Origin of the sequence: Streptomyces odonnellii (genome assembly GCF_000981895.1) — a bacterium.
Lineage (GTDB): Bacteria > Actinomycetota > Actinomycetes > Streptomycetales > Streptomycetaceae > Streptomyces > Streptomyces odonnellii.
The window spans coordinates 1-54898 of the sequence record NZ_LATD01000005.1 but is presented as its reverse complement, the minus strand read 5'-3'; the positions used below and the strand labels follow the sequence as shown (position 1 = coordinate 54898).

Genomic DNA, 54898 nt, shown 5'->3' with positions numbered 1-54898 from the left:
CGGTGCCCGGCGTCGCCGAGTACGCGCACGGCTTCCGCGGACTACCCGAGGCGCTCTATCTGCGCGACCATGTCACCCGCCAGATAGAGCTGGCCGCCGATACCGCCGACCATGGCGAGGCAGCCGCCCGTACCACCTTCGTCGTGGTCGGGGCGGGCTACACCGGCACCGAAGTCGCCGCTCAGGGCCAGCTCTTCACCGATGCCCTGGTCCGCAAACAGCCCGCCTGGCGCCATGCGTGCAGGCCCCGCTGGATGCTCCTCGACATCGCCCCGCGCGTCCTGCCCGAACTGGACCGCAGGCTCTCCACCACCGCGGACCGGGTACTGCGCCGGCGCGGTGTCGACGTACGGACCCGTACCTCCGTCAAACGCGCCGGGCCGACCGGAGTGACCCTGGACGACGGCGAGTTCATCGAGACGCACACCCTGGTGTGGTGCGTGGGCGTACGGCCCGACCCGCTGGTCTCCGGAGTCGGCCTGCCCGTCGAGCGGGGCCGGCTGCTGGTCGATTCACAGCTCAATGTGCCCGGCCACCCGGAGGTGTTCGCCTGTGGTGACGCCGCGGCCGTACCCGACCTCACCAGGCCGGGCCGGTTCACCCCGATGACCGCCCAGCACGCCAGCAGGCAGGGCAGGGTGGCGGCCCACAACGTGATCGCCTCCCTCGGCCACGGCGAGCAGCAGGCCTACCGGCACAACGACTTGGGGTTCGTCGTGGATCTCGGCGGTGTCAAGGCCGCGGCCAACCCGCTCGGGGTGCCGCTGTCCGGACCGCTCGCGGGCGCCGTCACCCGTGGCTACCACCTGGCGGCCATGCCGGGCAACCGGGTGCGCGTCGCCGCCGACTGGCTGCTCGACTCGGTCCTGCCGCGACAGGCCGTACAGCTCGGTCTGGTCCGCTCGTGGACCGTACCGCTCGAATCGTCGTCGCCGGAGCTGGCGCGCGTACCCGGCGGACCCGACACCCCCGACCCAGACCGCACACCCCGCGAGGAGTGACATGAACAGCGAAGAACTGGCCGAACTGGGACAGCAGTTGAGGGTCGACTCGGTACGGGTCGCGGACAAGGCCGGATCGGGCCATCCGACCTCCTCCATGTCCGCGGCCGATCTGATGGCGGTACTGCTCGCCAAGCATCTGCACTACGACTTCGACCGCCCCGCCCATCCGGGCAACGACCGCCTCATCTTCTCCAAGGGCCATGCCACGCCGCTGCTGTACTCCATGTATCTGGCGGCGGGCGCGATCGACGAGCAGGAGTTCCTCACCTACCGCACGCTCGGCAGCCGGCTCGAAGGCCATCCGACCCCGGAGCTTCCCTGGATCGATGTCGCCACCGGCTCGCTGGGCCAGGGGCTGCCCGTGGGAGTCGGCATGGCGCTCGCCGGCCAGCGGCTCGGCCGTACCCCGTACCACGTCTGGGTGCTCTCCGGCGACAGCGAGATGGCCGAGGGATCGGTGTGGGAGGCGATCGAGCACGCCGGGGTCGAGCATCTCGACTCGCTGACCCTCGTCATCGACGTCAACCGGCTCGGCCAGCGCGGCCCCACCCGCCACCAGCGGGACCTGGAGGCGTACGGGCGCAGGCTCCGCGCGTTCGACTGGCACACCATCGAGATCGACGGCCATGACGTCGACGCCGTGGACGCGGCCTTCAACGAGGCCCGGTCGACCGGCCGCAGGCCGACCGCGATCATCGCGGGCACCCGGAAGGGCAAGGGCGTCGCCTCCGTCGAGGACCGCGAGGGCATGCACGGCAAGCCGCTGCCCGACGCCGAGAGCGCGATCGAGGAACTGGGCGGCCGGCGCTCCATCCGGGTCTCCGTGGCGAAGCCCGCAGGAGCCGAGGCCCCCGCCCGTACCGCCAGGCATCCCGTCACCCTCGAACTGCCGCGCTACGAGATCGGCGACTCGATAGCCACCCGCGACGCGTACGGACGGGCCCTCGCCGCGCTCGGTACGGCCAAGGGCGAGGTCGTCGCGCTCGACGGCGAGGTCAGCGACTCCACCCGGGTCGAGTTCTTCGCGAAGGAGCACCCCGACCGGTTCTTCGAGTGCTACATCGCCGAACAGCAGCTCATCGCCGCGGCCGTCGGCATGCAGGCGCTGGGCTTCGTCCCCTTCGCCTCGACCTTCGCGGCCTTCCTGACCCGCGCGCACGACTTCCTGCGGATGGCGTCCGTCGGCCGGGCCTCGATCAATGTGGTCGGCTCACACGCGGGCGTCTCGATCGGCCAGGACGGTCCGTCGCAGATGGGCCTGGAGGACCTGGCGATGTTCCGCGCGGTGCACGGCACCACGGTGCTGCATCCCTGCGACGCCAACCAGACGGCACGGCTGGTGGCGGACATGCACGCCCTCTCCGGCATCCGCTATCTCCGTACGCTCCGGGGAGCGACCCCGGTGATCTACGGGCCCGACGAGGAGTTCCCCGTGGGCGGCAGCAAGGTGCTCCGTCGCTCGGACGGCGACCGGGTGACCCTGATCGGCGCTGGTGTCACCGTGCACGAGTGCCTCAAGGCCGCGGATCTGCTGGCCATCGAGGGCATTCCCGTACGGGTGATCGACCTTTACTCGGTCAAGCCGGCCGACGAGCACACGCTTCAGGCGGCGGCGTCCGACACGGGCTGTCTGATCACGGTGGAGGACCACCGTCCGCAAGGTGGCGTGGGGGACGCGGTGGCCGAGGTGTTCTCGGACGGCCGCCCGGCGCCCAAGCGGCTGGTACGGCTGGCGGTGGACCGGGTTCCGGGGTCGGCGACGCCGCGTGAGCAGCTCCGGGCGGCGGGGATCGACGCGGACTCGATCGCGGCGGGCGTGCGGCTGCTGGTGGAGAAGATCATCCGCTGAGGGGGCGCGCTGGCCGGGGTGCGGTTGCGGGGGCGGGCGGTGCGCGCGAGGGTCGGACTGTCGGAGTTCGGACGGCCGGAGTTCACCGGCCGGCCGGAATTCTGGACGGCCGGAGTTCATATGGGGAGGAGCGGCCCATGCCCATCGCCACGGTCAATCCCGCCACCGGGGAGACGCTGAAGACCTTCGACGCGCTGGCGCCGGAGGAGATCGAGCGCCGCATCGCCACCGCCCACGCCGCGTTCCGGCGCTACCGCACCACCGGATTCGACGAGCGCGCCCGGCTGCTGAACCGTGCCGCCGGACTGCTGGACCAGGACGGGCCCGACCTCGCCCGCACGATGACCACCGAGATGGGCAAGCCGGTCGCGGCGGCCCGTGCCGAGGCCGCGAAGTGCGCGAAGGCCATGCGCTGGTACGCCACGTACGCCGAGGAACTGCTCGGGGACGAATTCCCCGCCGACGCCGACGTCAAGGACAGCGGGGCCTCCCGGGTGCGGGTCCACTACCGGCCGCTGGGCGTGGTGCTCGCGGTGATGCCGTGGAACTTCCCGCTCTGGCAGGTCGTACGCTTCGCCGCTCCCGGCCTGATGGCGGGCAACGTCTGCCTCCTCAAGCACGCCTCGAACGTGCCGCAGACCGCGCTCTGTCTGGAGGATCTCTTCCGGCGCGCGGGCTTCCAGGACGGCTGCTTCCAGACCCTGCTGATCGGCTCCGACGCGGTCGAATCCGTCCTGCGCGACCCGCGGGTGGCCGCCGCGACGCTCACCGGCAGCGAACCGGCGGGGCGCTCGGTGGCCGCGATCGCGGGCGACGAGGTCAAGAAGACCGTTCTGGAACTGGGCGGCAGCGACCCGTACCTCGTGATGCCCTCCGCGGACATCGAGCGCGCGGCCAGGACCGCGGTGACGGCCCGGGTGCAGAACAACGGCCAGTCGTGCATCGCTGCCAAACGGTTCATCGTGCACGAGAAGGTGTACGACGCCTTCGCCGACCGGTTCACCGCCGGGATGCGCGAGCTGACCGTGGGCGATCCGCTCGACGAGTCCACCGACGTCGGGCCGCTCTCCACCGAGCGTGGCCGCGCCGACCTGGAGGAACTCGTCGAGGACGCGCTGAGCCGGGGCGCGACCGCGCTGTGCGGCGCCCGGCGCCCGGAAAAGTGCGAGCGGGGCTGGTACTACGAGCCCACCGTCCTCACCGGCATCACCGACGCGATGCGGATCCATCACGAGGAGGCGTTCGGCCCGGTCGCCACGCTGTACCGGGCCGCGGATCTGGACGAGGCGGTGGAACTGGCCAACGACACACCGTTCGGGCTGAGTTCCAACGTATGGACGCGCGACGAGGACGACGTACGCCGCTTTGTCCGCGATCTGGAGGCGGGCGGGATCTTCTTCAACGGGATGACGGCCTCGCACCCGGCGCTGCCCTTCGGGGGAGTGAAGAGATCGGGGTACGGGCGGGAGCTGTCGGGGCATGGGATCCGCGAGTTCTGCGACATCACGACGGTGTGGCACGCGGCGGAGCCGGCCGAGGACGGAGGCTGAGAGGGCCGGTGGTTGAACGGCCGGGACGGGGGGCGGGCGGAGGCTGAACGGGCGAGGCCTGAACGGGCCGGGGCCGGGAGCGGGCCGGAGGCTGACGCCTGGCCCGCTCCCGGCCCGTGGGGGTCCTCAGCTTTCCTCTGGTTGCTCTGATGGCGCTTGCTCGGTGGGGAACTCACCGGCGAGCGCGGCGGCCATCCGGAGCTGGGTGGCGGCCTCGGCACGGCGGCCCTGCCGCTCCAGGGTGCGGCCCAGCATGAGCCGCGCGTACGCCTCCACCGGGTCGCGCTCCAGTACGGTACGCAGTTCGGCCTCCGCCTTTCCCAGCCGCGCGGAGTGGTAGTACGTACGGGCGAGCAGCAGCCGCGGGGCCACCTGCTCCGGCACCTCGGCCACCAGCCCGGTGAGGATGCGGGCGGCTGTCACATACTCCTTGGCCTCGAAGAAGAGCTGAGCGCGGTCCCAGCGCTCGGCGGCCGTCCCGTACTCGTAGTAGGTGTCCACTTACCCTCCTGTTCCGGTGTCGTACGCCCACAACAGGCATGGTTGGTTGAAAATTCCACGATCGATGGAGTGTGGGTCCCGGTGGTGCGGATACCGCTGGACACTGCCCCTCCGGACGCCACGGGACTAGGTTGGCGCCATGAGCAATCTTGATCGTCAGGCCGCCGTCACCGTCTGCGGCGGTCGCGGCTTCGTCGTCGCCGAACCGGTGCGCGAACTGCTGAGCCCGCGCCGGGTCCAGCTCGGCGGATCCACCGAGGTCCGCCGGCTGCTGCCCAACCTCGGCCGCCGCATGGTGGGCGCGTGGGCCTTCGTCGACCACTACGGCCCGGACGACATCGCGGACGAGCCGGGGATGCAGGTGCCGCCGCACCCCCATATGGGCCTCCAGACGGTGAGCTGGCTGCATGAGGGCGAGGTCCTGCACCGGGACAGCGTGGGCAGCCTCCAGACCGTACGGCCACGGGAACTGGGCCTGATGACCTCGGGCCGCGCGATCTCCCACTCCGAGGAGAGCCCGAAGTCGCATGCCCGCTTTCTGCACGGTGCCCAGCTCTGGGTGGCGCTCCCCGACGCCCACCGCCAGGTCGAGCCGCACTTCCAGCACCACGCGGACCTGCCCACGGTCACGGCCCCGGGACTGACCGCCACCGTCATCCTCGGCACACTGGACGGCACGGTCTCACCCGGCACGGCGTACAGCCCCCTCACCGGCGCCGACCTGTCCCTGACCCGCGGCACCCGGACCCGCCTGCCCCTCGAACCGGACTTCGAGTACGCGGTCCTCTCCATGTCCGGCGAGGCCGAGGTCGACGGCGTTCCCGTACTGCCCGGCTCCATGCTCTACCTCGGCTGCGGCCGCTCCGAACTCCCCCTCCACGCACAGTCCGACGCGGGCCTGATGCTCCTCGGCGGGGAACCGTTCGAGGAGGAGATCGTCATGTGGTGGAACTTCGTCGGCCGCACGCACGAGGAGATCGAGGAGGCCCGGCGCGGCTGGATGGAGGGCTCCCGGTTCGGTGAGGTCCACGGCTACGACGGCGCCCGTCTCCCCGCCCCGGCCCTCCCGCCGGCCCCACTGAAACCGCGCGGCCGCACGCGCTGACCCGCGCGTTCGTGTCCGCGGGCCGGATGGCATTCTCTGATCGTCGATTCCCGCGGTGGTGCGATCCGGCGCCCCGGCCAGGGTGGTCCGATTGAGAGAGCCGGTTCGAGTCGCAGGTGCTGCCGCCTCTTCTCATGTGTGCCAGAGCTCATGCTGACCCAATGCTGACTTTTATGACGCGTCGTCAGCTCACGATCGGAGGCTTCCCGGCGGCCGTATGGCTGTCGAACCGTCCGTATCCGGTGCGTGGCCGATGGTCCGTGCCGCGAAGGTGGCGGCTTCGAGCTGATGTACTACTGGCAAGGTGGGGGCTTGACCTCGTGCGGTGACATTCGGGATTTCGGGAACAGGGGCGGGGGGCTCGGCCGAGCGTTCCACGTCACGATCTCAGGGGGCTGATGCGAGGCAGGGGCAGATAGGGGCTGGACGGTAGGGTAACGGTGACGTTACCGTCCGACATGGAAAGTTACTCACTGTGACCTCTGCTGTGGCCCCGTCGGCTTCGGACTTCTACTGCCATCAGGCCATCCCTGGGCTTACGCCGGTCAAGGTGGTGGTGGAGACGGAGGATGTGCTAGCGTTTGAGCACACCAACCCCGCGCATCCGGTGCACGTCGTGGTGGTGCCGAAGCAGCATATTCCGTCGCTGATCGACCTCGGTGACGGGGGTGACGAACTGCTGGCGAAGGTCATGGCGGTTGTACGGCAGGTCGCGGCGCAGATCAAGGAGGAGCACGGCGCGGCTTCTGTCACCACGAACGTCGGGCTCAATCAGGAGTCTCAGCACCTGCATTTCCACGTGTACCACCGCGGGGAGTCCGACGACCAGATCCTGGCGATGTACGGGCACCACGACGGCTGAGTTCTACCGGGCGCGACGGGTGCGACCCGGCTTGGCTGCGGCGACGGTCTCCTGTGCGATCAGGTCGGCGGCGCGATGGATGGTTTCTGGGCCGGGCCGCTCCCGATTGATCCGGCCGAGGTCGGCGGCAAGCTCCATGCACGCCTTGGCCAGAGACGCTCCGCCGTGCAGCTTGTCGTCGTCAGGTACCACGATGCACTGCCCGAGGTGTCGTCGCGCGTAGGCGGCTGCGTTGTCGAGCTGGTCGCCACGGCTGACCGTCGCGGGCAGTGGGATGAGTACGGCCCGCTTGCCGAGCGCTTCGAGTTCGGCAAGCGTCGTCGCGCCGGCACGCCCGATCACCAGGTCTGCCAACCACAGGGCATCGGCCATCTCGTCGTGCAGGTACTCCAGTTGCCAATACCCCGGGTACCCCCTTGAGCGAGCGGTCGAGGTTGCCCTTCCCTCGGACATGAACGACCGCAAACCGCGCGCACAGGGCGCCAAGTTGGCTCTGTACGGCGTCATTGATGCGTTGGGATCCGCTGCTGCCGCAGAAGATCAGCAGAACCGGCACGCCAGCAGGGACTCCAAGTCGCCGTCGCAGTCGCTCTGGTTCGCCGACGGCCAGGTCATGGCGCAGGGGCAGGCCGGTGACGGCGGTTTCCGGGCGAGCCATCGCGGTGTGTCGGCGGGCGCGGCGACGGACAGGCAGACCCTGGTGGCCATCCGGGCGACGATCTTGTTGGCGAGGCCAAGGGAGTGGTCGGACTCGTGGACCACGATCGGGACTCCGCAAATCCAGGCGGCAATCCCGACAGGCACGGACACGTAAGAGCCTTTTGAGAACAGGGTGATGGGTCGCTCGCGTCGCATGGCCTTCGCTGCCGCAGCGATGCCGCGCAGGACGGTGAGTGGCATCAGCAGGTTGCTCCATGAGCCGTAGCGCTTCAGACCCGCAGAGGGGACGGGGCAAAACGGAATGCCGGCCTTCCGGGCGTATTCGTGTTCGATGCTGTCCGGCCGCCCGAAGAACACCAGTTCCTTTACGCCTTGTTCAGAGGGTCGGGCCGCCACGGCGAGGGCGGGAACGACATGTCCGGCGCTTCCGCCTCCGGTGATTGCAATTTTCATCTGGAGTGCACCTAGCCTGTTTGGTTGCGATTTTAGCGTAAGGGATTTTTTTGCGGCGCCGAGCGCTGTGGCCGAGCGTCCGAGCGCTACCCACTGGGAGATTTGTCGGGTCGGCTGGATTCGAACCAGCTCCTCGGTAACACTTATGCCGTGCTCCAGCCCTTGAGCTACGACCCGTTGGCGACTTCGACGCTAGGGGCTGTCCCGTAAAACGATCCCCGTCTCAGGGGCGTCGGGGGTAGCCAGGGTGATCGCCGTAGGGTGACGCGAGGTCGAGCAGGTCATCGCATGGCCAGGTCTCGCCGTCGTACTGGCAGTCGTCGCGGTTGTCCCACGGTAGTTCGGGGTCGCCCGTGGCAGGACTGAGTACATGGCGGGCGAGCACGCGTCGCTTGGCTTCAACCTCCCGAAGGACGCGAGCCGGATCGTGCAGCGCGACGTGCAGGGCGATCGTGGGATGGAAGCCGGAGAGTTCTACTTGGCAGAAGTCGACCGTGTGCCCGTGAGCGGTCCACTCCCCGCAGCCGTCACCGTCGCAGCGTCGGGCCAGGTCGGCCTCCTCGTCCAGCCGTGCGTGGAGGAACGTCACAAGGTCTTGGCTCATGGGGTCATCGTGGACGATGCAGCCAGGCCCGGTCGCCTGATTTCCGTGCTGTGGGCAGGACCTGGCTGGTAGGCGGAAGCTGGGATGATCTTGCTGTGGCTGGTGTGATCACGGCGTCGGAGCCGTCCTGGATATCCGCGTTCACCGGGCTGAGCCCGCGGCAGTTCGGGAAGCTGGTGACGGTGCTGCGGCGCGAGGGGGCGGACGTGGTCCGCAGGGGTCGGCCGTGGAGTCTTCCGCTGGAGGACCGGGCACTGCTGGTCGCGACCTGGGGCGCGTATCGAGTCGTGATCTAGTGGCGCAACAGCCAACGCCAGCGAGGCTGTTCGAGCACGGCCGATGTCGCGGCCAGCGCGGTCGCGACAACCGCCGCCCATGTGGGCCACGCGAACCACGGTGCCACCGCTGCGGCGGCCACTTCGAGGAGCACGAGCAGGAACATTGCCGCGCCGGGGATGGCCACCGGCGGGTCGAAGGGGCGGTTGCCGGGTGTTCCGACGACGGCCGGCGGTCCGATCAGCAGGACCAGCGCGGTGATCGCGATCGTCCAGTCGATCCGGTGCAGCGCCCACGGGGTGGCCGTCCAGCCGATGAGTTCGGTCAGGAACCGCAGCCCGGAGGTGGCGTTGGTGCGGTTCGGGGAGTCGGCGGCCTGGGTCATGATCCCTCCCCGGCATGGAGCGGCGCGGTGTCGGGCTCGCTGATGGTGGCCTCGGCCCGCATGCCGGTAAGATCAACACGATCGCCGACGGCGGCTACCCAGGCACCGGCCTGGTCATCCCGCACCGCCGCAAGCACGGCCAGACCGAATTTCCGGGCTGGAAGGAAGACCACAACAGGTCCCACAAACAGGTCCGAGCCCGCGTCGAGCACGTCTTCGCCCGTATGAAGACCTGGAAGATCCTTCGCGACTGCCGCCTCAAAGGCGACGGCGTCCACCACGCCATGCTCGGCATCGCCCGGCTGCACAACCTCGCTCTCGCCGGATAGGACGGCGGGCCCTACGGCGACCAAGCATGTCCGGACGCCCTAAAGATCATTTACGGGACAACCCTTAGGCTGCCTTCCAGCTTCGTGATCTGACATCAGGGCTGGCCGGGAAACGGGTACGGCTACCGCGTAATCAGCGGGGGTCGTGTGGACTCCTGAAGATCGCGCGGCGGCCACGACCCGCAGCGTAGACCCTGCCCGCTGGTGGGCGATGTTCGACCAGGTCATGGCCCGGATCGCGGGCCGGTTCGGGCGAGTCGAACTCCGGGCTGCGGCTCGTGCCTACCTGGTCGGGTTGCTGTCGGGCATCGAGCGGAAGAATTCTGGCAGAGGGCCGAGCGGCGGCCCATACTCGGCGACGAAGCCCACGGCCAGGGCCCTCAGCTCCGCGCCGCGCTCAAGGCACGCGGCACCGGCTACGTGATGGCCCTCGCCCGCTCGGTCCTGGTGAGGATCAGCCACGGTCGCGTCCTTGTCCGCGCGGACAACGCCGCCAGCCGCCGGCCCGCCACGGTCTGGCAGCGGCACAGCATCGGCATCGGCGCGAAGGGGCGCGCTATTACGACTGGGCCTGGGTCCGCATTGGCACCGGCAGCCACCAGCACCCGCTAGTCCGATGCGACCTGTGTAGGGGCGAACTCGCCTTCTACCTGTGCTGGTCACCCATCGAAGTCTCCCTGTCCGAAGCTGGTCCGCGTTGCTGGCATCCGCTGGAGCGTGGACGAATGCTGCCAGGTGCCAGGCCGGCCTGGACCATTACCAGGTCCGACAGTGGGGCCCTCTTGGCACCGCCACATCACGCTCGCCCTGGCCTTCCTGACAGCCGTCGCCGCCGACGCGGCACGTCAGCGGCCCGCCGATATGCACGAGCCCGCCCGCAACAGCGATCCGATCACGCTGACCATCCCGGAGATCCGCCACCTCCTCGCCGCCATCTTCCGCCCACCGGCCATGGCGGCGGCCAGGCTGCTGCGCTGGTCCACCTGGCACAGACGCCACCAGGCAACGGCCCGACGCTGCCACTATCGACGATGGGCCGCCGACGACTCTCCTGGGTAGATCACGAAACCGTACTGGAGTACTGGCTCCCTGCGTCCTCGCATCTGCAGGTCGGCCGGGACACCGACAGACGGGCTTCGACGGCGTCCAGGGCTTGGCGTGCAGCGAGGATCTGAGCACGGAGGGCTTGCTCCGGTTCATCTGCCTGGGCAGATGGTCCGACGACGGGCTGTCGGGCTTCTGCGGCCTCCAACTCCTTTGCTTCTTCCAGGGAGTTGACGACGACACCGATGAGGAGGTTGACCAGGAGGAACGAACCGAGAAGGACGAAGGAGCCGAAGTAGAGGATGGTCCAGCGGGAGATCTCCAGGCCCGCTCGGACCGCGTCGCCGAGGCCGTCGAGGGTCATCAGGAGAAAGAGGGTGAGGGCCGCACGACCGAGCGAACCGTAGTGCTCGGGAGCGTCGTCGGCGAAGAACACCCACCCGACCATGGCGTACACATACAGCAGGAGCGTGCCGACGAGCAGGAAACTGAAGGTTCCCGGAAGGCTCTTGCCCACGGCCACGATCACGATGCGCAATTGAGGCAGGAAACGCGCGGCCCGCAGCACTCGGGCAAGGCGCAGGAGCCGGAGCACGGTGGCGTTCTCACGGGCGAACGGCATAAAGGCCAGGCCGACGACCAGCAGGTCGAAGACGTTCCAGGGATCGCGAAAGAAGTCTCTCGGGCGGTCGGCGTGGGCGGCAACGCGTACCAGTATCTCGGCGGTGAAGGCGACGAGAAAGAGATGCTCGGTGCCCTTCAGGGCGTAGTGCCATTGATGCACCACACCGCTGTACGTCTCGATTCCCAGCAGGGCGGCGTTGGCCGCGATGAGACAGAAGACAGCCGTGGTGAACGCGGTGGAGTCCACGATGCGGCGACTGCGTTCCGCGAGGGCGTGCCGTAACGCTTCGGAGGTCTGTCCGGGCATGGGTGTTTTCGTTTCCTCGCAGACCTGTTCCGGCTCACCAACAGATATGGATCTTAAGGGGTGCTGGTGTCGGCCGTGCTGGGCAGTAAGGGGCCGCCCCCTGGCTGTGCCGGTCACCGGCCAGGACGGCACCCTCCCGCGGCGATTGGATTGTCCAGCTCATCACGAAAACATGCGAATGGAGCATGAAGTGGGAGTTAATTCTGAGAATTGAATGAACAAACGCATCCCTGAGTGCTTCCTGGGCACGGGCTCGGGATGGACAGCACTCCGACTGCACAAGGACCTGGTTCGGACAGACCCGACGGAAACGTCGCTGGGCCACCTGGCCACGCCGGTTCCGGTGTCCGAACGGGTGGCACCGTGACCCTGGCCCCGCCGCCTCCGGACGACCGGCGTGTCCGGGGTGGGCACGGATTCCCGTCGGCACTGGGGAAGGGCCGGGTGCGGGGCGTCGACGGACTGCGGACCCTGGCCGTCGTCCTGGTCCTGGCCTATCACTTCGTACCGGGCCCACTGCCGGGCGGCGCCTTGGGCGTGGACGTCTTCTTCACCATCAGCGGATTCGTCATCACCCGGCTGCTGCTCGCCGAGTTCGCCCGCACCGGTGCGGTCGGTATGCGCTCGTTCTACTGGCGGCGCTGGAAGCGGCTCGTCCCCGCCCTTCTGGTGGTCTGCGCGGTGTGCGCCGTCCTCGCGGGCACCACGCGGCTCCGGGGCTTCGAGGATGCGTGGACGTCCATTGCCCTGTCCGCCACGTTCCTGGTCAACATTGTCCGGGCCGCCCAGCCCGGCCTCTACACGGACGAAACCGCACTCCTCGGGCACACCTGGTCGCTGGGCGTGGAAGAACAGTTCTACCTGCTCTGGCCACCGTTGCTCCTGCTCCTCCTGCTCCGCCTCAGGCCCCGCACCGTCCTGCTGTGCGCTGTGGCGCTCTGCCTGCTGCCGGTGCTCTGGCGCTGTGTCCTGTGGAGTCCGACCGCGGCGCACCGCATCTACAACGGCACCGACACCCGGGCCGACCAACTGCTGGTCGGCGCGCTGCTCGCGCTGGTGATCGCCCGGCTTGACTCGGAGGACCCTCGGCTGGCCGCGTTGCGCCGGTGGGCGGGACGGCTGGCCTGGCCGGCGATGGGAATGCTGGCTCTGATCGTCTGGCAGGTGCCGATGACCGGCACCAGCGCCTGGACGGCGCCGTGGTACACCGTGGGCTTCCTGGTGACGGCCGTCCTCTCTGCCACGGTGATCGCGGCGCTGGAACTCCGGCCGCTCAGCCTGCTCTCCCGTGTTCTGTCCCTGGCCCCGCTCGCCTGGACCGGGCGCAACCTCAGCTACGGCCTCTATCTGTGGCACTACCCCCTCGGCCGCCTGATGGCCGGCCTCGGACTGGACACCTGGCATGTACCGGCTGCCATCGCCGCCACGTTCGCGGCGGCGACGGCCTCCCACTATCTCGTCGAGAAACCGCTCACCCGCCGCAAGCGCCCGCAGACGGCGACCATTTGACGACAGCCACCCCGGAGCGCCCGGACACGAGGACTGTCACGGCAGCGTTGACCGGAGTGTGGGCATCAAGGAGTTCGTACGGGGAGATGGGCATGGAGAGAGTCCAGCTCGGCCCCCGACTAGGGGCGTCCGGTGAGTTCGGCGACCTCCTTCTTGCCTCTCGCGGAGCTTTGGCCAGGCCGGGACAGCAGGTGGATGGCGCCGGCGCAGGCGAGTCCGAGCGCAGTGAGGGTGATCCAGGGCAGTGCGGGGATTCAGGCTCGGGCCGCAGCGTCGAGGGCGGCGCCGGTGAGGAGGTTCCCCGCCGTGATACCGACGCCGCAAATGGTGTTGTACAAGCCGTAGTAGGTGGCGACGAGCCGGCTCTCGGCGAGGGTGATGATCGTGTCCATCTCGAAGGGATAGACGATCATCGTGGCCACGGCCAGCAGTAGTCCGCTCACCACCGCGGGAGCGACGGCGCCGATGGTCCGACCGACGCCGGTTGTCGGTACGGGCGCCAGGAGTGGGACGAAGGCGACGCCCATGAGGGCCAGCCCGATGGTGATCGCCCTGCTGGAGGACCAGTGCTGTGTGCACCAGGCGGTGACGCGGGTCTGGCCGAAGATTGTGGCCAGACCGGAAATGGCGAACAGCGCGCCGGTGCCGATCATCCGGGCGACCCACGGGACATGTAAGCCACAGTTCCGGGAACGGCTCATATATGGGTCTCAACCACGATGAGGCGCCCGTCCTCGATGCTCTCGCCCGGTATCACGACGCACAGGAGCTGGGTTTCACACCGCCCGGCCACAAGCAAGCGCGTGGCGCGGACCCGCGCGCCAGAGCCGTGCTGGGGGACGCCGTGTACTTCGGCGACGTCCTGGCCAACGGTGGTCTTGACGACCGGCTCGCGCGCGGCCGCGTACTGGAACGCGCCGAGGGACTCATGGCCGATGCCGTGCACGCCGACCATACGTTCTTTTCGACATGCGGCAGTTCCCTGTCGGTGAAGGCCGCGATGCTGGTGGTGACCTGCCCTGGCCACCAGATCCTTGTTGGGCGTGACGCGCACAAATCGGTGGTCGCCGGACTGATCCTGTCCGGCGTCGAGCCGGTGTAGGTGGAGCCCCAGTGGGACGCTGCCCGGCACATCGCCCATCCCCGTCATCCGCCGCCTATGAAAAGGCGTTCGCGAGGCATCCCGGTGCAGACGGCGCCCTGGTCACCAGCCCGACACCGTACGGAGCCGCGGCCGATCTCACGGGCATCGCGGACGTCTGCCACCGCCGCGGCAAGCCGCTCATCGTGGATGAGGCGTGGGGAGCGCATCTTCCGTTCCACGACGACCTGCCGTCGTGGGCCATGGACGCCGGTGCCGACATCTGTGTGACCAGCATCCACAAGATGGGCAGCGGGCTCGAACAGGGTTCGGTGTTCCATCTCCAGGGTGACCGGGTCGATCCGGCCGAGCTGGCCTCGCGGGCCGACCTGCTCGGCACGACCAGCCCGAACGTCCTGCTGTACGCCGGCATCGACGCCTGGCGTCGGCAGATGGTGCAGTACGGTCGCGAACTCGTCGGCGGGGCCCTGGAGCTGGCCGTTCGCATCCGCGAGGCCGTCGAGGCGATCGACGGTTTCCACGTCAACGGCGCGGCGGACTTCTGCGGTCCCGGACTGGCTGCCGACTTCGACCCCCTGCCGGTTGTGATGGACATCAGCGAACTCGGCACCACCGGTTACCGGGCGGCCGACTGGCTGCGCAGGAACCACCACATCGACGTTCACTTGTCCGATCACCGGCGCATCAGCGCCCAGCTCACCCACGCCGACGACGAGCAGACCACCGCGCGTCTCCGCACAGCCCTGCGCGACCTGGCCCACCACGCCGCTGATCTGCGGGACGCCCCCCAGGTCACCGTCCCGTCCCCGGCCGATCTGCGTATGGATCAGGTCGAGCTGCCCCGCGACGCGTATTTCGCTCAGCACACGAAGGTTCCCGCCGCCGAGGCCCACGGCAGGGTTGCCGCGGAGATGATCACCCCGTACCCGCCCGGAATTCCGGTCGTCCTGCCCGGCGAACGCCTGACCGAGCCCGTGCTGGAGTACCTGACCTCGGGAGTCGCATCCGGCATGTTTCTGCCGGACGCGGCCGACCGGCGTCTGCACACCGTGCGAGTCGTCGCGGAAAGCTGACCCCGCTTGCACCGCACACCGTCCGTATCACGCCGACGAGCGATACGAGATCCAGTCCGCGTGTCCCACAGCCGAGGCCCTGCCGCATCTCCGTCAGCGCCCAAGCGCGTCCTCAAGCTGCCGCTTGGTCATCGAGGAGCGGCCATGGACGTTGCGCTTCTTGGCTTCTTCGTACAGCTGGTCCCTCGTGGGCCCTTCCGCGCCGCTGTGGGAGCGCTGCCCACCACGCTGGTAAGACGACTTCGGGTCACGAGGCGCCACCGGGGGCCGACGATCCAGTGCGCCCGCTCGTGGCGCCCTGGGGACCCGGATCGGACGGAAGTGCCGCTGCGTCGTGGCGACCGTTCGGATGGGCCGCCCGGCCGAAGAATTCCCCGATAGTGGCGACGGAAGCGCTGTGCCGGGAAAGAGTGTTGTGTGCCCGAGCTGCCCGATGTCGAAGCGTTTCGCTCCTGTCTCGCGTCCTGCGCCCAGGGGCGGACGATCGAGCGCGTGGAGGTGTACGACGCCGGTGTACTGCACGGTGTGAGTGTGCGGCGGTTCCGTCAGGAACTGGAAGGGCGGAGCTTCGCCGAGCCCGAGCGGCGCGGGAAGTGGCTGCTCGCTCGCACCGACGGGCCCACCGTGCTCCTGCATTTCGGCATGACCGGACTGCTCGTGTGCTGCCGCCCCGCCGAAGAGCTCCACACGCATGACCGCGTCGCGTTCACAGTGGGACACGATCGACAACTGCGCTATCGCGACCAGCGCAAGCTCAAGGGCCTCTGGCTGGCGGAGGAATCCGGCGTCGCCCGGATTCTGGACGGTCAGGGGCCGGACGCGACGAAGATCGCCCGCGGGGACTTCGACCGGCTCCTCAGTGGACGGCGCGGAAGCGTCAAGCCGCTCCTCGTCGACCAGTCCCGGCTGGCGGGGCTCGGCAATCTGCTGGTCGACGAAATCCTGTGGCGGGCCAGGCTGCACCCGGCTCACCGTGCCGACACGCTCACGGAAGAGCAGCGTGGCCGCCTCTACACGGACATGCGGCGCACCCTCCGGTCCGCGGTGCGCGCGGGCCGCGTACCACCGCGCGATTCCTGGCTCACGGGGCACCGGGACCGTACCGACGCGTCGTGCCCGCGTTGTGGCGAGTCTCTGCGCCGGGGGCGCGTCGCGGGGCGTGGAACGGTGTGGTGCCCCCGGTGCCAGCCGGACTGATCACGGTGCCTGTGCGAGGCGTACGACCCAGGAGACCGCGCACCTGGCGGAGGAAGCGGGGCGGGGGAGACCCGAACGGCGGCGAGGCCGCGGTTGCCTTTCGCGGGCTGTGCGTGTCGCGTCTCGGGGCGAACGCTGGGGAGGCGTCCTATCGGTGGCGGCTTTCCCGCCGGCCGAGCGGAATGCCGGGACAACGCGGACCGGACGCGCGCACGGCACAGGACCCAAGCCGGGCCGCCGAATCGCGCATACGGTGATTTCATCGACGTACGGCACCCCGCCCGACGGCCATGCCCCCTCCGGGGCTCGGACCCGCACTCGTCACAGCTCACAGCCGATGCGCCAGGGAGGGCACATGGCCGTACGGCACCAGCTCATCGCACGCGAACCGGCCGCTGTCTGGAGGGTCCTCTCCGATCCGGAGCGATACGCCGAGTGGGTGGTTGGCACGGCACGCTCCTTCCCTCAGGCGGGACGCTGGCCCGAGGTCGGTTCCTCCCTCACGTACGCAGTGCGGCTGGGCTCCAAGGAGTTCCGTGGACAGACCGTCGTCCGACGCCACGAGCCTCTGCAATGGCTGGAGTTGGAGGCACACAGCGGGCCGCTCGGCACCGCGCGCATCGCTTTCGACATCCGGTCCTGGGGTGACGAGACGCTCGTGATCGTCGACGAGCACCCACTGCGCGGCTTCGCCGGCACGGCCCACAACCTTGTCCTGGACGCGTTCTTGCAGATCCGGCACCGCAGCATGCTCAGCCGGCTCGCGAAGGCGGTGGAACACGACAGCCCCGCGTCGCCCGGCTCTTCCAGGGCCGCCACGTCCGCCCCGCACGGGGGAGGCGCGGCGGCCGGAGAGGGGACGGAGCGATGACCGACGCGGTGGTGATCGGAGCCGGACCCAACGGCCTCGTGGCGGCCAACCTGCTCGCCGACGCCGGCTGGAGTGTGGAGGTGCTGGAGGAACAGAACGAGCCTGGTGGTGCCGTACGCAGCGACCGCGGGGTCCACCCCGACTACGTGAGTGATGTGTTCAGCGCCTTCTACCCGATGGCCGCTGCCTCACCCGTACTGGCCGGGCTCGATCTGCACGCGGAGGGGCTGCGCTGGAGCCATGCCCCTCATGTCGTCGCGCACCCCCTGCGGGACGGACGCTGCGCCGTGCTCGACCGCGACCGCCGGGTGACCGCGGCCGGACTGGACACGTTCGCACCCGGCGACGGTCAGTCCTGGATCGGCCTCTGCCGGATCTGGGACCGGGTGCGGGAGGACCTCCTGCGCGCGCTCTTCACTCCCTTTCCACCCGTACGGGCCATGGCCGGGCTCGCGGCCCGGCTGCGTGGAGCGGGCGGACTGCGGCTCGCGCGCAGCATGCTCCTGCCGGTACGGCGCCTCGGCGAGGAGGAGTTCGCCGGCGAGGGCGGCCGGCTGCTGCTCGCGGGCAACGCGCTGCACGCCGATCTGGGGCCGGAGTCCGCGGTCAGCGGCGGATTCGGCTGGCTGATGTCCATGCTCGGCCAGACGTACGGATTTCCGGTGCCGGTCGGTGGATCGGGCGAGCTGACAGCGGCGCTGGTGAACCGATTGCGCCGGCGCGGTGTCGTCGTCCGCTGTGGGGAGCGGGTGACACGGGTCGTCGTACGGAGCGGCCGAGCGGTGGGAGTGCGTACCGCCACGGGCGAGGCCGTCCCCGTACGCAGAGCCGTCCTCGCGGACGTGTCGGCGCCGGTTCTGTACCGCGAACTCGTCGGCGCCGGCCATCTGCCGTCCCGGATCTGGGAGGATCTGCGCCGCTTCCAATGGGACTGGGCCACCTTCAAGGTCGACTGGGCCCTTGACCGGCTCGTGCCCTGGACGGCTCCGGAGGCGGCCTCGGCCGGCACCGTCCATCTCGCCGATAGCGTGGACGACCTCACCCGATTCGCGGCACAGATCGCCATGGGCAGGATCCCCGACCGGCCGTTCGCACTCCTCGGCCAGATGACGACGTCCGACGCGACACGCTCGGCCGCCGGTACGGAGTCGGCGTGGGCGTACACCCATGTGCCGCGCCGCGTCAGGGGAGACGCGGGTCCCGACGGCCTGAAGGGACGGTGGGACCGCGGCGAGCAGGAAGCCATGGCTGACCGGATCGAGGAACAGGTCGAGCGGTACGCTCCCGGGTTCCGCCATCGCATCCTGGCCCGTCGCGTCCTCGCGCCGCCCACGCTCCAGGCCGCCGACAGCAATCTGCGCGACGGGGCGGTCAACGGCGGTACGACCGCCCTCCACCAGCAGGCGGTGTTCCGGCCGCTTCCCGGGACCGGCCGCCCCGAGACTCCGGTGAAAGGCCTGTATCTCGCTTCCGCGTCCGCCCACCCCGGCGGCGCGGTCCACGGCGCACCCGGTGCCAACGCGGCCCGCGCCGCACTCCGCGCCCATGGCGCCGGGCGGCTGCTCACCATGGCGCAGCGCACACTCGCCCGCGGGGGCCGCGGAGGCGAGACCGACGGCCCGTGACAGCCCGTGACACCGAGCGCCGAGCCGCCTGAGCAGCACGGCCCCGGCCCCTGAGCGCTTCGCCACCTCCATCCTTTGCCCGCCGCACGCCGCCGGTGCTTCACTGGAGATATCGCGCTTTTCGAGCAAAAGCATCAAATTGTGCATACCGGATGTGGAGCAGGAGCGACATGGGCGGCAGCCGGCGCAGGGACCTCGACGGAACGGGACGTCCGAAGACATCGGGCAGCCGCCGTGAGGCCGCGGGTGCGGGCCGTGGCGGCGAGCAGGAGAGGGAGCCGGTGTCCCGCCCTCTGGCGATGGGCGGGGCGATGCGCGAGGCCACGGAGCAGCTCGCCGGGCTTCTGGGGACGCGGCCCGAGTCGGTGTCAGCCGTCAAGCGTACGGAGGAGGGGTGGCAGGCCGATGTGGAGGTGCTCGAAATCTCGCGGGTGCCCGACACCACCAGTGTGATGGCGAGCTACCGCGTGCGACTGGATGAAGAAGGCAGGCTCACGGAGTACGAGCGCCGTCGGCGATACGCACGGGGCCAGATCGATCGCAAGTGACCGTCGGCAGCCGCGGGAGCACCGAAGGGAGTCGTCGTGACTGTAGTGCCGCAGCAAAGCGGTCAGATCGCCGTAGGTGGCGGTGGAAACCTCTATGACGTCCTGGAGCTGATCCTGGATCGCGGCCTCGTCATCGACGCGTTCGTCCGCGTATCCCTCGTCGGTATCGAACTTCTCAAGATCGACGCGCGCGTTGTCGTCGCGAGCGTCGATACATATCTCCGCTTCGCCGAGGAGTGCAACCGCCTCGACCTGGAGGCCGGTCGCAAAGCCCCCCAGACGCTGACGGGCGTGGTGGGTGAAGTGACCGAGGGCGGAGCGCGCGGCAAGAGCAAAGGTGCCCTGACGGGTGCGGTCGAAGCGATCACGGATTCCTTCCAGGCCGGCCGGACCGGTGGGACAGGTGAGGAGAAGGAAGAGGCGGAGCCGGAACCAAGGCGGGGCAGTGCGAAGCGGCTGGCCAGACACCGTGAGCGGCCGGTCAGACACCGTGAGGAGGAGTAGCCGATGTCCGTCTACGTCTACGCCATCACCTCCTCCGAGTGCGATCCGCGCCTTGACGACCTGCACGGTGTGGGGGAAGAGGCTCCTTCGCTGCGTACCGTCACCGAAGGAGCACTCAAGGCGGTCGTGAGTGACGCCCCGGAGAAATTGCGCGCCAAGCGCAGGGATCTCAGCGCCCATCACGAGGTGCAGGAGCGGCTGTTGTCCGAGCACGCGGTACTGCCCATGCGCTTCGGTCTCACCGCCGCGGACGACGACACGGTACGAGCGGCACTCAGCGAGCATGCCGAGCTGTACAGCGAGCGGCTCGCGGAGTTGGCAGGGCGGGTGGAGTTCAATCTCAAGGCGTCCGAGGACGAGGAAACGCTACTGCGGCAGGTGATCGAGGAGTCCGACGAGGTACGCGGGCTGAACGAGGCTACGCGGGGCGGCGGTGGAACGTACGAGGAGCGGCTGGCGCTGGGCGAGTTGGTCGCCCGGGAGGTGGCGGCGCGGCAGGACAGCCTGACGGCAGAGGTGACCGAGGCACTGCGTCCGTGCGCCGACGCCGAGTCGGAGGGCGGCGCGACATCCGAGTACTTCCTCAATGTGTCGTTTCTCGTGGACCGGGACCGGGTGCGGGAGTTCACCTCCGCAGCGGAAAAGCTGGCCGAGCGGTACGGGCCGGACGTCGAACTGCGCCTCAGAGGGCCGTTGCCGCCCTACAGCTTCGTATGACGTGAGGAGCCCGCGATGGGCCTGCTGACTCAGATCCTGACCGTGCCGCTGGCACCGGTACGAGGCGTCGGATGGGTGGTGAGGCGGGTGACCGAGGTCGCCGAGCAAGAGGCTTACGACACCGCTCCGATCGAGCGCCGGCTCGCCGAACTGGAGCGGGAACTGCTGGAAGGCCGCATCAGCGAGCGGGAGTTCGACCGGCGTGAGGACGAACTCCTCGACCGGCTCGAATCCATCCAGGGTGCGTACGTCGCCGACGTTCCAGCAACGCCGCCGGGTGAGGAACGAGCCGGGGAAGCAGAGGAAGGAGCCGCCGCGCCCCCGCGCGCTGAGCGGACAAAACGGAGGTCTGATGCGTCGTGACGGATCCGACACAGGCCCGACGGCCCGTCCCGCGGCCCGCGCAGACGGTGTCGCCGTACGGACAGGGCTCGTCCGCGAACCTCGCCGACATCCTTGAGCGGGTCCTTGACAAGGGAATCGTCATCGCCGGGGACATCCAAATCAACCTCCTGGACATCGAACTGCTCACCATCAAGCTCCGGCTGCTCGTGGCCTCCGTCGACAAGGCCAAGGAGATGGGCATCGACTGGTGGGAACACGATCCGTCGCTTTCGTCCCGGGCCAGGGAGGACAGCGGAAGGCCGTCCTTGGCGGAGGAGAACCGTCGGCTGCGCGCAGAGGTGGAGAACCTGCGCCGGCGCTCGCTGGCCCCCGCCGACAGCGCTGCTTCCCTGGTGGACGACGAGGCTGTGCGGCGTGAGGAGAGCGAGCCGGATCAGGGCACTCGCCGACGCGGGAGCGATGACCGATGAGCGTGTATATGAGCTATGGCTACGCGGTGACCCGTGCGGACGCCGCGCTGGAGGAAGCCCTGTCCCACGTACGAGGAGTGGCGGGAGCACCGGTTCGCCTGGTGGGTGCACAGGGACTGGCCGTGGTGGTGTCCTCCGTACCGGAAAGCGACTTCGGGGAAACCGCGTTGAAGGCCCGGCTTGAGGATCTGGACTGGCTGGAGTCGGTGGCGCGTGCCCATCACTCCGTCGTCGAGGCTGTCTTCGCCCGTACCACCGTGCTTCCCTTGCGGCTGGCCACACTCCACCTCGACGACAACCGCGTACGCGACATGCTGGACCGGCGCGCGGATGAGTTCGCCCTGTTGCTCGATCAGCTCGCCGGACATGTGGAGTGGGGTGTCAAGGTCTACGCACTGCCTCCCGCCCCCGGATCACCGGCCCCGGCGGCCGTGTCGGCCGCGACCGGCACGAGTCCGGGCCGCGACTACCTGCGCAGCCGTCAGCGTCAGCGCAGGTCCGGCGAGGATGCCTGGCGGGCGGCCCGTGACGCGGTCCTGAGCATCGACGCCGCCGCCCGCGGCCTCGCCGTCGACCGCGTTGAGCACCGCCTCCAGGAGGGCGAGCTCGCCACGGGGCCGGGCTGCAACGTCTCCAACAACGCCTATCTCGTGCCTCGGCAAGGCGGCGCGGAGTTCCAGGAACGGCTCCTTGGCACCGCCGGAAATCTCGACGGAGTCCGTGTGGACATCACCGGACCGTGGGCTCCGTACTCGTTCACGGCCTCGGACGACACCGACGACGCGCAGGAGAGCCACCACGAAGGTGCCGCCGGAGCCGGACCGACGCAACCGGAGGCGGGAACCCAGTGACCCACAGCCCCCGCCCCGCGACTCAGCCCGTCGACCGCCGGCCGTGGGCCGACGACGACGCACACCCTCTCGCCGGCCGGCAGATCGCCCTGATCGATCTCCTCGACCGGCTGCTCACCGGAGGTGTGGTGCTGACAGGCGACCTGACGCTCTCCATCGCGGACGTCGATCTGGTACGGATCTCTCTGCGAGCCCTCATTGTCTCCATCCGCACGGAACAGCGGTCGCTGGAGGCCTCTGCCGCGGGCCGTCGTCCCGGAGAAGTGACGGGGACAGCGCCATGAACGGCCACGATCGGGGACACGAATCGCCGATACACGACCTGGACGAGGTCACGCGCGCTGCCTCTGATGTCTTCCGCCTGCTGCCCGCGGGCCCGGACGATCTCCCCGCCTCCGAGGACCGGGCCCAACGGCTCTCCCGGCGACTGCATACCGACCAGGACACCGTCGAACGCGACTTGGTGAAATTGGTACTCACCATCGTTGAGCTGCTACGACAGTTGATGGAACGGCAGGCCCTTCATCGCGTCGACCAAGGTGACCTGACGGAGGATCAGGAAGAGCGCATCGGGATGACCCTCATGCTGCTCCATGACCGTATGACGGAACTGTGTGACCGCTACGACCTCACGATGGAAGACCTCAATCTGGACCTGGGCCCGCTGGGCACCCTGCTGCCTCCGCCGTGAATACCGGCCCTCGCAGCGCGACCGGGCCCGTGCCATGAGACCTCCATGAGCGGGAAGGCATCGGTCCGGGAGTCGTTCAGCGCAGAGCAGCCGCGGCGACGCGGAGGTCCGACACAAGTCCCGCGTACGCGGCCTCACGCTCATCGGAGCGCAGGACCGCCGAGGGGTGGATCGTCGCCAGGGCGCACGCCTTCCCTCCGGTCCCATCACCCCATTCGCCTGGGGAAAACAGCGCGCCTCTGTCCTTGGTCACCCTGAAGGACGGCCCGAACAACGCCTTCGCGGCGGTCGCGCCGAGCGCCACGACCACATGTGGACCGATCAGCCGGAGTTCGGCCGTCAGCCAGGGACGGCAGGCGCTCACCTCCCGCAGTGTCGGCGGCTTGTGGATGCGTCGCTTGCCCGGTCCTGTCGATGTGTACTTGAAGTGCTTCACGGCGTTGGTGAGGTACGACTCTCCGATGTCGAGCCCGGCCTCTTCCAGAGCCTTTCGCAGTACACCGCCGGCCGGCCCGACGAACGGCTCTCCCCGTCGGTCCTCCTGGTCGCCCGGCTGCTCGCCGACGAGTACGAGGCGTGCGGATGCGCTGCCCGAACCGAAGACAGTCTGCGTCGTGCCGACGTGGAGCGGGCAGCCTTCGCAGCCGGCTGCGGCCTCCCGGTAGGCCGGAAGTCCGCCGCGGTCGGGCAGATAGGGAGTGGCGTCGTACGCTTGCCCGCCTGCCGTGTCGCGCCGCACCGCCATCGCGGTCATCTCCTCTCGAATCCTCTCGAAGTAGACCTCGGCCCGGGCCGCCCGCTTGTCCCGTTCTCCGGCTGCTCAGCACAGTCAAGCCCCGTCCTCGGCCGGCCGCTCCGGAGGGCACAAGGCGGACCGTCCCCGCCGCCACTCGTGCAGCAGGTGCGCGCCGAGCCGGTCCTCCAGCAGGCCGGTGGCCTCGATGCCGAAAACCACGTCCGGTTCCAGATGAGGTTCGTCAGCCAGCAGAGGCGCGACGATCTCGTGCCGGACGACTTGTTCGTGGACGGCATCGGCCTCCACGTGTTCGTCGTAGAAGCGTTCCGCGGCCGGTCCGGCGTCCGTGCGGCGCATCGCCTCGGCCAGTCGGCGCGAGCCCGGTGAGGAGGTCACCTCAAGGGCCGCGAAATGGCCGATCAGAGCGCCTCGCAGGGCTCGGTGCAACCCGAGCAGCGACATCATGGTCACCGGAGCCAGCGCCTCCGCCGGTGCCTCGTCGACGTAGCGGCCGTAACCGCGCTCCAGGCCGAGGTCGTCCATCAAGTCGGCGAACAGGCGCGCGTGAACGCGGTCGGCGCGCCCGGCACCGAACTCGTCGAACTCCACCGCCACCATGGCCGCCTTGGCTCGCCCGTGGAGCCGCGGGATCACCCAGGCATGCGGATCCGCCTCCTTGAGGTGGTACAGGGAACGCAGGGCCACGTACTCGCGTAGCTGTTCCAGCCGGCCCTCATGCTGCAGATAGTGGCTGACGCCCGCGTCCTCGTCGGCGGGCTCCACGAGGATCCGCGCCAGGGCCGCGTCGGCGCTCGCCGCGCCCGGCGCGTCCGCTCGCAGAGCATCCAGGTAGCGTCGTTCCAACTCGGCGCGCAGCCTCAGCAGGCCCGGATCCCACTCGCGGTCGTCGCCGACCCCGTCGAACCCCTGATAGTGCAGCTCATACAGTGCGTACAGCGCGAGTTGGACATCCCCGCCGTATGGATCGGCCGCAGGCTCCACTGCCTCCGGCCCGGGCGGCGGGCACCGCCCGTCGCGCAGGGACGCGAGTACCGCCGCGGACAGGTCGCCGCGCGGTGTCGGCAGTCCTGGGTGGGTGAGCCGGGACTCGATGTACGCCGTCGCGGTCATTCCGGATCTCCGCCCTTGCCGTCGCAGGTGGACCGGGAGCCGTCCGCCCCAGGTGTGGTGTCCGTACGACCGGGCCGTCCGGGCGTCTCAGGCGCTCGGCGGCGGTGGCTGGTGTCGCACCACGGATAGGCGCGGCTACGGTGGCACGTGCACACCGCCACCATGAAGCGTTCCGAGGTGACACTGACACCGTCGTCGCCCGTGACGGTGACCGGTCCTTCCACCAGCATCGGACCGTTGCGTCCGAGGCGTATGCGGCGAGGGCTCTCAGGGGTGTTCGGCACGTATGACCACCAGTTCCTCCGTGTCCTGTCCTTCGTCCATCAGGCCCCGCTCACGCAGCCATGCCAGTCGGGAACGCATGACCGGCCCGAAGGGAACCAGCACGCGGTCACACACCTGCGCGCGCAGGCCGTCCTCCGCCAGCCGGTCAATCGTGATCTCGGACCCGCACAGCCCGGAGTGGACCATGAGCAGCACGCCACGGGGCCGAAGCGCGGTCGCGGCGCAGGCGCAGACCTGGTCCACAAGGGCCCGCCCGTCGTGTCCGCCGTCCCGGGCACGGTCCGCTCCGGTCCGCAGGAGTCCGACCGGAGGCGTGGGTACGTACGGCGGGTTGCTGATCACCACGTCGTAACGCCCGCCGTAGGACGACGCGATCGTGGACACGTCACGGCGGCGTACGGTGACCCGCTGGCGGGACAACACGGCATTCACGCGTGCGCACAGCACCGCCCGCCGCGAGACATCGATGGCTGTCACCCGGGCGCCGAGCCGGGCCGCGCCCAGGGCCAGGACTCCGGTCCCGGTGCCGAGGTCGAGCACGTCCATGCCCGGCCCGACGCCCTCGTTGCGAATGGCCCGCATCAGCAGGTGAGAGTCCTGCTGCGGAGCGTAGACGCCGGGGATCGAGAGTGTGCGCTGAGGTCTGTCCGTTCGCAATACGGCCATGGAACCACCACCACGTCGTCCGTCGGATGGAATCGCGCCCGCCCTGTCTTCCAGGGTCGGCGCAACGGGGACGCGCGACCACTCGGGACGGCCGGGGAGCGTGCGTACCGACCGGGGATCTCGTCGGGTCCCTGCCACCCTTGAGACGCGGCATTACACGGGCCGGTCGGAGCCGCCGTTGGTGTCACGGGCCGGTGGTCCCCCGGTTGGAGTGACGGACGGTGTTCGGTGATATGCGTGACGGTGACGACAACGGTGATGGGTTGCGGTACGCCGTGGCGGGTTACGTGTGAACCGACCGCCGATCGGACGTTCTCGCGGACGTCGCGTGCGGTGTCCAGAGCGCGGCGGTCGTCGGTGAGTACGCAACGGACTTCGATGTGCAAGGCCCTGGATCCGGGGGTGCGTTCGACGTGGATGCCGGCCTCGGGGGACACTGCCGGGGAGCCGATGGCCTCCCGGACCCGAATGGCGGCACCGGCCAGGGCCTGGCGGAGGCCGGGCTGTAGTCCGGCCACCCCGGGGACCGCCAGCGCTGCCCGGGCGGCGGTGTGCTCGATGCGTGTTGTGTTTCCCGGGGTCACAGTCCGCTCCTCTTCCGTTCCGAGGGTTCGGCAGAGGCCGTGCGTGTCAGAGGCTCCAGTACGGACACGATCCTCAGGTCGATGCCGTTGACGGCGATACCGAGCCCTTGTTCGGCGGAGTACGCGACGGCCCGGCGCACCGCGGCGGCCCGGCCGACGAGGGGCTGGTCGAGAGTCATGGCGAGGGTCATGGTGACGGTCACCTTTCTGCTGCCGTCGTCGGGGCTGAGGCGGCAGCTTGCCGCACGCACTCCGGGGACGCGGTCGGCGGCCCCGCGCAGGACCTTCGCCGCCGCGGTCTCCGCGATCCGCAGTTCTCGCGCCGGATCGTCCAAGGGCAGCAGTCGACCGAGCCGCACCTCGGCGCGTACCGCGCGCATGACCCGCCGCGCGACGCTGTCGGCGCCGGGGTGTTCGGCACGGAGTGTCGCGGTGGTGTTGTCCAGGGCTGTCAACCCCTCGATCGCCTGTCGGCAGAACACGCAGTCGGCCGTGTGGGGGTCGTTCTGGTCGCTGGGCCCGCGCACCTGCTGCCAGACGTGACTGACCAGTCGCCCGCAGGGCAGTCGCTCGTTCCCGACGAGCTTTGCGGCGTCCGAGTCCTGGCGCGGCGAGGCCGGCTCGTCGCGCCGGCGTGTGGCACGGGGGTCGTCTAGCGCCATGAGGACATCTCCTTCATGAGGGTGCGGCGCGCCCGGAAGAGCCGGCCGCGTACGGTCTGTTCGCTCTCGCCCAGGACATGTGCGACCTCCTCGTACGACAGTCCGTGCAGCTCCCGCAGGATCCAGCAGGCGCGCTGGCCGGGCTGGAGGCCGTGGAGCGCCTGGGCCAACGCGGCCGTGGCAGCGGCGTTTTCGGCGGCACGGGCGGGTTCGCCGCCGGCGTCGTGCGCCGTCGGTTCGGGCACGGTTTCCAAGGACACCGAAAACGCTTGCCCGCGCCGGACGTTGAGGCATCGGTTGGTGACGATGCGATACATCCACGTGCGGAAGGTGGCGTCCCCGCGGAACTCCGGGAGGCGCCGCCATGCGCTGATGAAGGCGTCCTGCACGGCCTCCTCGGCATCCGGGAGGTTACCCAGCATGTGGTACGCCAGTGCCAGCAGCGGTGCGCTGTGGCGGTGGACCAGTACAGCGAACGCGTCGTCGTCGCCTTCGGATGCCCGGGCGATCAACAGCCCGTCGTCCAGGCCGCCCAGGTCGTCGCCGGCATCACCGATCCGCTCGGCCTCAGGTGCATCGGGCCTGGTGGCCGGGGGCGGAGTCGCACGCCGTCGCGGTGGTGAGCGCTTTCCCTGCTTCGCATCCACTGTTCGCTTCCCGAGCGACTGCTTCGTGGGCCGCGTGACCGCCGCCGCACTCGGTGTGCCTGGCCACTGCGGTCGGGCCGGGCACCCACGTTTCGAGCTTACGTGATGCGCAGCACGGATAAGTGTGACGATTTCGGTTTTTTGGTGTCCAACGATTGATGGGCGCCGAACAGGCGTCCGTATCCCCCCAGGAGAATGTCATGACGGACACAACACACCGCCCGGCCGCTGAAGGGCGCTGGGCTGCCGACGAGACATCGGCGCGACAAGGTTCGAAGGGCAGCCTTCCCCCGCCGGAGAGCCGCGGGCGGACCACGATCGCGGACAGCGTCGCGGAGAAGATCGTCGGGGTGGCGACCCGCGAGGTCCCCGGCATCCACAACCTCGGTTCCGGAATGGCGCGGACCATTGGGGGCGTCCGTGAGCGGGTGCCGGGCGCGCAGCCCAGCGTCACCCGCGGTGTGCACGTCGAGGTGGGCGAGCGCCAGGCGGCTGTGGACGTAGACGTGGTCGTCGACTACGGCTTCCCCATCGACGACGTCGCCGCCAATGTCCGTGTCAATGTCATCTCGGCGATGGAACGCATGACCGGACTGGAGGTCGTCGAGGTGAACATCGCCGTCGACGACATTGATCTGCCGGGTGGCGAGGACGAACGGGACGAACCTTTGGAGTGATCCGCAGACCTCCCCTCCCCTGGCGCACGGCCGGGAGCTGCGCGCGGGAAGAAGCCACGACATGAGAAGGGCGCATACGATGAACACAACTATTGCGGGGCTCATGACCGGCCTGGCATTGGGTTTCGCCGGCTACTTCGGCGGCTTCGGGGCTTTCATCGTGGTGGCGGTCCTGGGCCTGGCGGGCCTGATCGCCGGTTACCTGGCGCGAGGCGACGTGCATGTCGCCGACTACGTACCCACCCGAAGCGGTGATGGACGCCGGGAGACAAGCGGTGACGGACGCCAGGAGGCCGACCGCCGTCGGACCGGATACGGGACCGCCCCCCGCACCGAGTACAGGACGCGGGTGCGGTGAGCGACCGGGCCCCGTCGCGTCCCCTCCTGGGCGGTCCGGAAGGCATGAGCAGGGAGACTCGCCTCTCCCTCCCGGCTCCCGCCCTGCGCGGTGCGACCCTGATCCCCGGCACCGTGGTGGCCCGTATCACGGCCCAAGCGGCGCGTGAAGCCCTGAGCCGTCAAGGAGGCGGTGGGCCTTCCGCCCGCTTCGGCCTGGGCACCCCCCGTTCCACAGCCGCCGTCCACGACGGCTCGGCCCGTCTCGGAATCTCCCTGGACCTGCCCTATCCCATCGATATCGCCGGCGCCTGCGGCGAGATTCGCCACTACATCGCCGAGCGGGTGGCTCACCTGACCGGTATGCGTATTGACGACATCACCGTGTCCGTTCAGCGGCTTGTCCCCGGTGAGAGCCTGCGGCGGCGAAGGGTCCGATGATCTGGCGGCACATCACACGGACGACAGGACGATCATGACTTCCCGTAACCCGAGCGCTCCACCCGAGAGCGGAAGCGAGATGCCGCGACGGCGACCGGACACCGCAGCGGCTGAGAATTCGCCGCGACGCGATTCACCGCCCGTTGAACCGCCGCGTCGAGAAGCACCGGCCCGAGCACCGGCTCACCGCCCTTGGGGAGCACGCAGATTCGCTGCCGCCACGGCCGCTTCGCTGATTCTGTTCGCAGTGGGCGCCCTGCTCTTCGAAGCCGTCTGGGTACGCACCGGACATCCCGCCACGGCCTGGTGGACCCACCTGGCCGACGAGGTCGCCACCCGGCCGGTGGACGACGTCTGGATCCTCACCGGCGCGGCCGTCGCAGCCGCTCTGGGCATATGGCTGATCGTGCTTGCCCTCACACCCGGCCTGCGACGCCAACTGCCCTTGCGGGTCCCCGCCGACAGCCGTGGACCCATGTGCGCGGTACTTGACCGCAAGAGCGCGGGCCTGCTCCTGCGCGACGCCGCCATGCGGGTCCCAGGGGTCAACGCAGCTCGGGTCCGGGTACGCCGGCGCAAGGTCACGGTCCGTGCTGACGTGCGGTTCCGCGACACAGCCGACGTCAAGGACGAGCTCACCGACACCATCCGGCGCGAACAACGCGAACAACTCGCCCTGGCCCGCTCGCCGCGGCCTGCGGTCCGCGTGCGCCGGAGCCCGACCTGATGGTCCCAGGACCAGGACGCGGACAAGCACGGGAGAAGACAATGAGGGTACCCACCAAGACCAACCGCGTTCTTCTGGGCCTCGTCGGACTGGTGCTTCTGGGCAGCGGGCTCCTGACGCTTACCGCCGGCGCCGGCCTCTACCGGCGCTGGGGCCTCACACCGCCCGCCGGCTGGCCGCCGGCCACACCGCACAACGTCCTGGTCCCTCGCGCTGAGCAGGCCCGGTGGACAGATCAGGGCTGGTGGTGGCCGACCGTCATCGCGGGCCTGGCCCTGCTCGTACTGCTCGCCCTGGTGTGGCTACTGTCCCAGCACCGACGATGGCGCCCCCGCCGACTGCCCGTCCGGGACACCCCTCGGAAAGCCGTGTCAGTCAGCGACCACGCGTTGAACGACGCCCTCGCCGCAGATCTCAGAACACTGCCCGGGACCCGGCGCGGCAGGGCACGTATCTCCGGGCCTCCCACTCACCCACAGGCCCTCATCGCACTCACCCTCGCCCCCGGCAGCACACCGGAGCACGTACTCGAAGACGTGAGTACCGCCGTGGAACAGGCCCGCCGGTCCGCGGGCTGGGACCAACTGCCTTCGCGTGTCCGCCTGGACGTCGCCCGCCACAGCGCGCGCCGAGCCGAATGACATCGGCACCACGGTTGCGCAGGTCGCGGCGCTTCAAGAACCCGCGAACCGCGCGACAAGCCGACGACGCCACGACCCGGCATCCCGGGGAACGGGCAGGCCAGGACCTAGGGTGTGTCGGGACCTGGGGGGCGCGCATGCCTCGGCGCGAGGCGTAACGGCGCAGACACGAGGCTGTTTCCTGGCACATCCAACCCCCTTGAAAGGCCGACATGACTGATCAGCGGTCCCTGCCCGGACAGGACGAATCGTTTTGGATGGCGACCGCCGACGCCACCGACCATCCGCCCCTGGACGAAGACATCACCGTCGACGTGGCTGTGGTGGGTGGCGGCATCGCCGGGCTGAGCACTGCATGGGAGCTGGCCGGCACCGGCAGGACGGTCGCCGTGCTGGAGGCCGACCGGATCGCCGCCGGAGTCACCGGATACACCACCGCCAAGGTCTCCGCGCTGCACACCTTGGTGTACGACCGGCTGCGCCGGACACGGGGCCAGGACGCCGCTCGGCTGTACGCGCGGTCACAGCAGGGCGCGGTGGAAAGGGTCGCCGAGATCGTCGCCACGCTCGGCATCGCGTGCGACCTGGAGCGTGCCCCCGCCTACACCTACGCAACAGACCCCGCCGCCGTCCCCGAGCTGAAGGCCGAGGCCGAGGCAGCCGCGGCGGCCGGGCTCCCGGCGACGTACGTGGACCGCGTCGGGCTGCCGTTCGAGGTGAGCGGCGCCGTCCGAGTGGACGCGCAGGCACAGTTCCACCCCCGCAGGTATCTGCTCGCCCTCGCGGTGGATCTCCGGGCCAAAGGCGGCCTGATCTTCGAACGCTCGCGTGCGACCGGCCTGTCGGAGGGGTGCCCCTGTCAGGTCACCGTCGAGTCGGGCCACACTGTCACGGCTCGGTACGTGGTGGTCGCCACCCACTTTCCCGTCTTCGACAGGGCGCTGATCTTCGCGCGGCTCTCCCCGCGCAGAGAACTGGTGGTCGCCGCCCCGGTCGCCGCCGAACACGCCCCGACCGGCATGTACATCACGCAGGAGGAGGGAAAGCGGTCGGTGCGCACCGCACCGCTCGACAAGGACCGCCGTCTGCTCATCGTCACCGGCGACAGCTTCACCCCCGGCACCGGTGACCCCCGCGAAGGGTTTCGGCGTCTGGACGCCTGGATGCACGCCCGGTTCCACGTCGGTGACACCGCATACCGATGGGCCGCGCAGGACAACAACTCCACCGACACCGTGCCGCTCGTCGGCCCCTTCCACGCAGGCTCCCGCCACACGTACGTAGCCACCGGCTTCGGAGGCTGGGGCATGAGCGGCGGCGTCATGGCCGGCCGGCTTCTCACCGAGCTGATCGAGGGGGACGAGCCGCCGTGGGCCGCCCTCTACGACCCGCGACGGCTGGCGAGCACACTGCGCGAAGCGCCGGCTCTGCTGAAGCAACAGGCCCATGTCGCCCAGCACTTCGTCGGCGACCGGCTGCGTACCACGCACGTCGACTCGGTCGCGGAGATCTCGCCGGGCACCGGCGCGGTGGTACGTGTCAATGGCCGACGCCGCGCGGTCTACCGGGACGCGGACGGCGTCGTCCAGGCCGTGTCCGCCCGGTGTACTCATCTGGGGTGCCTGGTGGCTTTCAACGATGCCGAGACCGTCTGGGAGTGTCCTTGCCACGGTTCCCGTTTCGGCGTCGACGGTTCGGTGCGGCAGGGGCCGGCCGTCCGTCCGCTGGAGAAGTGTGACGTGCCGGACGAGTGACACCGCCGGGCGTACGAGCCCGGCCGGGAGCGTATCGGCGCGGGACGCGACGGTACGAGTTGCCCGTTGCTCCCCGCGTGTGGACGACAACCCGGGGTAGGCGCAGCAGCATGACCGTCACGAAGACCAGTGTTCTCGTCCTTGACTGTGCCGAGCCCGCCGAACTGGCGGAGTTCTACTCGTCCTTCCTCGGCGCCGAGATCCGCGTCGGCATGGATCCGGACTTCTTGGAAATCATCGGCCACGGCGGGTTCCATCTCGCGGTCCGGCGGGACCACGGCTACGCGCCGGCGAGCTGGCCACGGCCCGAGAGCCCCCAGGAGCCACATCTGCGGTTCATGGTGTCACGGGAGGAGATCGACGAGGCGGAGCGCGAGTTGATCGCCCTCGGCGCCCGGCCCCTGGACACCAAGGACAACGGCGGGCCGCGGGACACCCGGCTCTACTCGGACCCGGCCGGGCACCCCTTCACACTGGCCGTGGCCGTACTGCCCTGACGACCGGGTCCGTTCACCAGCGCGCCCCCGCTGTCGGCCAGGGCACGGGAGACGGGAAAGCGATTTCAGCTCAGTCCGAATGGAGGACGGTGCGCTCGCCGTTTCGACGGCCGGTGTTTCATCCCTCGCGGAACGGACAGCCGATTTACGCACCCTTCTCTCAAAGGAGGCATCTGATGAGCACGATCACGGATTCCGTGGACGTAACGGTACCGGTCCATACCGCGTACAACCAGTGGACGCAATTCGAGGAATTTCCGCAGTTCATGGAGGGCGTGGAGCAGATCACTCAGCTCGACGCCCGCCATAACCGCTGGATCACAAGTGTGGCCGGTGTCCGCAGGGAATTCGACACGGAAATCGTCGATCAAATCCCGGACGAGCGGGTCGCTTGGCGCACCGTGTCGGGGGAAGTGAAGCAGGTGGGCGTCGTCACCTTCCAGCGGCTGGACGACGCCCGCACACGAGTCCATCTCGCCATGATTGTCGAGCCCACGGGCATGGCGGAGAAGGCCGCCGACATGGTCGGCATCATCGATCACCGGGCCAAGGGCGACCTGCGGCGCTTCAAGCACTTCATTGAGGAGCGCGGCAGTGAGAGCGGTGCCTGGCGCGGCCGGATCCCTCCGGTCTGACCTCGGGAAAGCCGGTCGCGGCAGGACGGCGGGAACATTCCGCCGTCCTGCCGTCGGTGTCCGTGCCCACCGTACGGGTCGGGGCGAGGCGGACCCGCACGGGCAGGAGCGAGCCGGGTGGACGGCGGACCGCCGGCTGCCACAGGCCGGGCGCTGGGCCGTTCGGCCCCGTGGCGGCGAGCGGGATCGCCTGTGACGCACCCAGAATCGAGACGTGACCAAGCACTCAGGGAAAGAGTGGGAGTCATGAGGCCGGAACCAGGGCCGGAAGTCCACGAGGAAGCCGTGGCATCCGGTGGCGAGACGGTTCTGGATATGCCCGCTCTGAAGGAGGCGCTGCGGCGTCGCGTGCGCGATTCCGTGCGCCGGTGTTGTCGCGTGGCGCCGGAACAGGTCTGGGCGGCCAGTGCACGAACGCTGCCGTGGTCGTCGACTGGACGAAGTACTGCGATCGGCCGGTGTCGGTCGACAGCGAACGGAAGACGTGTGTGGTGGAGCCGGGCATTGTGCTCGACGAGCTCAACCGGCAACTGACTCGCAACGGGCTGAAGTTCGAACCGAAGCCGACGACGCACAGCCATGTCCGGAAACGAAGGGAAACCGGTGTCGATGAAGGTGTCCGACTACGTTCTGCAACGACTTCGTGAGTGGGAGGTCGATCACGTCTTCGCCTACGCCGGCGACGGAATCAACGGTCTCCTCGCCGCTTGGGGACGTGCGGAGAACAGGCCGAAGTTCGTCCAGGCCAGGCATGAGGAGATGGCCGCGTTCGAAGCCGTGGGCTACGCCAAGTTCTCCGGCAAGGCAGGTGTGTGCGCGGCGACTTCCGGCCCTGGGGCCATTCACCTGCTCAATGGTCTCTACGACGCGAAGCTCGATCACGTGCCGGTCGTGGCGATCGCGGGGCAGACCAACCGCAGCGCCATGGGCGGCTCCTACCAGCAGGAGATCGACCTGCTGAGTCTGTACAAGGACGTGGCCGCTGATTTCTGCGAGATGGTGACCGTCCCGGAACAACTGCCCAACGTCCTCGACCGGGCGATGCGCACGGCGTACACGAAACGGACGGTGACGGCGGTCATCATCCCCGCGGACGTGCAGGAACTGGACTATTCCCCGCCCACTCACGCCTTCAAGATGGTGCCCTCCAGCCTCGGCCTGCCCGCCTACGCGCCCGTACCGGCGGAGGCGGACATCGTCCGTGCGGCCGAGGTGCTGAATTCCGGTGAGAAGGCGGCGATTCTGATCGGGCAGGGTGCCCGCGGCGCCCGCGCCCAGGTCGAGGTGGTAGCGGAGACCCTCGGCGCAGGCGTGGCCAAAGCACTCCTGGGCAAGGACGTCCTGCCGGATGATCTGCCGTACGTCACCGGTGCGATCGGTCTGCTGGGCACCCGTCCGTCCTACGAGATGATGCGGGACTGCGACACCCTTCTTGTGGTGGGCTCCAGTTTCCCGTACAGCCAGTTCCTTCCTGAATTCGATCAGGCCCGCGCAGTGCAGATCGACATCGACCCGCACATGATCGGCCTGCGCTATCCCTTCGAGGTGAACCTCGTCGGAGACGCGTCCGCCACGCTCACCGCGCTCCTGCCGAGGCTGAAGCGGAAAAAGCACGGTGCCTGGCGTACGAAGATCGAGAAGGACAACGCCCGTTGGCGGGAGGTGATGCAGCGGCGCGCGGCCGTGGACGCCCACCCGATCAATCCCGAATACGTGGTGCACACCCTCGACGCCCTGCTGCCGGACAATGTGATCCTGACCGCCGACTCCGGTTCCGCCGCCAACTGGTACGCCCGTCATCTGCGCATGCGGGGAACGATGCGCGGCTCCATCTCGGGGACGCTCGCCACCATGGGCCCGGGCGTTCCCTACGCCATCGGCGCCAAGTTCGCCAGTCCCGGGCGCCCTGCTGTGGCGATCGTCGGTGACGGCGCCATGCAGATGAACGGCATGGCCGAGCTGATCACGGCGGCCAAGTACTGGCAGGAATGGGAAGACCCGCGCCTGATCATCGCGGTCCTCAACAACCAGGACCTCAACCAGGTCACCTGGGAGATGCGCGCCATGTCCGGAGCCCCGCAGTTCCTGCCCTCCCAGGCCCTCCCCGACGTGCCGTACGCCGACTTCGCCCGCTCCATCGGACTTGGCGGGGCACGCGTGGAGAAGCCCGGTGAGGTGGAGGCCGCATGGCACAGGGCGCTCGGTGCCGACCGGCCCTTCGTCATCGATTTCTGTACCGACCCGGACGTGCCGCCCATTCCCCCGCACGCCACCCGCGAGCAGGCCGAAGCCATGGTGTCGTCCATCGTCAAGGGGGACAGCGACCGCGGCGGAGTGATCAAACAGGGAATCAAGGCAAAGGTGCAGGAGATGCTCCCCGGACACCGGCACCGCGACGACCGGCCGGGCACTCGGGAGAGCCGGTGACCCCGCTCGCCGGGACGGGAACGCAGCCTCTGGCGGACGCCGTCGAAGAGGCTGCAGCGTCCCCACCGACACACCGGAGGACGACCGGCGGCTTTCGTGGATCGGTGCGGTCGGATGTCCTGGTGACGCGCGGTCGGTGTGGCCTGCGCAAGGCCGGACGGCCGCCCGAGGAGTGTGCGCTCGGGCGGCCGTCCGGCTGGTTCAGCAGCGGGTGTTGAGTATTTCGGCGAGGGTGTCGTACTCGGGGTCGGTGACCGACAGGTGGTAGATGTGCTTGGTGTGGATCCACGATCGGGCGTAGGTGCACCAGTGCGAGAGCGCGGGCAGCCAGACGTTCGGCGGCCGTTCCCCCTTGGAGGAGTTGCTGCTCACCGAGACCGACAGGAGCTGTGAGTGCTCCTGGTCATTGGCGAAGGTCCGCCGTTGCTCGGATGTCCAGCGGCTGGCGCCCGATGTCCAGGCCTCCTTGAGCGAGACGACATGGTCGATGGTCAGTGTCGTCGGACTGGTGTGCGCGGTGCCGTCGTACGGACTGGACCACTGGCCCGCCGTCACGGGACAGCCGGTCGCCGGGGTGAGGCCCGTGCCGTCCCTTCGCAGCACCGCGTGCCGTACCTCGCAGGGGCCGTCGGTGGTCAGCCAGTGCTGGAACAGGCTGCGTTGATAGCCCGAGGACGAACCGGGCTGATTGCCCCTCAGGTCCTGGAGTTCGGCGGCGGCGACCGCCTTGCTCGGTGGTACGGGCATCCCCTGCCCGTCCATCCGGGCGCGCAGTGTGTTGACGAAGGCGTCGGCGTAGTTCCGCGCGCCCGCGACGGTCGGATGGAAGGACTGGGCCGAGGCACTCGCGCCGGGGTCCTCTCCTTCGGTCTTGCGGAGAATGATCCGGTGAATGGTCTCGTTGAACGAGCACACGTTCTCCAGCTCGAATTCGTCACGCGGGTCGGAGTACGTGACCGGAATGCCCGAGTTCGAGAGGGCCACCGCGTGCTCGTGCAGGACGTCGTTGAGCAGGTCGCTCATATCGTTGATGAAGTCCAGCTCCAGTTCGTTCAGCCCGGTCAGGATCATGCAGTCGGCGTTCCGCGTATACGGGTCCATGGCACGCGGCGGGGCCAGCCTGGGGTATCCGGACAGGACGATTCTGGCGTTGGGCGCCTGCTGGCGGATGTTCTGCAGGACCGTCGCGATGGACTGCTTGACCTTTCCGTTGATGAGCAGCGGCAGGATCCGGCTGAGGTCCCCCGCGACCGGTTCGCCCAGCCAGGGGTCGGTCACCTGCGAGTACTGGCAGAAGTCCAGTGGGTTCGGTGTCTCGACGGTGCACATCCTCATCACATCGGCGAAGTGCGCGTCATTGCCGCCGATATTGAGAGTGACCATGGTCGTGTTGGCGTCGAGGAAGCCGCGGTCGAGCTGTGACAGCTCCCGGTGCTGGCCCCTGCCGTTCTCGCCGAAGGCATTGCTCACCCCGGCGGGCAGCAGATTCTCCGTCTGGGCTCCGGAACAGGCCAGCAGGTGGTAGTCCATGGAGGGGTCCAGCCGGTCCTCGCGGGCCCCGACCGCCTCCGAGGTGCCGGGCAGAACGGCCTGCCGGGACCAGGCGTGCCGGGAGCGGTGGCAGCCGTTCCGGTATGCCGCGCCGCCGGTGCCGCTGTCGTCGGTCTCCTGGTAGTAGTCGGTCGGCGCGTTCTGGGACGCACCCTCTCCCGAGCTGTACGAGTCGCCGATCGCCACGATCTGGCTGGCCGGCTTCTGCGCCAGGGGCTGGAAGGCCACCGCGTCGAAGGCGATGTCCTGGGTGCCGTCGCCGTCCGCGGTGACGGAACTGAGCGACACCGAAGGGGTTCCGGCGAACGGGAACGCCCCGAGGGACACCCACTCATGACGCTGTGTCTTCTGGAGCACGACCCGTTTCCTGGTCTGGCCGTTGCCGAGGTGGACGTTGTACGCGGCCTGCTGGGTGTGCGCCCCGTGGTCGGGCATGTGCACCAGCACCCGGGCCCACTGGTTGAGCGACCGGTTCAGGGTCCAGGTCCCGGTGACTCCCCAGCTCCGCGCCGCGGTGTCGGCTGCCGTCCGTGAATGGGTGAACCAGAAGTGGCCGCCGAATCCGCCGCCGATCTGATGGAAGTCGACCTTCGAGTGGTACAGCCCGTCGGAGTGCTGCGCGAACGACAGCGCGAACGAACCCGAACTGGTCCAGGACCGCGCGCAGTTGTTCCGTACGACGGGCACCGTGTCCGGTACGTCGTCGATGAGCAGCGCGCCGGAGGGCAGACCGGTCGAGCATCTCGGCGCGTAACGGGACCGCTGTTCGTCGGGATAGGCCCCGGTGGCGTCGGCGTCCGGCGGTTCCGGTGTGCCCGGCGAGGTGAGCACGTCGGCCTCATGACCGCAGCCCTCGCCGTTCTGCCCGCAGTTCTTCCACGAGACGGGGGCGTGCCACCAGCAGTGGGCGTCGGCCCGGGTGCACGGGTTGGGGCCCTGGCCGATGTTGTCGGGGTTGCAGCGGTTGCCGTTGGTGGTGTGCAGGGAGCAGAACGTCTCCAGCGGCGGCTTGGCCCCGGACCTCAGCTCCTCGGTGTTCCACCAGGCCTGTGCGTACCCCGCCTCGTAGTTGTCACCACCGGTCGTCTTGACGATCGGGTACGCCGCCCAGCCGATGACCTTCTCCGGGTAAGGCCACCACTGCGGGTTGCGGGCGTCGTCGTACGCGTTGTGGTCGAGGAAGGGCGCCCGGTCCGGCGGATAGTCGGGCCTGGCCGGGTTGTTGGTCCACCCCAGACCGTAGTTGCCGTCCGCGTCGGTGCAGGTGGGGCTCGGCGTACAGCCCGAGGTGTTGCCGGTACTGGCCTGCGGGTTGATACCGCTGTTGTACGCCCACAGCGCGGCGAACCACGACTCGATACGGGCCGGATTGCCGTCGTTGATGCGGAGATTCATCTGGTACGTCTGGTTCCACTTCTCCTGGAGGATCCGCAGACCGGCGGCGATGTTCGTGGCGTAGTCGACGCCCACCGCGAGCTGCTTCTCCGGAGAGAGCGGAGTCTCGCCGGGCTTCTGCCGCCCGGCCAGCCGCATCCCGTCCGTCACCTGGGAGACGCCGTAGCCGCAGTCGGCGTCGCCCCAGGCGATGCCCCAGCCGTCCCCCACCCCGTAGTAGTTGCCGACCAGCGGATTGCCGGTCACGCCTTCGGCGACATGGAACGACGCCTGCCAGAGGTTCGACTCCTGGGCCATCACACCGAGCAGGATCTGGGCGGGTACCCGTCCGCCTCCGGCCAGGTCTATCGGCGGGAACATCTGCTGCGGCGACCAGGAGGCCGGCATCCCCGACTGCTTCCAGTTCGCCGGCCGGGTCGTGGTGAGGGTCTTCTGCACCGCCAGGTCGGCGGCCCACTCCACCTGACTCCAGTGCGGCTGGTACACCTGCACCCGGGAGTCGTTGCGCGCGATCGCGCAGGTACGGTCGCGGTCGACCGGATCGCTGGACGACTCGGCGGCGATACCGGCACCGGCGCGCCCCGCCGCACGGCCCGAGCCCGCGGCCGGCGCGACAGGACTGGGCGCGCTGCCCTGGGCGGCATACCGGCCGATACGGTCGGCGGGGCCGACCGCGAAGTCCACCGCCGCTCCGGTGGCCGTCACCTTCGCACGCAGTACGGTGCCCTCCGCTGTGCCGGGCCCGGCGCTCTCCTGCGCCGTACCGCGCCGCGCGGCCCCGGCAGCCGCCTTGGCCCCCGGCGCGGGCGCCTCATGGGTGAAGGAGAGCAGGCCCGCGGTGGACACCTCGGACGCCGCCGGAACCTTCAGCCGTACGACCTGCTCCGGCAGGTCGCCGACCCTGCTCGGGGTCCCGGTGACGAACACGCGTCCGCCGCCGCCCGGCCGTACCTTGACCCCGGTCAGCGGCCCGCGGGCCAGCTCCCGTACCTCCGCCGGGCCGGACAGCCGCTTCACCACCGCCGACGAGCCATGGCGTTCGGTGAACACCACCCCGTTCTCCGCGTCGGGATGGATCCGGTACGGCACGCCCTTCGAGGACGCCAGGGTCCGTACGGCACCGGAGCGCCCCACCTCGACGAGCCGGGCACCCGACGCCGCCACGATCCCGTTCCTCCCCGGGACCGCGGACGTCACCTCACCGGCGATCTCGTGCAACCGGACGACCGTGCCGCGCGCGGTGTCCACCACATGCAGCCGGGTCCGCCCCCGGTCGACCACCGCGGACTGGGTCAGCACCGCGCTCTCGCCGGCCCCGCACCCGGGGTTGTAGTACGCCAGCGACACCGTGACGCCGAGCTTCTTCACCGCGCCGGTCCTCAGGTCCACCACGGCGGCGAAGGCCCCGCGGTCGAAGAGATGGGCCCTGTTGGTGAAGTGACGGGGCGCGTAGACCACCACGGCCCGGTGGCCGGACGCGGTGACACACGCGTTGCCCACCCAGGTGTCGCTCTCGATCCAGGGCTCGGACAGAGTCGCCGCCGTACGCCAGGTGTAGCCCGTCCGCGCCTCGGCCACCAGCAGGTGGAAGCCGGTCGCGTCGCCGTCCGTGGTCCAGGCCAGATCGGAGGAGGTACGCCAGCCACGCGGCAGCGTCTTGTCGCGGAGGGCGGGCGCGACCGTCGACGGGTCTGTTCCGCCCTGCCCGACGGCCGCGGGCCCGCGACTGTCGAGCCGTGGCGTGTCCGACGGAGGCGCGCCGGCCACGGCCGGGGGTGCGGACAGCAGAGCTGCCCACAGCGCCACGCACACCCCCCATATCAGTGTCAGAGTCAACTTCTTGGATTTCAGCACGTCGAAGCACCTTCTCAGCCGGAACGACAAAGTCCGGGAGCGGACAGCGACGGCGCACCGCGCTCCGTGAAGCCGCAGGTGGGGCCGCGGTACCGCGGCCCCACCTGCGGGCTTCCCCCCGTGGGAATGGCGTGCCCGCCAGCCGTGCGCGCACTGCTGGCCGGGCGGTGTTCGTGGTCGGACAGCACTCATGGCCGGACGGGCGCCGTGGTCATACGGGCGCCGTGGTCATACGGGGACCGTCGTCAGACCGCGCTCATGGTCAGACGGGCGAGTGCTGGCACTTGTTCGTCATCGTGTTGGCAGGCCAGGTCCACACCGGGTACTGGATCCAGTTCTTGGTCTGCGGGCCGTAGCCCCCGTCCTCGGAGATCCCCGCGCCGAAGGCGTCGTTCGCCCATCTCTGGGTGTCCAGGACCGCGGCCCTGGTCTGCGGCCCGAAGTCCCTGTCGACGGCGATGTCGTAGCCGCGGCAGTGACGCAGCCCGCGCTGCAGTGTGGTGACCGCGTCACCGTAGTTGCCCTGCTGGAGCAGGCAGTTGACCGTACCGGTCTGGTAACCCGCGCTGGGGACATGTACCACGTAGTCGGTCGTGCCGGTGGCGTAGTAGGTGGTCCAGCTCGTGCAGGTGGGCGTCGCCGCCTGCGCGGGAGCCGCCGACACGGCACCGGCTCCGGCGGCGAGCGCGAACGCCGCCAGAAGGGAGTTGAGTTTCCGCATGATGAACCCTCTCGTCACTTGGTCATGACCGAGGGGCGCGGATTCGCCGCACACGGCGTTCACCCCCCGGCACCGCCAGCCACAGGTATAGTCCTCGCCAGGTTGTCCAGCACGGGCGTGTCCTGCTGGACAAACAACGGCTTGTCGGTCGGGCTGGGTTCGGACGGGTGGGGTGTGGGGCGTCCTGAGCGCGAGCTGGATCCTGAGGCGGGGCCGCTTCAGCGATTCGCCTCGGAATTACGTCAGTTGCGGGCCGCGGCGGGGCTGAGCTACCGCGAGCTGTCCAAGCGCGCCCACTTCTCGGTCACCGCGCTCTCCGAGGCGGCGGGCGGCGAACGGCTGCCGAGCCTCGCCGTCACCCTGGCCTACGCGGAGGCGTGCGGAGGCGAACGCGCCGACTGGGAGGAGCGCTGGCGGAAGCTGAGCGCCGAGCTGACCCCGGAAGCGCCCGTTCCGGACCGGAGCGCCGAGGACGCCCCGTACCTCGGGCTCGCCACCTTCGGTGTCGCGGACGAGGAGCGGTTCTTCGGCCGGGGGGCGCTGATCGCCGAACTGCGCTCCAGACTGGCGGAGTTACCCCTCCTCGCGGTGTTCGGGGCGTCCGGCGCGGGCAAGTCCTCACTGCTGCGGGCGGGCTTGCTGCCCGCGCTCCACAAGGAATCGGCCACGGGCGCCGGCACCTGGCGAACGGTCCTGCTCACCCCCGGCGAGCGTCCGGTGCAGGAACTCGCGATCCATCTCGCGAACCTGCTCCGCGTCCCGGCGAGCGTGCTGCACGACACCCTGCGCGACAGCCCGGAGAGCCTGCGGATCACGGTCCGCCAGATAGTCGCCGATCAACCGGGCCCCGCCCAGGTGCTGATCCTGGTCGACCAGTTCGAGGAGATCTTCACCCTCTGCCAGGACGCCGGGGAGCGCGGCCGGTTCATCGAACTGCTGCTGGCCGTGGCCGGGGAACCGGCCGTACGGGTCGTCCTCGGGATCCGCGCCGACTTCTACGCCCGGTGCGCCGAGCACGACGGACTCGTACAGGCCCTGGACGGCCACCAGTTGCTGATCGGCCCCATGGACGCCGCGGATCTGCGGCATGTCGTCACGGGCCCGGCCAGACGGGCCGGGATCAAGGTCGAACCCGAACTGGTCGAGACCGTGGTGGCGGAGGCGCAGAACCGGCCGGGCGCGCTGCCCCTGGTCTCGCACGCGCTCCTGGAGACCTGGCGGCGCCGCCGGGGCGCGGCACTCACCGCGGCGGCCTACCGCGCCGCCGGCGGTGTGCACGGCGCGATCGCGCAGAGCGCCGAGGCGGCGTACGGCGAACTGGACGCGGCGCAGCAGCGGATCGCGGAGGAGATGGTCCTGCGCCTGGTCGCGCCCGGCGACGGCACGGAGGCCACCCGCTGCCGCGCGCCGCTCGGCGAACTCCTCGGCGGCCCCGACAGCGCGGCGGTTTCGGCAGTACTGGACCGGCTGATCGCGGCGCGCCTGGTCACCTCCGACAGCCAGGGGGTGACCATCGCCCACGAGGCGGTGATACGGAAGTGGCCCCGGCTGCGCACCTGGCTGGCCGAGAACGAGGAACTGCTGCGGGCACAGCGGCGGTTGACGGTGGACGCGCGGGAGTGGGACCAGCACGGCCGGGACACCGGCTTCCTCTACCGCGGAGCCCGGCTGGCCTGGTGGGACGGCCGCGAAACCGCCCGGCTCAACACGACGGAGTCCGCGTTCCTGGAGGCCGCGCGCCGGGTGGAGGCCCAGGCGCGGGCCGGTGTCCGGCGGCGTACCCGGTTCACGCTCGCCGCCCTGAGCACCGGGGTCGTGGTGGTGAGCGCGCTGGCGGGGGTGGCACTGGCGCAGGCGGACCGCGCGTCGGCCGAGCGCGCCACGGCGACCTCCCGGCAGCTCGCCGCCGAGGCGAGGGCCCAGCTCCTGGCCGACCCCCGTCAGGCCCTGTCGATGGCCAGGCGTGCGTACAGGACCGCGCCGACCCGCGAGGCCGACGCCGTACTGCGGCAGGCCGTCGTCGACGACCGGCAGATCGCGGTGGTCCCCGCCGAGCGGGGCCGGGCGCTGGGGGTGGCGTTCAGCGCGGACGGGCACTGGCTGGCCGACACCAGCACCGACGGCACGGTACGGATCTGGCGCTGGTCCCGCGGCGCTGTCTCCGGGCACGAGCCGGCCGCGGTGCTCCGAGGCCATCGCAGCGAGGCATGGAGCCCGGTCTTCAGCCCCGACGGACGGCGCCTCGCGACCGCCGGACTCGACGGCACCGTACGGGTGTGGGACGTCCGTGGCCGCGCGGTGCCGCTGGTGCTGCGCGGGCATCGCGGACCGGTGTGGAATGTGGCGTTCAGCCCGGACGGATCCCGGATCGCCAGCGTGGGCGACGACGGAACGGCACGGATCTGGGACGCGGGCGGCCGGGGTACCCCCACCATTCTGCGCGGGCACCAGGGGCCCGTCATCGCGGTGGCGTTCAGCCCGGACGGCCGGCAGGTCGCGAGCGGCGGCGAGGACAGCACCGTACGGCTGTGGAACAGCTCGGGCCGGGGCGGCCCCCGGGTGCTCCGCGGCCATGAACAGAACGTGAAACGCCTGGCGTTCAGTCCCGACGGAACCCTGCTGGCCAGCGCCAGTGTGGACGGGACGGCCCGGATCTGGCCCACCGCCGGCGGTGGCGCACCGCTCGTACTGCGCGGCCACGACGGTACGGTCGAGGGTGTGGCGTTCAGTCCGGACGGCACCCGGGTGGTCACCGCCAGCGACGACGCGACGATGCGTGTCTGGAATGCCTCGGCCGCCGCCGTACCGCTCGTCCTGAGGGGACATCAGGGGACCGTCTGGTCGGCCCAGTTCAGTCCGGACGGACGCTGCCTCGCCAGCGCCAGCGAGGACGGCTCGGTCCGTGTCTGGGATCCCAGAGGACCTGGCGACCCCGTCGTACTGCGCGGTCATGACGGACCGGTCTGGGCTGCGTCCGTCCTGTCGGGCGACACCACATCGGGGGCCCGCCCGGGCGGACCGCGGGTGGCCGGCGGCGGAGAGGACGGCACTCTCAGGATCTGGCAGACCGCCACCGGCACCCACCGAGTGCTGCGGGGGCATGGGGACGAGATACTCGGCATGGCCGCGGCACCGGACGGACGCCGGGTGGCGAGCGCCGGACTCGACGGCACCGTACGGGTCTGGGACACCACGCGCACCGGCCGTCCCGTGACCTTCCGGGGGTACGAGAGCGGCGCCTGGTCCGTCGCCTTCAGCCCCGACGGGAAGCGGGTCGCGGGTGTCGACGGCGAAGGCGCGCTACGCATCGAACCGGCGGCGGGCGGACCCTCCGAGCGGGTGCTCCGGGCGCCGCGCGGCCTCTTCCGTACCGCCGCGTTCAGCCCGGACGGGCGCGTCATCGCCGCGGCCGGCACCGACGCCGTCATCAGGATGTGGGACCTGGAGCGGCCCGGAGCCCCGCGGCTCCTGCCCAGCCACCAGGGTTTCGTCTGGTCCGTGGCCTTCAGTCCGGACGGCCGCAGGCTCGCCGCCGCCGGGAGCGACGGCACCGTACGGATCTGGGATCTGGAACGGCCGGGCGATCCGGTGGTTCTCGACGGCCACCAGGGCTTCGTGTGGTTCGTGGTGTTCAGCCCGGACGGGCGGTGGATCGCCAGTGCGGGCAAGGACGGCACCGTACGGCTCTGGCCGACCGGCAGCCCCTCGGAACCGGTCACCTTCGGCGGGTTCGGCGCGTCGGTGGAGACCGTCGCCTTCACCTCCGACAGCCGTCGGCTGGTCACCGCCCACGACGACGGTACGGTCCGGCTGTGGACCTGCGAGGTCTGCGGGCCCGCCGAACGGATCCTGGCACTCGCGGACGCGCACCTCGCGGGTCCGGCAGGTCCGGTCGGACAGGCCGGACCCGGCTCCACGGAGTGAGGCCCGGAGCCGCCGCCCGCGCCGGAACCGCATACTGAGGCGGGGGAGGGCGAGGGCCGCTGCCCGCGCTGGGAGAAGATGGTGGGCATGGCGGGTGCGGACAAGCAGGCAGGTCCCAGTTCTGTGGCTCTTTTGATGGTGGCCGCCGGACGGATGCTGAGCCGGCGGGTGGAGGACGAGCTCTCGACGCTGGGGCTCACCCTGCGTCATTACGGCGCCCTGGCGCGTCCGTCGCACCGCCCGGACCTGTCGTACTCGGATCTCGCCCGCCGGGCCGGGATCACCGCGCAGAGCATCCATGCCACGGTGCGGGCGCTGGAGGAGCGCGGTGCGGTGCTGCGGACCTTGCCCGGCCATGGTCACGCGGCCCGTCTGGAGATCACCGAGCACGGGCGGCACCTGCTCGCCGAGGCCGGTGAAGCCGCGGCGCGTCTCGACCGTGAGCTGTTCTCCCACCTGAGCGACGAGGAGCGGGACGGGCTTCGGGCCGGGCTGATGGCGCTCGCACCGACGGCGCGCAAATCGGGCAGCGGACGGACCATTTCCCGAAAGGTGACCGTCCGGACGGCGAGGTCTGCCCCCTGGTCCGTGGACCGTTACCCGAGTTCCGGCTGACCAACTGATCTGCCCCGGGGCTCTCGTACTGGGGCGGATCGCGGGGCCCGCTCAGGCGGTGGCCTGCGAGGTCCGGAGCCGGGTGAGCGCGGACCGGGCACCGGCGTTGACCGGACGGAACCTTTCCGTCGAGTCCTTGGTCAGTTCGGGACCGGCCAGGAGAGGACTGCCGGTCCCGAAGGCCGGGTGCGGCGCGTACTCGATGTCCAGTTCGGCACGCTTGGCGGCCTCTTCGCCGTGCAGTTCGGCCAGCACCAAGAGGGCGGCTTCGTAGGACCCGGTGGCCGGTCCGGCCGTCCAGATGTTCCCGTCCCGCACGACCTCGCGGCCCGCGACGGGGATCGCGCCGACCTCCGGCAGCAGGTCGAGGACATGGAAGTTGGTGGTGGCCCGCCGGCCCTCCAGCAGACCTGCCGCGCCGGCCAGGAGCGCTCCGTCGCACACGGCGATCAAATGCTTGGCCCTGCGGGCGGCGCTGCCGAAGATTCTGTGATGGACGGTGCGTGGTGGCGCGCCGTCGGCGAGGGGGGCTGTGAAAACCCGTTGGCGGAGCACGGCGGCCACTGCTAGTTTTCCGGGGGCCGTGCGAGAGAACGAGGAGGTGGTACCCGTGAACGCAGTATCGACATGGGTGCTCCCCTCCGGGGTCACGGTCGGGCGGTAGGTCGTCCGGGAGCGCCGTTCATGAGCACTCCCGAAAGGCACGACCATGCAGTTCACTTCCGAACAGCGTCTCGACGACGGTGTCCTCGAACGCGAATTCATCCTCGGCGAGATCCCTGGCACCCTGTGGACGCCTGAATCCGCGGCACCGGCCCCGCTGATCCTGATGGCCCACAACAACGGCCTGCCCAAGCGGGAACCCCGGCTGGTGGCCCGGGCCCGGTACACCGCGGCGCACGGCTACGCGGTGGCGTCCATCGATGCCGCCGGGTGCGGTGACCGGCCCCGTTCCGCCGCCGACGAGCAGGCCCGCGCCGACCTCCGGCAGGCGATGCGGGCCGGTGAGCCGGTCGACGAGATCTTCGAGTCCCTTGTCGGCCCACTGGTCGACATGGCGGTCCCGGAATGGCGGACCACCCTGGACGCCCTCCTTTCGCTGCCCGAGGTCGGCGGCCCGGTCGGGTACTCGGGGTGGACCGCCGTCGGCATCCGGCTGGCGGTGGCCGAGCCGCGCATCGCGGCCGCCGGTCTCTTCGCCGGGGGTTACGTGCCTCGCGCCCAGCGCGAGGAGGCCCGGCAGGTCACCGTTCCGCTGCTGTTCCTGTTGCAGTGGGACGACGAGGGGAACCCGCGGCAACGGGCCCTGGACCTGTTCGACGCCTTCGGCAGCAAGGAGAAGACACTGCACGCCAATTTGGGCGGGCACACCGGCACACCGTGGTTCGAGCTGGAGGACGGCTGCCGGTTCCTGGACCGGCATCTGAAGTAAGGCCGGGCGCTCCGGTCGGCAGCAGAACAGCCGCCCCGATCGCGTCGGTACCGGCCGTCGTCGGTACCGGCCGGTCGGGGCGGCGCCCGGGCACGGCCGACGGCCTCTGAGAGGGGGGAGGCTCCCGGGCCGGTTCTGGTACCGGCGCGCTACGGCGTGGGCGGCGACGAGTACGTACTGGTCGACCGGGACGGGTTCACCGGCCGAGCGCTTCCGGAACCGCCCGCGCGCCGGGTCCTCACGCGGTTCTGGCGAGGGCCGCCCGGACCTCCGGCGGCGAACACGCCGCCGCGCCGGGGTCGGGTTCGGCCGCCGTGACGAGTGGAACGTGGACGAACACGTCGTACGCCTCCATCGCGTCGATCTCGACGGACAGGCCGTGGACCCGCTGCCGGCGCGCGGCGCGGACGGTATCGGCGTCGGCTGGGGAAAGCCGCCGGAGATCGACGGCGAAGAGACCGTCGGCACTGGCCGCCATCAGGGCGTCGAGGGTTCCCGGTTCCGCCTGTTCCAGATCGGTGAACATCGCGCCGGTGTACAGCTCGGCGGTGTTCAGCGTGCGACCGCCCCCACTTGTGGTGCCGATGACCCGGTAGTCGTCGCCGAGACTGTCGGAGAGATACATCCCCATCGGCGTCGCGGGCGGATCGGCGAGTGTGCACGGCCAGCGCTGGACATGGGCGTTGTGTGCTGCGACGACGATGCGTTCCTCACCGCGCAGCAGCCATTCCACGGTGTTCGCCATCGCACTGTCGCGCGCACCCATCGCGGCCACCGGGTCGCGCGCTCCGTCGCTGTCAGCAGGACCTAGGGCGTGGCTTGTGGGTCAGGCTGGGTCAGGGAGCGGGGTCTGGTGGAGGGGGTACCTCCCGTGCCGTTCAGGCTACGGGGGCGGATCGCAAGGCGGAGGAGGGAGTCCACGCGGAGGGGGTACCTCCCACGCCCTTAAGGCTGCGGGGGAGTAAGCGACCGACGACAACGCCGCGAGGCGCGGCCCGCCGCGGCAGCGGCTGATGTCACTGCGGGCACGCGAGCCCGGCAAGATCCACAAGACACGCCCCTAGGGCTACGGCCAGGTGCGCCGCGCGCAGCGCACGGCCGTAGGCGTCAGCCGTGGTCCGCTTCACGTAGTCCAGCCGGCCCGCGGTCAGTCGTGTGACGAGCCGGGCGAGACCGGCTGTCTGCGCGTCCTTCACCGCGGGCGGCGCCTCGGCGTACCCGGCCATGGCCTGGGGCTGGGAGTAGGACGACGTGCCGGCCCAGTAGGCAGCAGCCTCGCGCAGGCGGGGATCCACCTCGTACCGGGATCGGCCTGCGCGAGATAGTCGGTGACCGCGTCGAGCGCGGGCAGCAGTGAAGCGCAGGAACCCGGCGGGTCCATGCCGTGGAACGCGACCGGACGGTCGGTGCTCCGGTTGTGCCGCCTCATCCACTCCAGTTGGGCGCGCATCTGCCTCCACACGCCCATCGTGTACGTGAATCCCTCGGCCAGTACCCGGTCGAGTCCCGCGTCGCCTCCCCGCACCCAGTCGTCGACCGGCCATCCCTCGACGAAGCCGGACTCCATGACGAAGCCGGTGAAACCGTGCCGCTCCGCCAGGTAGCGGAGCAGGCGGTGCCGCAGCAGGTAGGGCTTAACATGTCGCGGCTGCTCAGCCCAGGGTCGGCAACGCCCGCGCCAGCAGATGGTCACTGGGAACCGGCCATCCGACCAACCATGAAACGGATCTCCAACAATCGTGAGCATCAACTGGATCACGCGCGCCGAGACCAGCGCCGACATCTCCACCATTCGCGGCATCAGCCTCGCCGCGTTTGACACTCCGTCGGAGGCCGACCTCGTCGACGCCCTGCGCGCGGACCCGTCGTGGATCAGCGGACTGTCCATCGTCGCCACCGGCCAGGACGGCAAGCCCGTCGGCCACGCGCTGCTGACCCGCTGCCATATCGACGAGACCCCGGCCCTGTGCCTGGGCCCGGTCGCCGTCCGGCCCGAATACCAGAAGACCGGCGCCGGCTCCGCGGCGATCCGCGCCTCGTTGCAGGCTGCCAAGGAGATGGGTGAACACTTCGTCACCGTCCTCGGACACCCGACGTACTACCCGCGGTTCGGCTTCACGCGCGCTTCCCAGTACGGCATCGGACTCAGCATCGACGTCCCGGATGAGGCCATGATGGCTCTTACTCTTGACGCCGACCACCCGCTGCCCAGCGGTACGGTCCACTACGCCGCACCGTTCGGCATCTAACCCAAGCCCGTCGTGCCGGGGTGTGCATCACCGCGCCTCGGCACAACGGTTCCCGACTGCTCCCGCCTCTCCGGCCCAGCGCCGACGCGTCAACGGCGGACGAACACGCTTTCCAGCAGCGCGGCCAGGTACCGGCGGGCGGTCTCGACGCGGACTGCCGGGGTTCCGTGGACGTTCGCGGCGTAGGCGATGCCGCACATCAGCGGCACCAGGTCGTCGGAGGTCACATCGCCGCGTACGACCTCTGCGTCACGGCCTCGCTGGAACAGCTCGCTGCCGACCGACGACAGGATCTGCTTCGCTGCATCGCGCGGCTGGGGGCTTGAAACGGCGGCTCGTTGTGCTCCGGCAGTTCTGTGTGTTCCCGTCGGCCGGTTCTCGCTCCTCCTGAGTGATGACGGGGATGCGCCTGGCGGTTGACGCCTGTGGGGGCTGTGGTGAACGAGACTTGAACTCCGTTGCTTGAATGGGGGGTCAGGTGGATCGGTGGGACCGGGTCGGGCGGGTCGCGGCGTATGCGGCGGCGCTGGCGCTGACGCCCTACTTGCTGATCAAGGTGTCGTGGGTCGTCGGTTCGCTTTTGGGACTGCTGCCGGTCGGGGCCGGGTTCGGCAAGACGGAGTGGGTGGTGCTCAACTGCGCGACGATCGGTATGGCGGGGATCGGGATCGCGGTGGCGCTCGCGCTGGTGCGGCCGTGGGGGATGCGCATACCGGGGGCGCCGTTGGCTTTCTGCGCCTGGGTCGGGACGGGGTTCCTCGTCCCGGTGTTGCCGTACGCCGTTCTCAGTTCGCTGCTGGGCTCGGCGGACAGCGGTCCGGAGAGTGGGAGTGACGTCGGCCCGTCGATGCCGGTCTGGGAGGCCGCCCTGGTTCAGATCGGGTTTGTGGGCATGGGGCTGGGTCTGGCCGTCGCGCTGCCCGCGTACTTGCGGCGGCGCTGGCCGGACGCGTTCGCGGGGCGGCTCGGGGACGGTGGAGGGGGCTCGCCGGGCGCGCTGCCGTGGACGGTCGTGGTCGGCTCCGCGGTCGGTCTCATCTGGCTGTACTGGGCGGTGGGCGGCACCGCGGGTGTCGCCCACCGCGGCGAGCGGGACCTCGCTTGGTATGTGCTGTCCGGCCTCTTCGGGTTCTGGGCGCTCGTGGCGTCCGCCGCCACCTGGGCCGCCGTCCGAGGCAGGCCCGCCCGAGTCCCCCGGTGGGGCCCGATGGTGCTCGGCTGGCTCGGCTCGGGCTCGTTGTTCGCGTGGAGCGGCTGGAAGCTTCCGTTCACCCTGTACCTGGCGGTCGTGCGACCGGCCGGCGCGGCCCTGCCGGAAAACCTCGCGCTCGCGGCAGTCCTGCACGTCGCGGCGGTGGCGGCGGGGGCCGCGATGCTGCGAGCGCTCGTTCGTACGCGGCAGGTGCCATTGGGTTCGTAGCCGGCCCTCTCCCGTGTGCGTCCGTACGGATCAGCCGTCGCCCACGCCGTTCTCGCCGCGCGCCAGATGGATACCGATCTGGAAACGTGTCCGCGCCCCCGAGCGCGCCATCAGTTCCGCGACGCGGCGCTGCACGGTGCGCCGGCTGAGGCCGAGGTGCCGGGCGATGGCCGCGTCGGTCAGGCCGGACAGCAGCAGTGCCACCAGATCCTCGCGGCCCGCCGAGGTGTTCGTGTCCGCGCAGTCCTCCGGTGCGCCGCCGAGCGGCAGAGCCCGCTTCCACACTTCCGCGAACAGTGCCTCCACAGCCGTCAACAGGGCCGAGGGATGCAGGACGACCGCCGTCGGCTGCTCCTCCTCCAGGCGCGAGATCCGTACCAGCGCCATACGCCCGTCGACCAGCACGAGGCCGGCCGGCAGTTCGGGCACGACGCGTGCCACCGCGCCCCCGGTCCTCAGCCCGACGGGCCCTGGCAGCACGCCGGGCCGCTCGATCGCCGCCTTGTCGTAGACCGTCCTGCGGGCCGTCCCCGGCCGTTGCTCCGTATGTACGTACGAGACCTGGCGTCAGGCGGTGGTGCCGGCCCGGGCGGCGGCGAGGGCCGCGGCGGTGTCGGCGTCGGCCAGCAGGGCGTTGATGTGGGAGCCGGCCAGCGCACCCGCCGCGGCGGAGGCACCGACCTGAGCGGTCAGGTCGGCGGCGTTGCCGGCCACCCACACGCCCGGCACCTCGGTGGCGCCGGCCATTCCAGAGGCGAAGCGGCGGCCCATGTTGTCGGGCAGATCCTCCATCGGCAGCTTCAGGCCGTCCAGGCCCTCGGCGCGGGCCTGCATCCGCGTGGCAACCGCGAGGACTCGGCGGGCCACGAACGTGCCGTCGCTCAGGCGTACTCCAGCGATACCGCCGTCCTCGCCGGTGACGACGTCCCGCAGCGGGGTGTCGACGACGCGCACGCGGCGGGCGGCGAAGCGTGCTCGCGTGTCCTCGTCGAGGTCGGCACCACCGGTGAAGTAGACGAGGTCGTCGGTCAGTTGGCGGAAGAGCAGCGCGTGGTGGACCGAGGCGGGGCCGGTGGCGATGACGCCGATCGGTTCGTCGCGCACCTCCCAGCCGTGGCAGTACGGGCAGTGCACCACGCCCTGCCCCCAGTGTGGGGCGAGCCCCGGCACCTCCGGCAGTACGTCGCGCAGGCCGGTGGCGACCAGTACGCGGCGTGCCGTCACCGTGCCGCCGTCGGCCAGCGTGACCGTGAAACGCAGATCACCGTCGTCGGCCGGTTCAGCCGGTTCAGCCGAGGTCACCTCCCCGAGGACGACCCGGCCGCCGTATTCGCGCACCTGCTCCCGGCCCCGCTTCAGAAGCCCGGCGGGCGGCATGCCGTCCAGCACGATGAAGCCGTGCATGGCCTCGGCGGGCGCGTTGCGCGGGGTGCCGCTGTCGATCACGACGACCGAGCGGCGCGAACGGGCCAGCATCAGCGCACCGTTCAAGCCCGCGGCGCCGCCGCCGATCACCACAACGTCCACGGTCTCACCAGGCAGTGCGTCGCTCGCGTACGCGGGATTCCGCACAGACATGTCGTGCCCCTTCATCGTGCGTGGCCCCGGCCGCTCCGGGCTTCCGCGATCGACGCTAAACGCACATTGCACCGAGGGCATACGATATTGCTCATGACGCAAGAAATCGGCGAGCTGGACAGCCTCGTACGCAAACGCATCCGCGCTCTGCGGGTCGCACAGGGCTGGTCCCTGGAAGAACTGGCCACCCGCGCCAATCTCAGCCAGTCCTCACTGAGCCGCATCGAGAACGGGCAGCGCCGCCTCGCACTGGATCAGCTCGTCATCCTCGCTCGCGCCCTCGACACCACCCTCGACCAGCTCGTCGAGACCGCCGCCGACGACGTCGTCACCAGCCCGGTGATCGACGGCGCCCGCGGTCTGATGCGCTGGCCCGTGAAGGGCGACCCCGGCATGAGCGTCGTACGTCAGCGCATGACCGAGCCGCCGCCGGACAACCCCTCCCGCATGCGTGCCCACCCGGGCCGTGAATGGCTCGTCGTATTGTCCGGCACCGCGGTCCTCATGCTGGGCCACCGCCGCCTCCGTATCGAGACCAATCAGGCCGCCGAGTTCCCCACGATGATGCCGCACGCGATCGGCGCCGAGGGCGGCCCTTGCGAGATCCTGGGCATCTTCGACCGCGACGCGCGCCGTGGACACCAGCGCGACAGCGGCGGCGACCGTGACGCTCAGGCCACCTGAGTCAGGCCAACCGGGAGTGACGGGCAAGCCGCCCGGCGCCCGGCGTGCCCGCCCGGCGCGGGGCGCCTTGCGCGTACGGCAGCGCAGGAGGCCAACACCTTGCGCAATTCGGGAGCCGCCCTGCCGCCCGCGCAAGCGCGCCTTAGCGTGTCGGCATGAGCCACACGCGGCCGCACACCGTCCGTCACGCCACCCAGCACGGCCACCACGACCAGCAGCATTACGACACCGATGGCCAGGCGGAAATCCTCGACCTGGACGCGGAAGTCCTCGCCGAGCACATCGCGTCCATCACCGCATGGCTGCCCCTGGAGACCGACCCGCGCCACATCGTGGATCTGGGCTGCGGAACGGGAGCGGGCACCTTCGCCCTGCTCGACCGCTTCCCCGAGGCGCATGTCATCGCCGCGGACACCTCGCCGGGACATCTGAAGCGTCTACGCGAGAAGGCGTGCGCGCAGCACGGGGATGCCCGCGTGCGTACCGTACAGGCCGACCTCGGCGCCGCAGACTGGCCCGACCTCGGCACGCCGGACCTGGTGTGGGCCTCGGCCTCGATGCACCACATGGCCCACCCCCACCGCGCCCTGCGAGCTGTTCACGGCATACTCGCGCCCGGCGGCCTGTTCGCCGTCGTCGAACTGTCCGGCTTCCCCCGCTTCCTGCCCGAGAACGCACCCGAGGACCGGCCCGGCCTCGAAGACCGCTGCCACGCCGCGATGGACGGCTTCCATGCCGAACACGTGCCGCACCGCGGTGCCGACTGGGGGCCGATGCTGACCGGGGCCGGGTTCACCCTCGAAGGTGAGCGGACCGTCACCGTGAACATCGAGGGGTCCCGCAGCGAGGCCATCGGACGCTACGCATTGGGCGCCCTGCGACGCATCCGCCACAGCGTCGTTGACGCACTGTCGCCCCTCGATCTCGCCGCGCTCGACCGATTGCTGGACACGGACAGCCCCCACAGCATTCTGCGCCGCGACGACCTGTCGGTCCGCACCGAACGCACCGTCTGGGCCGCACGCCGCAACTGACCCCAACATCTGCGCAAGTTGCCCGTAGGGCAGCACTGGCACCCATCGGGGGGTGGTCTCCTACAGTGAAGTACGCCGTTGGACAACGGGCTTGGAGGCTGGAGTGGGTACGGGGGCGGCTGTGGCGCTTGTGGAGCGTATTGCTGAGCGGCGTGCGGGTGTGGGGGATCCGCGGGCGTTGGTGGGGGAGTTGCGGCGGGCGGTGGTGCTGGTGCCGTTCGTCGACGGTGGGTTGTGGACGGCGGAGCTGGGTGGGGTGCGGTGGGTCTGCGGGTTCACGGATGAGGCGGCGCTGGCGCGGTTCGCGCGGGCGCGGGATGGCGGGGACGGTCTGGTTTCGGGGCGGGAGTGGGAGTTCGCGGAGATTCGGGGTGCGCGGCTGCTGGATGAGGTGATTCCGGCGATGGGAGTGCCGGCGGGGGTGGCGGTCAATATCGCGGATGCGGATGGGTCGATGCTGTTTCCGCCGGTGGCGGGGATTGTGCCGGACGCGGTCGCGGTTGACGCGGTTGCGGTGGATGCCGGTGCGTCTGGTGGGG

At 70.0% G+C, this 54898-nt stretch carries 57 protein-coding genes, 1 tRNA gene and 5 pseudogenes (1 of these 63 cut by a window edge); 39 read left to right on the top strand and 24 right to left on the bottom strand.

All coding sequences use genetic code 11. The features are described 5' to 3' along the window. The 3 genes from WH07_RS00840 to WH07_RS00830 form a co-directional block, all read left to right on the top strand. Positions 1-1001, top strand: partial view of an NAD(P)/FAD-dependent oxidoreductase gene (locus WH07_RS00840; RefSeq protein ID WP_046494219.1) — the 3' portion only. It extends 349 nt beyond the left edge of the window; 1001 of the gene's 1350 nt are visible here — the last part of the coding sequence; its start codon lies off the left edge, out of view; it ends in the stop codon at positions 999-1001. Position 1002: 1 nt separating this feature from the next. Further along, positions 1003-2853 (top strand): transketolase, encoded by a 1851-nt coding sequence (locus WH07_RS00835; RefSeq protein ID WP_046494218.1) that lies wholly within the window; start codon positions 1003-1005, stop codon positions 2851-2853. 137 nt (positions 2854-2990) lie between these two features. Next, on the top strand, positions 2991-4403 hold the full coding sequence (locus WH07_RS00830) for an NADP-dependent succinic semialdehyde dehydrogenase (RefSeq protein WP_046494217.1): 1413 nt from the start codon (positions 2991-2993) through the stop codon (positions 4401-4403). A gap of 126 nt (positions 4404-4529) precedes the next feature. On the opposite strand, the gene WH07_RS00825 is transcribed toward WH07_RS00830, so the two are convergent. Next, on the bottom strand, positions 4530-4904 hold the full coding sequence (locus tag WH07_RS00825; RefSeq protein ID WP_046494216.1) for a tetratricopeptide repeat protein: 375 nt from the start codon (positions 4902-4904) through the stop codon (positions 4530-4532). A gap of 139 nt (positions 4905-5043) precedes the next feature. Between WH07_RS00825 and WH07_RS00820 the strand changes: the two genes are divergently transcribed. After that, entirely contained in the window at positions 5044-6009 is a 966-nt protein-coding gene (locus WH07_RS00820) for a pirin family protein (RefSeq protein ID WP_046494215.1), read from the top strand. 475 nt (positions 6010-6484) lie between these two features. Beyond that, a complete protein-coding gene (locus WH07_RS00815; RefSeq protein WP_046494214.1) occupies positions 6485-6871 on the top strand; it encodes an HIT domain-containing protein in 387 nt (128 codons plus the stop codon). 3 nt (positions 6872-6874) lie between these two features. Here WH07_RS00815 and WH07_RS41675 read toward each other — a convergent pair whose 3' ends face one another. From WH07_RS41675 to WH07_RS00800, 4 genes are all read right to left on the bottom strand, one after another. Then, positions 6875-7243, bottom strand: a complete 369-nt coding sequence (locus WH07_RS41675) for a glycosyltransferase (protein WP_269801340.1) — start codon at positions 7241-7243, stop codon at positions 6875-6877. Between the two features lie 168 nt (positions 7244-7411). Then, positions 7412-7984, bottom strand: coding sequence for a glycosyltransferase (locus tag WH07_RS40725; protein WP_232788653.1), 573 nt, complete (start codon positions 7982-7984; stop codon positions 7412-7414). Positions 7985-8089: 105 nt separating this feature from the next. Continuing rightward, positions 8090-8161 (bottom strand) — tRNA-Thr (locus tag WH07_RS00805). A 46-nt stretch (positions 8162-8207) separates the two neighbouring features. Further along, positions 8208-8588, bottom strand: coding sequence for a DUF6221 family protein (locus WH07_RS00800; RefSeq protein WP_046494213.1), 381 nt, complete (start codon positions 8586-8588; stop codon positions 8208-8210). Positions 8589-8683: 95 nt separating this feature from the next. On the opposite strand from WH07_RS00800, the pseudogene WH07_RS00795 reads away from it, so the two are divergent. Next, positions 8684-8858 (top strand): annotated as a pseudogene (locus WH07_RS00795) (IS5/IS1182 family transposase); the annotation flags it as partial. 22 nt (positions 8859-8880) lie between these two features. Here the strand turns inward: WH07_RS00795 and WH07_RS00790 are convergent. Beyond that, positions 8881-9249 carry a hypothetical protein gene (locus WH07_RS00790; RefSeq protein WP_046494212.1) on the bottom strand — a complete coding sequence of 123 codons (369 nt, stop codon included), beginning with the start codon at positions 9247-9249 and terminating at the stop codon, positions 8881-8883. 65 nt (positions 9250-9314) lie between these two features. Here WH07_RS00790 and WH07_RS00785 point away from each other — a divergent pair. After that, positions 9315-9578: pseudogene (locus WH07_RS00785) on the top strand (transposase); the annotation flags it as partial. A 282-nt stretch (positions 9579-9860) separates the two neighbouring features. Here WH07_RS00785 and WH07_RS40175 read toward each other — a convergent pair. Continuing rightward, positions 9861-10040: a hypothetical protein gene (locus WH07_RS40175; protein WP_052744180.1), complete on the bottom strand. Its 180-nt coding sequence runs from the start codon at positions 10038-10040 to the stop codon at positions 9861-9863. Between the two features lie 309 nt (positions 10041-10349). Here WH07_RS40175 and WH07_RS40170 point away from each other — a divergent pair, with 309 nt between their 5' ends. Beyond that, positions 10350-10637, top strand: coding sequence for a hypothetical protein (locus WH07_RS40170; RefSeq protein ID WP_052744179.1), 288 nt, complete (start codon positions 10350-10352; stop codon positions 10635-10637). A 1-nt stretch (position 10638) separates the two neighbouring features. On the opposite strand, the gene WH07_RS00775 is transcribed toward WH07_RS40170, so the two are convergent. Then, the gene (locus WH07_RS00775) at positions 10639-11553 is read right to left on the bottom strand and encodes an ion transporter (RefSeq protein ID WP_046494211.1); all 915 of its coding nucleotides are present in this window, start codon (positions 11551-11553) and stop codon (positions 10639-10641) included. A 363-nt stretch (positions 11554-11916) separates the two neighbouring features. On the opposite strand from WH07_RS00775, the gene WH07_RS00770 reads away from it, so the two are divergent. Beyond that, positions 11917-13062: an acyltransferase family protein gene (locus WH07_RS00770; protein ID WP_046494210.1), complete on the top strand. Its 1146-nt coding sequence runs from the start codon at positions 11917-11919 to the stop codon at positions 13060-13062. A gap of 254 nt (positions 13063-13316) precedes the next feature. On the opposite strand, the gene WH07_RS00765 is transcribed toward WH07_RS00770, so the two are convergent. Beyond that, positions 13317-13715, bottom strand: coding sequence for an MFS transporter (locus WH07_RS00765; RefSeq protein WP_052744177.1), 399 nt, complete (start codon positions 13713-13715; stop codon positions 13317-13319). Positions 13716-13765: 50 nt separating this feature from the next. Here WH07_RS00765 and WH07_RS41665 point away from each other — a divergent pair. Beyond that, a pseudogene (locus tag WH07_RS41665) lies at positions 13766-15237 on the top strand (aminotransferase class I/II-fold pyridoxal phosphate-dependent enzyme). A gap of 93 nt (positions 15238-15330) precedes the next feature. Here WH07_RS41665 and WH07_RS40710 read toward each other — a convergent pair. Beyond that, positions 15331-15555, bottom strand: a pseudogene (locus WH07_RS40710) (plasmid stabilization protein); the annotation flags it as partial. 99 nt (positions 15556-15654) lie between these two features. On the opposite strand from WH07_RS40710, the gene WH07_RS00755 reads away from it, so the two are divergent. The 11 genes from WH07_RS00755 to WH07_RS00705 all read left to right on the top strand — a co-directional run bounded on the left by WH07_RS00755 (position 15655) and on the right by WH07_RS00705 (position 23056). Next, entirely contained in the window at positions 15655-16434 is a 780-nt protein-coding gene (locus WH07_RS00755) for an Fpg/Nei family DNA glycosylase (protein ID WP_046494209.1), read from the top strand. 355 nt (positions 16435-16789) lie between these two features. Beyond that, complete coding sequence (locus WH07_RS00750) at positions 16790-17305, top strand: SRPBCC family protein (protein WP_046494208.1); 516 nt, start codon at positions 16790-16792, stop codon at positions 17303-17305. Further along, positions 17302-18930, top strand: a complete 1629-nt coding sequence (locus WH07_RS00745; RefSeq protein ID WP_046494207.1) for a phytoene desaturase family protein — start codon at positions 17302-17304, stop codon at positions 18928-18930. Before WH07_RS00750 ends, WH07_RS00745 begins: the two co-directional genes overlap by 4 nt. Positions 18931-19100: 170 nt before the next feature. Continuing rightward, the gene (locus tag WH07_RS00740) at positions 19101-19478 is read left to right on the top strand and encodes a gas vesicle protein GvpO (RefSeq protein ID WP_079022842.1); all 378 of its coding nucleotides are present in this window, start codon (positions 19101-19103) and stop codon (positions 19476-19478) included. A 36-nt stretch (positions 19479-19514) separates the two neighbouring features. Next, complete coding sequence (locus tag WH07_RS00735; protein ID WP_046494206.1) at positions 19515-19982, top strand: gas vesicle structural protein GvpA; 468 nt, start codon at positions 19515-19517, stop codon at positions 19980-19982. A gap of 3 nt (positions 19983-19985) precedes the next feature. Then, positions 19986-20699 (top strand): GvpL/GvpF family gas vesicle protein, encoded by a 714-nt coding sequence (locus WH07_RS00730; RefSeq protein WP_046494205.1) that lies wholly within the window; start codon positions 19986-19988, stop codon positions 20697-20699. Between the two features lie 15 nt (positions 20700-20714). Continuing rightward, positions 20715-21062, top strand: coding sequence for a gas vesicle protein GvpG (locus tag WH07_RS41900; RefSeq protein WP_079022841.1), 348 nt, complete (start codon positions 20715-20717; stop codon positions 21060-21062). Beyond that, positions 21059-21514, top strand: coding sequence for a gas vesicle protein (gvpJ, locus tag WH07_RS00720; RefSeq protein ID WP_079022840.1), 456 nt, complete (start codon positions 21059-21061; stop codon positions 21512-21514). Before WH07_RS41900 ends, gvpJ begins: the two co-directional genes overlap by 4 nt. Next, positions 21511-22365: a GvpL/GvpF family gas vesicle protein gene (locus WH07_RS00715; protein WP_046494204.1), complete on the top strand. Its 855-nt coding sequence runs from the start codon at positions 21511-21513 to the stop codon at positions 22363-22365. The genes gvpJ and WH07_RS00715 overlap by 4 nt, the downstream gene beginning before the upstream one ends. Next, positions 22362-22649 (top strand): gas vesicle protein, encoded by a 288-nt coding sequence (locus tag WH07_RS00710; protein ID WP_046494203.1) that lies wholly within the window; start codon positions 22362-22364, stop codon positions 22647-22649. The genes WH07_RS00715 and WH07_RS00710 overlap by 4 nt, the downstream gene beginning before the upstream one ends. After that, positions 22646-23056 (top strand): gas vesicle protein K, encoded by a 411-nt coding sequence (locus WH07_RS00705; protein WP_046494202.1) that lies wholly within the window; start codon positions 22646-22648, stop codon positions 23054-23056. The genes WH07_RS00710 and WH07_RS00705 overlap by 4 nt, the downstream gene beginning before the upstream one ends. Positions 23057-23132: 76 nt before the next feature. Here the strand turns inward: WH07_RS00705 and WH07_RS00700 are convergent, their stop codons facing one another. The 6 genes from WH07_RS00700 to WH07_RS00680 form a co-directional block, all read right to left on the bottom strand. Continuing rightward, positions 23133-23801 carry a UdgX family uracil-DNA binding protein gene (locus WH07_RS00700; protein WP_198533692.1) on the bottom strand — a complete coding sequence of 223 codons (669 nt, stop codon included), beginning with the start codon at positions 23799-23801 and terminating at the stop codon, positions 23133-23135. Positions 23802-23885: 84 nt separating this feature from the next. Beyond that, a complete protein-coding gene (locus WH07_RS00695) occupies positions 23886-24923 on the bottom strand; it encodes an iron-containing redox enzyme family protein (RefSeq protein ID WP_046494200.1) in 1038 nt (345 codons plus the stop codon). Continuing rightward, positions 24920-25153 (bottom strand): CDGSH iron-sulfur domain-containing protein, encoded by a 234-nt coding sequence (locus WH07_RS36895; protein ID WP_079022839.1) that lies wholly within the window; start codon positions 25151-25153, stop codon positions 24920-24922. The genes WH07_RS00695 and WH07_RS36895 overlap by 4 nt, the downstream gene beginning before the upstream one ends. Before the next feature lie 37 nt (positions 25154-25190). Continuing rightward, positions 25191-25874 (bottom strand): HemK2/MTQ2 family protein methyltransferase, encoded by a 684-nt coding sequence (locus WH07_RS00690; protein WP_046494199.1) that lies wholly within the window; start codon positions 25872-25874, stop codon positions 25191-25193. 580 nt (positions 25875-26454) lie between these two features. Next, entirely contained in the window at positions 26455-27120 is a 666-nt protein-coding gene (locus WH07_RS00685; protein ID WP_046494198.1) for a hypothetical protein, read from the bottom strand. After that, the gene (locus tag WH07_RS00680) at positions 27111-27677 is read right to left on the bottom strand and encodes an RNA polymerase sigma factor (RefSeq protein WP_046494261.1); all 567 of its coding nucleotides are present in this window, start codon (positions 27675-27677) and stop codon (positions 27111-27113) included. Before WH07_RS00680 ends, WH07_RS00685 begins: the two co-directional genes overlap by 10 nt. A 290-nt stretch (positions 27678-27967) precedes the next feature. On the opposite strand from WH07_RS00680, the gene WH07_RS00675 reads away from it, so the two are divergent. From WH07_RS00675 to WH07_RS00635, 10 genes and pseudogenes are all read left to right on the top strand, one after another. Further along, the gene (locus WH07_RS00675; protein ID WP_046494197.1) at positions 27968-28444 is read left to right on the top strand and encodes an Asp23/Gls24 family envelope stress response protein; all 477 of its coding nucleotides are present in this window, start codon (positions 27968-27970) and stop codon (positions 28442-28444) included. A 79-nt stretch (positions 28445-28523) separates the two neighbouring features. Beyond that, positions 28524-28802 (top strand): hypothetical protein, encoded by a 279-nt coding sequence (locus WH07_RS36885; protein ID WP_106409483.1) that lies wholly within the window; start codon positions 28524-28526, stop codon positions 28800-28802. 44 nt (positions 28803-28846) lie between these two features. Further along, positions 28847-29221, top strand: coding sequence for an Asp23/Gls24 family envelope stress response protein (locus WH07_RS00665; protein WP_046494259.1), 375 nt, complete (start codon positions 28847-28849; stop codon positions 29219-29221). Between the two features lie 247 nt (positions 29222-29468). Then, complete coding sequence (locus tag WH07_RS00660) at positions 29469-29948, top strand: DUF6286 domain-containing protein (protein ID WP_232788652.1); 480 nt, start codon at positions 29469-29471, stop codon at positions 29946-29948. Between the two features lie 41 nt (positions 29949-29989). Further along, entirely contained in the window at positions 29990-30589 is a 600-nt protein-coding gene (locus WH07_RS00655; protein WP_046494196.1) for a hypothetical protein, read from the top strand. 212 nt (positions 30590-30801) lie between these two features. Then, the gene (locus WH07_RS00650; protein ID WP_046494195.1) at positions 30802-32343 is read left to right on the top strand and encodes an FAD-dependent oxidoreductase; all 1542 of its coding nucleotides are present in this window, start codon (positions 30802-30804) and stop codon (positions 32341-32343) included. 110 nt (positions 32344-32453) lie between these two features. Beyond that, complete coding sequence (locus WH07_RS00645) at positions 32454-32840, top strand: VOC family protein (protein ID WP_046494194.1); 387 nt, start codon at positions 32454-32456, stop codon at positions 32838-32840. A 176-nt stretch (positions 32841-33016) separates the two neighbouring features. After that, complete coding sequence (locus WH07_RS00640; protein ID WP_046494193.1) at positions 33017-33475, top strand: SRPBCC family protein; 459 nt, start codon at positions 33017-33019, stop codon at positions 33473-33475. Positions 33476-33765: 290 nt separating this feature from the next. After that, a pseudogene (locus WH07_RS36880) lies at positions 33766-34056 on the top strand (FAD-binding oxidoreductase); the annotation flags it as partial. A 28-nt stretch (positions 34057-34084) separates the two neighbouring features. Beyond that, positions 34085-35902, top strand: a complete 1818-nt coding sequence (locus tag WH07_RS00635) for a thiamine pyrophosphate-requiring protein (protein WP_046494192.1) — start codon at positions 34085-34087, stop codon at positions 35900-35902. Positions 35903-36103: 201 nt separating this feature from the next. On the opposite strand, the gene WH07_RS00630 is transcribed toward WH07_RS00635, so the two are convergent. Continuing rightward, complete coding sequence (locus WH07_RS00630; protein ID WP_157877155.1) at positions 36104-40702, bottom strand: SGNH/GDSL hydrolase family protein; 4599 nt, start codon at positions 40700-40702, stop codon at positions 36104-36106. Positions 40703-40964: 262 nt separating this feature from the next. Then, entirely contained in the window at positions 40965-41423 is a 459-nt protein-coding gene (locus WH07_RS00625) for a peptidoglycan-binding domain-containing protein (protein WP_046494191.1), read from the bottom strand. Between the two features lie 174 nt (positions 41424-41597). Between WH07_RS00625 and WH07_RS00620 the strand changes: the two genes are divergently transcribed. Continuing rightward, the gene (locus WH07_RS00620) at positions 41598-45347 is read left to right on the top strand and encodes an nSTAND1 domain-containing NTPase (protein WP_198533690.1); all 3750 of its coding nucleotides are present in this window, start codon (positions 41598-41600) and stop codon (positions 45345-45347) included. 87 nt (positions 45348-45434) lie between these two features. Then, positions 45435-45962, top strand: a complete 528-nt coding sequence (locus WH07_RS35975; RefSeq protein WP_232788651.1) for a MarR family winged helix-turn-helix transcriptional regulator — start codon at positions 45435-45437, stop codon at positions 45960-45962. Positions 45963-46013: 51 nt separating this feature from the next. On the opposite strand, the gene WH07_RS00610 is transcribed toward WH07_RS35975, so the two are convergent. Then, positions 46014-46526 (bottom strand): DJ-1/PfpI family protein, encoded by a 513-nt coding sequence (locus WH07_RS00610; protein WP_052744173.1) that lies wholly within the window; start codon positions 46524-46526, stop codon positions 46014-46016. A 145-nt stretch (positions 46527-46671) separates the two neighbouring features. On the opposite strand from WH07_RS00610, the gene WH07_RS00605 reads away from it, so the two are divergent. Further along, a complete protein-coding gene (locus WH07_RS00605) occupies positions 46672-47394 on the top strand; it encodes a dienelactone hydrolase family protein (RefSeq protein ID WP_046494190.1) in 723 nt (240 codons plus the stop codon). A 238-nt stretch (positions 47395-47632) separates the two neighbouring features. On the opposite strand, the gene WH07_RS00600 is transcribed toward WH07_RS00605, so the two are convergent. Continuing rightward, positions 47633-48160, bottom strand: coding sequence for an erythromycin esterase family protein (locus WH07_RS00600; RefSeq protein WP_079022851.1), 528 nt, complete (start codon positions 48158-48160; stop codon positions 47633-47635). A 426-nt stretch (positions 48161-48586) separates the two neighbouring features. Next, the gene (locus WH07_RS39455) at positions 48587-49141 is read right to left on the bottom strand and encodes an erythromycin esterase family protein (RefSeq protein ID WP_269801339.1); all 555 of its coding nucleotides are present in this window, start codon (positions 49139-49141) and stop codon (positions 48587-48589) included. On the opposite strand from WH07_RS39455, the gene WH07_RS00590 reads away from it, so the two are divergent. Beyond that, positions 49134-49643 carry a GNAT family N-acetyltransferase gene (locus tag WH07_RS00590; RefSeq protein WP_046494189.1) on the top strand — a complete coding sequence of 170 codons (510 nt, stop codon included), beginning with the start codon at positions 49134-49136 and terminating at the stop codon, positions 49641-49643. The two genes, WH07_RS39455 and WH07_RS00590, sit on opposite strands and share 8 nt — an antisense overlap. 89 nt (positions 49644-49732) lie before the next feature. Here WH07_RS00590 and WH07_RS00585 read toward each other — a convergent pair whose 3' ends face one another. Next, positions 49733-49870, bottom strand: a complete 138-nt coding sequence (locus WH07_RS00585; protein WP_198533689.1) for a hypothetical protein — start codon at positions 49868-49870, stop codon at positions 49733-49735. Positions 49871-50121: 251 nt separating this feature from the next. On the opposite strand from WH07_RS00585, the gene WH07_RS00580 reads away from it, so the two are divergent. Next, positions 50122-51063, top strand: a complete 942-nt coding sequence (locus WH07_RS00580) for a hypothetical protein (protein WP_046494188.1) — start codon at positions 50122-50124, stop codon at positions 51061-51063. Between the two features lie 30 nt (positions 51064-51093). Here WH07_RS00580 and WH07_RS00575 read toward each other — a convergent pair whose 3' ends face one another. Further along, positions 51094-51504, bottom strand: a complete 411-nt coding sequence (locus tag WH07_RS00575) for a helix-turn-helix transcriptional regulator (RefSeq protein ID WP_052744169.1) — start codon at positions 51502-51504, stop codon at positions 51094-51096. Between the two features lie 126 nt (positions 51505-51630). After that, the gene (locus tag WH07_RS00570) at positions 51631-52641 is read right to left on the bottom strand and encodes an NAD(P)/FAD-dependent oxidoreductase (protein ID WP_046494187.1); all 1011 of its coding nucleotides are present in this window, start codon (positions 52639-52641) and stop codon (positions 51631-51633) included. A 93-nt stretch (positions 52642-52734) separates the two neighbouring features. Here WH07_RS00570 and WH07_RS00565 point away from each other — a divergent pair, with 93 nt between their 5' ends. The 3 genes from WH07_RS00565 to WH07_RS00555 form a co-directional block, all read left to right on the top strand. Beyond that, entirely contained in the window at positions 52735-53325 is a 591-nt protein-coding gene (locus WH07_RS00565) for a helix-turn-helix domain-containing protein (RefSeq protein ID WP_198533688.1), read from the top strand. Positions 53326-53480: 155 nt separating this feature from the next. Then, entirely contained in the window at positions 53481-54359 is an 879-nt protein-coding gene (locus WH07_RS00560) for a class I SAM-dependent methyltransferase (protein WP_046494186.1), read from the top strand. A gap of 121 nt (positions 54360-54480) precedes the next feature. Beyond that, the coding region (locus WH07_RS00555; protein WP_408645783.1) for a hypothetical protein at positions 54481-54898 on the top strand (418 nt) is incomplete at its 3' end.

What these genes read in the sequence shown, in the direction of transcription:
- WH07_RS00705 (WP_046494202.1), top strand. Translation starts at nt 22,646, where the DNA reads ATGAACGGCCACGATCGGGGACACGAATCGCCGATACACGACCTGGAC.
- WH07_RS41675 (WP_269801340.1), bottom strand. Translation starts at nt 7,243, where the DNA reads ATGGCCGATGCCCTGTGGTTGGCAGACCTGGTGATCGGGCGTGCCGGC.
- WH07_RS00700 (WP_198533692.1), bottom strand. Translation starts at nt 23,801, where the DNA reads ATGGCGGTGCGGCGCGACACGGCAGGCGGGCAAGCGTACGACGCCACT.
- WH07_RS00835 (WP_046494218.1), top strand. Translation starts at nt 1,003, where the DNA reads ATGAACAGCGAAGAACTGGCCGAACTGGGACAGCAGTTGAGGGTCGAC.
- WH07_RS00695 (WP_046494200.1), bottom strand. Translation starts at nt 24,923, where the DNA reads ATGACCGCGACGGCGTACATCGAGTCCCGGCTCACCCACCCAGGACTG.
- WH07_RS00655 (WP_046494196.1), top strand. Translation starts at nt 29,990, where the DNA reads ATGAGGGTACCCACCAAGACCAACCGCGTTCTTCTGGGCCTCGTCGGA.
- WH07_RS00605 (WP_046494190.1), top strand. Translation starts at nt 46,672, where the DNA reads ATGCAGTTCACTTCCGAACAGCGTCTCGACGACGGTGTCCTCGAACGC.
- WH07_RS00820 (WP_046494215.1), top strand. Translation starts at nt 5,044, where the DNA reads ATGAGCAATCTTGATCGTCAGGCCGCCGTCACCGTCTGCGGCGGTCGC.
- WH07_RS00600 (WP_079022851.1), bottom strand. Translation starts at nt 48,160, where the DNA reads ATGGGTGCGCGCGACAGTGCGATGGCGAACACCGTGGAATGGCTGCTG.
- WH07_RS00830 (WP_046494217.1), top strand. Translation starts at nt 2,991, where the DNA reads ATGCCCATCGCCACGGTCAATCCCGCCACCGGGGAGACGCTGAAGACC.
- WH07_RS00625 (WP_046494191.1), bottom strand. Translation starts at nt 41,423, where the DNA reads ATGCGGAAACTCAACTCCCTTCTGGCGGCGTTCGCGCTCGCCGCCGGA.
- WH07_RS00715 (WP_046494204.1), top strand. Translation starts at nt 21,511, where the DNA reads ATGAGCGTGTATATGAGCTATGGCTACGCGGTGACCCGTGCGGACGCC.
- WH07_RS00745 (WP_046494207.1), top strand. Translation starts at nt 17,302, where the DNA reads ATGACCGACGCGGTGGTGATCGGAGCCGGACCCAACGGCCTCGTGGCG.
- WH07_RS00750 (WP_046494208.1), top strand. Translation starts at nt 16,790, where the DNA reads ATGGCCGTACGGCACCAGCTCATCGCACGCGAACCGGCCGCTGTCTGG.
- WH07_RS00565 (WP_198533688.1), top strand. Translation starts at nt 52,735, where the DNA reads ATGACGCAAGAAATCGGCGAGCTGGACAGCCTCGTACGCAAACGCATC.
- WH07_RS00765 (WP_052744177.1), bottom strand. Translation starts at nt 13,715, where the DNA reads ATGATCGGCACCGGCGCGCTGTTCGCCATTTCCGGTCTGGCCACAATC.
- WH07_RS39455 (WP_269801339.1), bottom strand. Translation starts at nt 49,141, where the DNA reads ATGCTCACGATTGTTGGAGATCCGTTTCATGGTTGGTCGGATGGCCGG.
- WH07_RS00645 (WP_046494194.1), top strand. Translation starts at nt 32,454, where the DNA reads ATGACCGTCACGAAGACCAGTGTTCTCGTCCTTGACTGTGCCGAGCCC.
- WH07_RS00690 (WP_046494199.1), bottom strand. Translation starts at nt 25,874, where the DNA reads ATGGCCGTATTGCGAACGGACAGACCTCAGCGCACACTCTCGATCCCC.
- WH07_RS00650 (WP_046494195.1), top strand. Translation starts at nt 30,802, where the DNA reads ATGACTGATCAGCGGTCCCTGCCCGGACAGGACGAATCGTTTTGGATG.
- WH07_RS00640 (WP_046494193.1), top strand. Translation starts at nt 33,017, where the DNA reads ATGAGCACGATCACGGATTCCGTGGACGTAACGGTACCGGTCCATACC.
- WH07_RS00570 (WP_046494187.1), bottom strand. Translation starts at nt 52,641, where the DNA reads ATGTCTGTGCGGAATCCCGCGTACGCGAGCGACGCACTGCCTGGTGAG.
- WH07_RS00775 (WP_046494211.1), bottom strand. Translation starts at nt 11,553, where the DNA reads ATGCCCGGACAGACCTCCGAAGCGTTACGGCACGCCCTCGCGGAACGC.
- WH07_RS00790 (WP_046494212.1), bottom strand. Translation starts at nt 9,249, where the DNA reads ATGACCCAGGCCGCCGACTCCCCGAACCGCACCAACGCCACCTCCGGG.
- WH07_RS40725 (WP_232788653.1), bottom strand. Translation starts at nt 7,984, where the DNA reads ATGAAAATTGCAATCACCGGAGGCGGAAGCGCCGGACATGTCGTTCCC.
- WH07_RS00560 (WP_046494186.1), top strand. Translation starts at nt 53,481, where the DNA reads ATGAGCCACACGCGGCCGCACACCGTCCGTCACGCCACCCAGCACGGC.
- WH07_RS36895 (WP_079022839.1), bottom strand. Translation starts at nt 25,153, where the DNA reads ATGCTGGTGGAAGGACCGGTCACCGTCACGGGCGACGACGGTGTCAGT.
- WH07_RS00675 (WP_046494197.1), top strand. Translation starts at nt 27,968, where the DNA reads ATGACGGACACAACACACCGCCCGGCCGCTGAAGGGCGCTGGGCTGCC.
- WH07_RS00800 (WP_046494213.1), bottom strand. Translation starts at nt 8,588, where the DNA reads ATGAGCCAAGACCTTGTGACGTTCCTCCACGCACGGCTGGACGAGGAG.
- WH07_RS00665 (WP_046494259.1), top strand. Translation starts at nt 28,847, where the DNA reads ATGAGCAGGGAGACTCGCCTCTCCCTCCCGGCTCCCGCCCTGCGCGGT.
- WH07_RS00730 (WP_046494205.1), top strand. Translation starts at nt 19,986, where the DNA reads ATGTCCGTCTACGTCTACGCCATCACCTCCTCCGAGTGCGATCCGCGC.
- WH07_RS36885 (WP_106409483.1), top strand. Translation starts at nt 28,524, where the DNA reads ATGAACACAACTATTGCGGGGCTCATGACCGGCCTGGCATTGGGTTTC.
- WH07_RS00740 (WP_079022842.1), top strand. Translation starts at nt 19,101, where the DNA reads ATGGGCGGCAGCCGGCGCAGGGACCTCGACGGAACGGGACGTCCGAAG.
- WH07_RS41900 (WP_079022841.1), top strand. Translation starts at nt 20,715, where the DNA reads ATGGGCCTGCTGACTCAGATCCTGACCGTGCCGCTGGCACCGGTACGA.
- WH07_RS00685 (WP_046494198.1), bottom strand. Translation starts at nt 27,120, where the DNA reads ATGGCGCTAGACGACCCCCGTGCCACACGCCGGCGCGACGAGCCGGCC.
- WH07_RS35975 (WP_232788651.1), top strand. Translation starts at nt 45,435, where the DNA reads ATGGCGGGTGCGGACAAGCAGGCAGGTCCCAGTTCTGTGGCTCTTTTG.
- WH07_RS00635 (WP_046494192.1), top strand. Translation starts at nt 34,085, where the DNA reads ATGAAGGTGTCCGACTACGTTCTGCAACGACTTCGTGAGTGGGAGGTC.